We start from the raw sequence: 57671 nt of genomic DNA, 5'->3' as shown, positions 1-57671 counted from the left end.
TCCCGAACGGGCGCCGGCTCACCGACGACGTGATCGACGAGGCGCTTCAGGTGGTGGAGGGCGAACTGGTCGGCTCCAAGAACGATCTGGGCGACGCGGTGGACGCGAACGACCAGAAGTTCGGGCACTCCTTCCCGTACCTGGCCCAGCCGACCTCGGGCTCGCGCGGTCCGCTGGCGAAGGGCACCGGCAACAACGTGCGCAACCAGCTGGGTGACGGGCTGGTGCCGACCGGTTCCAGCGGCCCGGACACCACTCTGATCGCGACCTCCGCGGCGGCGGGTGTGGCGGGTGTCCTGCTGGTCGGCACGGCGCTGACGTGGTGGCGCCGGCGCTCCCGCTACCGGGCGTACTGACCCGTCCGCCGGACGGGACCGACCCCTAGGGGGTTTCGTTCGGATCCGTTCGGACCGGTTCGGATCAGGCCGCGGCGTCCGGTGCAGGGGGCACCTCCCAGCGGTGGCCGGGGGAGCATCGCAAGGCGGAGGGCCGCCCGCGTACTGGATGTACCCGGGTGCTCCGACAGCGCGGCGAGGTGCCGCACCGGGCGTCGCGGACCCGGGCTGGTCCGAACGAAACCCCCTGGTCCCGTCCCCCTCGACCGGCGCGGCCCGTACCCACCCATCCCCCACGGCGCGGGCCGCGCCACCCGCATTACCGCAACGACCGTTTCCGCCCAGGACAGTGAGGAGAGGGCATGTCCCCGCGTAGGAACCAGAGCGCGCCGGAGAGCGGGCACGGCGACCGGCCGGAGGCCGGCCCGGCGTCACCGACGCCCCGCGCGGCGGAGACCAGGCCCGAGGAGGGTGCCGCAGGAGCAGCGGCGTGCGCCGCGGGTGCCTCCACGGTCAGCGCCGCCGAACCCCTCGGCGGTGGTGAGCGGGTGGCCGCACTACGGAGGTTCTCCGCGGCCGGGCGGCGGTGGCGTGCCGTGCGACTCTCGCTCTGCGCCGCCTCGTTGGCCGTCGCGCTCAGCGCGGGCGCCGTAGTCGTCGCCGCCGTACGGGACGGCGGCCGTACCGCCCCGGTGGCGTCCACGCCGAGCGGGTTCTCCCCCGAACTCCTCGCCGGCGGTGACCTCGATGCGAGCATCCGGTCCCTCCAGGCCCATCTCCGCGCCCAGCCACGCGACTTCGGCGGGTGGGCGGCCCTCGGCCTGGCCTACGTCGAACAGGCGCGCACCAAGGGCGACCCCTCCCGCTATCCGCAGGCACAGCGCGCGCTGGACCGCTCGCTGGCGCTCCGCCGGGACGACGACGCCGCGCTCGCCGGCCGCGCCGCCCTCGCCGCGGCACGCCACGACTTCACCGGCGCCCTGAGGTACGCGGACCTCGCCCTGAAGCAGAACCCGTACAGCGAGCGCGCCTTGTCCTCGCGTATCGACGCGCTCGTCGAACTCGGCCGCTACCCCGACGCCTCGAAGGCCGCCGACCTGGCCGACGCACGGCGTCCGGGCGTCCCCGTCTTCACCCGCTACGCCTACGTCCGCGAACTGCGCGGCGACGTGCGCACCGCGCGCCGGGTCCTGGAGCAGGCCCTGAGCACGGCCACGAGCCGTGGCGACATCGCGTACGTGGCCACCGCGCTCGGTCAGCTCGCCTGGAACCAGGGGCGGTACGACACCGCCCTCGACCACTACGCGCGTGCCCTGGCCGCGGACGAGAACTATCTCCCCGCGCTGGAGGGCCGGGCCCGCGCCCAGGCGGCCCAGGGCCACACCGGCGAGGCGATCCGGGGCATGGAGCAGGTCGTCGACCGCTCTCCGCTCCCCCAGCCGCTCGTGGAACTCGGCGAGTTGTACGAGGCACGCGGCAAGGCGGGCGACCGGGCCAAGGCCCGCGACCAGTACACCCTGGTCGACGCGTGGGTCTCGCTGGCCCGCGCGAACGGTGTCGACGCCGACCTCGACACCGCTCTCGCCGCCGCCGACCACGGGGACCGCGAGGCCTCGCTCAGGGCCGCCCGCGCCGAGTGGGCACGCCGTCACACCGTGCACACCGCGGACGCCCTGGCCTGGGCTCTGCATGTCAACGGCCGTGACCGGGAGGCCCTCCCCTACGCCCGGCAGGCCACGGCCACCGGTTACCGCAACGCGGTCTTCGTCTACCACCGGGGCATGATCGAGCGGGCCGTCGGCCTGGCGGACCGGGCCCGCGCCTCGCTCACCTCTGCCCTGAGCCTCAACCCCGGTTTCTCCCCCCTGGGCGCTCGTGAGGCCCGCAAGGCCCTGGAGGCGATGAAGTGAACCTGCGTCGCGTCGCCGCCTCGGGCGCCGCCGCCCTGACGGCGGCCTGCGCGCTCCTCCTGGTGCCCGCCGGCCCCGCCAGCGCCCACCCGCTCGGCAACTTCACCGTCAACCGGTACGACGGCCTGGTCGCCGCCCCGGGACAGTTGCGGGTCGACCATGTGGAGGACCTGGCGGAGATCCCGGCCACCCAGGCCGCACCGGACCTGAAGAGGCTCGGCCTCAGCGAGTGGGCCCGGCGACGGTGCGCGCGGGCCGCACAGGGCAGCGGCGTCACCGTGGGCGGGCACACGGTCCCGCTGACCGTCGGCACGAGCCGTGCACAACTGCGGCCCGGCCAGGCGGGACTGCACACCCTGCGCGTGGAGTGCGGTCTGAGCGCGCCCCTGCCGGAGGCGGACACCGTGACGCTCGGCTTCCACAGCGCGGGCGCGGCCACCGGGCCCGGCTGGCGGGAGATCACCGCGCGCGGCGACCGTATGACGCTCACCGCGTCGGACGTGCCGAGGACGTCCGTGTCCCGGGGACTGACCGACTACCCCAAGGAACTGCTCTCCTCGCCCGCCGACACCGTCAGGGCGTCCCTGCGGGTGCGCCCGGGCGGTCCCGCCCTCGCCGACGACCGGCGTGACGCGCCGGGAGCCGCCGTGCTGCCGCGCGGTGCCGACCGGTGGACCCGGGCACTGGACAACCTCGTCGCCCGGCACCGCCTCACCCTCGGTTTCGCCGCGCTCGCCCTGGTCGTCGCGGTCGGTCTCGGGGCGATGCACGCGCTGGCCCCCGGCCACGGCAAGACCCTGATGGCCGCCACCGCGGCGGCCCGCGGCGGCCGGACGAGGCTCAGGGACGTGCTGCCGCTGGCCGCTTCCGTGACCGTGACCCACACCCTCGGGGTGGTCGCCCTGGGACTGCTGGTCACGGCGGGCTCGGCCGCGGCGCCGTCGGTGATCGCATGGCTGGGCCTGGCCAGCGGAGTCCTGGTGACCCTGGCGGGCGCGTCGCTCGTACGAAGGGCGTGGCGCAACCGGGTCCCCACACACGGCCACGACCACGCGCACGGCGACCACGCACATGACGACCACGCGCACTCGGACCATCCGCACGAGCACCCGCACGACCACGAACGCCCACACGCCCACCCACACCCCCACTTCCACTCCCACCCCCACGGCGTCCCCCACACCCACGGCGGCGTCACCCACACCCACCCCATCGCCCCCACCCTGCGCGGCACCCTCCTCCTCGGCTTCGCCGGCGGGCTTGTGCCCAGCCCCTCCGCCGTGGTCGTCCTGATCGGCGCCGCCGCGCTCGGACAGGCCTGGTTCGGGCTGCTGCTCGTCGTCGCCTACGGCGTCGGACTGGCCCTGACACTGACCGCGGCGGGGATCGCGGTGGTCAAGCTGGGCAGCGGGGTGAACCGCGTCCTGGACCGGCGGCCCCGCTGGACCCGGAGCCCGACGGCCGCGCTGGTGCGCAGGACCGCGCCCCTGGGGTCCGCGTGCGTCGTGGTGGTCCTCGGGGCCTCACTGGTGTTCAAGGGGGCGGCATCCGCACTGGGTTGAGCTACTTTTGGGGAGAAATCACGCGGAGTGCTTACGTCGCGCGGATGCGAATGGGGGACGCCCGTGTCCGAAGAACCGGGCCGTGAACGTGTGATCGCGGGGCGCTACCGTCTGCTGTCCCCCCTCGGCGAGGGCGGTATGGGGACGGTGTGGCGGGCCCGTGACGAGGTGCTGCACCGTGAGGTCGCCGTCAAGGAGGTGCGCGCCCCCGCCGGGCTTCCGTCGGCCGAGGTGGAGCGCATGTACACCAGGCTGGAGCGCGAGGCCTGGGCGGCGGCCCGGGTGGCGAACCGCAACGTGGTGACGGTTTACGACGTGGCCCACCAGGAGGGCCGCCCGTGGATCGTGATGGAGCTGATCCGCGGCATCGCCCTGTCCGACCTGCTGGACGCGGAGGGCCCCGTCTCCCCGCAGCGGGCCGCGCACATCGGTGCCGAGGTCCTCTCGGCCCTGCGCGCCGCGCACTCGGTGGGGGTGCTGCACCGCGACGTCAAACCGGGCAATGTGCTGCTGTCGAACGACGGCCGGGTGGTCCTCACCGACTTCGGCATCGCCACGGTCGAGGGCAGCTCGGCGCTGACCATGACCGGGGAGGTCATCGGCTCCCCCGAGTTCCTCGCCCCGGAGCGGGCGCTCGGCCGTACCCCGGGCCCGGCGTCCGATCTGTGGTCGCTGGGCGTACTGCTGTACGCGGCCGTCGAGGGCAACTCCCCGTTCCGTCAGAACACTCCGCTGAGCACGCTGCGGGCGGTCGTCGACGAGGAGTTGCCGCCGCCGCGCCGGGCCGGTCCGCTGGCCCCGGTGATCGAGGGTCTGCTGCGCAAGGACCCGGCCGAGCGCATCCCGGCCGAGCGGGCCGAGCAGGACCTGCGGATCATCGGCACGGGCGGCACCCCGCGCACGGGCGCCCCCGCCTCCTCCCACGCCCCGACGGTCCCGGCCTTCCCGGGTGGGTCCCCGACTCCCCCGCTGCCCACGCCCGCCCCCGGCGGGGTGACCCGGCCCGCGCGCACGGCCGAGTCCGGGCCGCCGCCGCGGGGCCGCGGGGCCGCGGTGATCCTGGTCGCGGGTCTGGCCGCGCTCGCGCTGGCTCTGGCGGGACTGACCTACGCGCTGGTGCACCGGAACGACGGCAGCGGCGGCGACAGCAGCACAAGCGGTGCCGCCACGCGCGGTGACACCGCGGGCGGCGAGGCTTCGAGCGGTACCGGCAGGACCACGGGAGCGAACCCGGCGCCCTCCGGCGGGTCCACGGCCGGCGGCACGGGCGGGGCCGGCCGTACGACGAGTGCGCCCGCCCAGTCGGTGCGGGTGACGGTGTCCGGGGCGCACACCGACTACTCCGGCGCCTGTCCGCCACCGGACGCCGAGGCACCCACGTTCACGGCGACGTTCACGGTGGGGAGGGTCCCGGTCGACGTGTCCTACCGCTGGGTCACCACCACGGGCCGGGTGTCGGACCCGGGCTGGAAGACGCTGTCCTTCCCGGGAGGCGGCGGGAGGACCAAGCAGCGGCAGGTCGTCGTCACGACGTACGACCCGGGTGGTTCGATGCGCAACGCGATCGGCGTGGAGGTGCGCTCCCCGGTGGAGGCCACGTCCGACACCGTGCCGTTCTCGGTGACGTGTGAGACGGAGACCCCGACGGGCGGGGCCTCCCCCTCGAGTTCGTGACCGTCAGGCCGCGCCGTTCAGCACCGGCAGATAACCGCCGGACTGGCCGGCCGCGGTCGGGTGGTAGGACTGGCCGATGTTCAGCCAGTCGACGCTGTGCAGCCAGGAGTCACCCGAGCAGATCTCGTGGCCGCTGAAGGTGGTGCGCACGTCGCCGAAGGTGAAGCCGTGGTCGGCGGCGCGCTTGGCGATCGCGGCGTCGATGTGGTCGGCGGCGCCGTTGATCGCGGAACGCTTGGTTTCGGACAGCCCGAGGCAGGTGGTGCCGAGCTTGTAGAAGCGGGGGTAGCCCAGCACGACCACATGGGCGGACGGGGCCTTGGCCCTGATCGTCGAGTAGACGGTGTCCAGCTGGCCGGGCAGGGTCGAGTCGACGTACGCCTCGGCGGTCGCTATTCGCGACAGACAGGCGCTGTCGGACTGGAGCACACAGGTCGTCATGACATCGGAGAAGCCCGCGTCGTTGCCGCCGATGGAGATGGACACGAGGCTCGTGGCCGAGTTGAGCGTGCCGAGCTGGTTGTTGAGGACATCGGTCGTCTTGGCGCCCGAGCAGGCGAGGAAGCTGAACGAGGCGGGCGCGTGGGCGGCCTGCCACAGGTACGGGTAGGCCTTCGTGCTGCGGTTGCAACTGCCGCTGGAGCTGATGTAGCTACCGGCGCCGACGCCGGAGGAGTAGGAGTCGCCGAGGGCCACGTAGCCGCCGGCCGCGGCGAGCTGCGACGCCTGCGCCGTGACGGCTCCGGTGATGACCAGGCCGAGGGCGAGGAGGAGTGAAGTCACGTACGCCGCAAATCGGGAACGTCTCATGGAACCTCCCTTTAGCAGGATCTCTGCCACAACTGTGGTAGCAGCCAGGCGGGTTGACTGGAAGTGTCCATGCCAAAACTGTTTCGGTATTCATCGAACTCGGCCCGGGTGTTCATCCCGCCCGCCGGAACACACCCCGAGGAGCACCCAGTAGCACTCGTCACCGTTCGATGCTCGAACGACAGTTCCCCCAAGGCCCCCGTTCCTCCGGCGAACAGACGTTTAAAGCAGGCCAAGAACCTGTGCGTACCGCTTCCGCATCTTGACGGCCCCCTCCCCGCTGCGCGACATTGAAGCCCGGCATCCGGCGCTTCGGGGGGCAAAGTCGCCAATGCAGACCTTACGCATCAAGCCACCTCCGTCAGTCGAGGACGGGGGACCGGGACAGGATCCGGGGAGGGGCCTGTTCCCGCTGCTCGGGGGCGTGGCCGTCGCCGTCGCAGGGGTCGGGGCGACCCTCGCGCTGAGCGACTCGGGCTCGCCGCTGCGCGGCCCGTTCACGCTGTTCTTCCTGCTCGCCGCGCCGGCAACGGCCATCGGCGCCGCCCTGCGAGGGCTGCAACTCTGGCCTCGCACGCTGGTGTCGGTGGCGGGAGCGATCGCGGTCGACCTTCTGGTTGCCCAAGGCATGTTGGCGGTCCACCGGTGGTCGGTCACCGGCGGGATCGTCACGGTGGCCCTGATCAGCTCCCTCGTTCTCCTGCTGGTAACGGTACGACGGCAGCGCCGCCGTACGGCGAGAAGACGGGCCTGACGACGTGGACATCAGGGTGTACCGCCCCGGCGACCTGAGTGCCGCCGACCGGGCGGCATGGACGGCTTTGCAGTCGAAAGCCCATCTGAACGGCTCACCCGAACTGGCGAACCCGTTCCTGTCACCGGAGTTCGCGCTCGCCGTGGGCCGTACGAGACGCGGCGTACGGATCGCGGTGGTGTACGAGGACGGTGAGCCCGCCGCGTTCTTCCCGTTCCAGAGAACCACCGCCGGGGTCGGCCGGGCCGTCGGCCTCGGGGTCTCGGACTGCCAGGGCCTGGTGCACCGGCCCGGCTTCTCCTGGGACGCACACGAGCTGCTGCGGGCCTGCGGCCTCGCCGTCTGGGAGTTCGACCACCTGGTGGAAGGCCAGAAGCCGTTCGAGGCGGACGCCTCCGGCACCTTCCCGTCGCCGGTCATGGATGTCGACCAGGGATACGAAGCCTATCTGGGACGACTGCGCGCCCGGTCGCCGAAGTTCACCCGCACGACACTCGCCAAGGAACGCAAGCTCGGCCGGGACGCCGGCAAGGTGCGCTACGTCCACGACGAGCGCGACCCGGCGGCCCTGCGGACGCTGATGGCCTGGAAGTCCGCGCAGTACCGAAGGACCGGACGCAGCGACCGCTTCGCGCACCCCTGGATCACCCAGCTGGTGCAGCAGCTCTTCCACACCCGGTCCGAGCCGTTCGCCGGGATTCTGTCGGTGCTCTACGCGGACGAGAGGCCGATCGCGGCGCACTTCGGACTGCACACCGAGCGGGTGCTCGCCTGCTGGTTCCCGGCGTACGACCCGGAGTTCGCCAAGTACTCGCCCGGACTGGTCCTGCATCTGAGGATGGCCGAGGCCGCCGCGGCCGAAGGCATCGCCTATCTGGATCTCGGGCGGGGCCAGAAGGAATACAAGGACTCCCTCAAGACACGCGAACTGTCCGTGTCGGAGGGGTGGGTGACGCGCCGTCACCCCGTCGCGTTCGGACACAGGGCGCGCCGCGCCCCCGTCCGGGCACTGCGCAACGCGGTGCTGTCACGGCCGGAACTCTTCGAGCCGGCCGACCGGATCCTGAAACGGATCGGGAAAATCCGTTCGAGGGATTGAATTGACAACCATATCAGCGAAAACGGGGGACAAGGCCCAGGTCTTGCCATAAAGTCGCAATCGTCAACAGCGTCATACATCAACCCGCATCGGTCCATCATCAAGCGGATCCAGGGGAGGGCTCAGGTACCGCGATGGTTCCGGCGCGGGGCGCGGTAGGGGGGTGCCGTGCTCGGCGACGAAAGTCGTACGAGCCGTGCCGCGCGACCGGCTGCCGATTTCCCGGCAGACGGCCAGCTTTGCCAGCTCACCCGGCATGCACGGAGATCCATTTCGGCATGCCGTCAGTGAGAACCCCCCTTTCGAACCGGACAAAGAACCGGACTGTCCAGGGGCGGACGGTCCACCGGACGAGAGGGACCAGACTCATGAGTTCTGTGCTGCGCCCGGCATTTTCGGGCCAAGATCCGTTAAAGCCGGGAACGTACCGGCCCATCTCCACTCACCTGGCCATTGCGCCGCCGGTGAGTGTGGTGATTCCCGCCATGAATGAGGCGGAGAATCTCCCCTACGTCTTCAAGACCCTCCCCGACTGGATTCACGAAGTGGTCCTCGTGGACGGCAATTCCACCGACAACACCGTGGAGGTCGCGCGTGAGCTGTGGCCGGAGGTGAAGGTCGTCGAGCAGCGGGGCAAGGGCAAGGGCGACGCCCTGATCACCGGCTTCGAGGCCTGCACCGGCGACATCATCGTGATGGTCGACGCGGACGGCTCGGCCGACGGCCAGGAGATCGTCAGCTATGTCTCCGCGCTGGTGTCCGGTGCCGACTTCGCGAAGGGCTCGCGATTCGCGAACGGCGGCGGCACCTCGGACATGACCCCGATCCGCAAGCTGGGCAACCGGGTGCTGTGCGCCGTCGTCAACGCCAAGTTCGGCGCCCGCTACACCGACCTGTGCTACGGGTACAACGCGTTCTGGCGGCACTGCCTCGACGAGATCGACCTCGACTGCACGGGCTTCGAGGTCGAGACCCTGATGAACATCCGGGTGGTCAAGGCCGGCCTGAAGGTGCAGGAGATACCCAGTCACGAGTACCTCCGCATCCACGGCGCCAGCAACCTGCGCGCGGTGCGCGACGGGTTCCGGGTGCTGAAGGTGATCCTCAAGGAGCGCTCCAACCGGCGGGCGCTGCGCCGCCGCCCGCGCGCGGTGGCACTCAACTCCGGTCAGGGAGAGATGCCTTGAGCGTCCCGGACATCTCCGTGGTGATCTGCGTCTACACCGAGGACCGCTGGGAGGACATCCTCGCGGCGGTCGCCTCGGTGCGGGCGCAGTCGCTGCCGGCGCGCGAGACGCTGCTGGTCGTGGACCACAACGAGACCCTGCTCGATCGCTTGACCAGGGAGTACAAAGAGGTCGAGGAGGTCCGCGTGCTCGCGAACGCGGGCCCCCGCGGCCTGTCCGCCGGCCGCAACACGGGGATCGCCGCCTCGCACGGCGAGATCATCGCCTTCCTCGACGACGACGCCGTGGCCGAACGCGACTGGCTCAGGCACTTCGCCTCAGGGTACGAGGACCCACGCGTCATGGCCGTCGGCGGCCGTACGATGCCGGTCTGGGCGTCGGGCCGCCGTCCGGCCTGGTTCCCGGAGGAGTTCGACTGGGTGGTGGGCTGCACGTACAAGGGGCTGCCGCCCGGCCGGGTCCGGGTGCGCAACGTCCTCGGCGGCAACGCCTCCTTCCGCCGCACGGCCTTCGAGGCGGCGGGCGGCTTCGCCACGGGTATCGGGCGCGACGGCGACAAGCGTCCGCTGGGCTGCGAGGAGACGGAACTGTGCATCCGCCTCACCCGGGCCCGGCCCGACGCGGTCCTGCTGATCGACGACCGGGCGGTCATCCACCACCGGGTGCCCGCCCCGCGCGAGGACTTCGCGTACTTCCGCACACGTACCTATGCCGAGGGACTCTCCAAGGCACTCGTGGCCCGCAGCGTAGGCGCCGGCAAGGGCCTGGAGTCGGAGCGCCGCTACACCACCCGGGTGCTGCCCGCCGGGGTGGTCCGCGCACTGCGCGACGCCCTGCTGGCCCGCCCCGGCGGGGCGGGCCGGGTCGGCGCGATCGTCGCCGGGGTGTTCTCGGCGGCGGGCGGATACGTGCTCGGCAGCGTCCGGGCACGCCGGGGCGGCGCCACGTTCTCCGTCGTGGAACTCCCGGACCGCTCCGGGGAGGCGGCATGAGCGATCAGAGCTTGCCCATCCTCATGTACCACTCGGTCGCGACGGCGCCCAACGAGGCCACACGCGCCCTGTCGGTCGCCCCCGAGGCGTTCGCGGAACAGATGGCGCTGCTCGCGGACCTGAAGTTCACGCCCGTGACCACGGCCGAGCTGGCAAGGAGCTGGCGGGGGGACGGCCCGCTGCCCGAGCGGCCCGTCCTCATCACCTTCGACGACGGCTACGAAGGCGTGCACCGGTACGCCCTGCCGGTGCTCGCGGGCCACGGCTTCGCCTCCACTGTGTTCGTCTCGACCGGGTGGATCAGGGGCGCCCACGACACCGGCGGCGGCCTGGACACCATGCTCGACTGGGACCAGGTCCGCGACCTCGCGGGCGCCGGGGTGGAGATCGGCGGTCACAGCCACACGCACCCACAGCTCGACCAGCTGGCCGACGACGCACTCCGGTTCGAACTGGTGCACTGCCGGGAGATCATCGACGACGAGCTGGGCACCCGCCCGGTCTCGTTCGCGTATCCGTACGGCTACTCCAGCCGGCGGGTGCGCCGCACGGTGCGCGAGACCGGCTACCGCCAGTCGCTCGCCGTCGGCAACGGTCTGGCGCGCCGCCGCCAGGGCCCGTACGCACTGCAACGGGTCACCGTGCGCCGCACCACGGGCGCCGAGGAGTTCGAACGGCTCGTCCAGGGCCGTGCGATCGCCCGCAACTTCGCCAGGGACCGCGCCCTGACCAAGGGGTACGCCGTGGTCCGAAGAGCACGACAGGCTTGCCGGAAGGCCATCCGTTCCAGTGTCTGACACGACGACCACAACCCAGGACCCCGAGGCCCGGACCGCTCCCCCGGAGCGGCCCGGCCGCCGCCTGCGCCTGCCCGGACACGGCGGGGGCGGCGGCAGCCAGCTGTTCCGCAACGCCTACGCGCTGATGCTCAACACCGGTATCTCGGCGGTGCTCGGCCTCGGCTACTGGCTGGTCGCGGCCCGCTACTACTCCGACGCGGCGGTCGGCCAGGGATCGGCCGCGATCGCCGCCATGAAGCTCCTCGCCGGGCTCACCGCGGTGACGCTGACCGGTGCCCTGGCCCGCTTCATCCCGATCTCGGGGCACACCACCGGGCGCCTCATCCTCCGTACCTACGCGGGCAGTTCGATCGTCGTGGCGCTGGCCGCGGGGATCTTCCTGCTGACGCTGAACGTGTGGGGGCGGTCGTACCACTTCCTGCACGGACCGGGCCCCGCACTCGTGTTCGTCCTGGCGGTCGTGGCCTGGAACCTGCTCACCCTCCAGGACGGCGTGCTGACCGGGCTGCGGAGCGCGCCGTGGGTGCCGGTGGGCAACACCGTCTTCTCCGCGGTGAAACTGGTGCTGCTCGTCGGCTTGGCGGCGGCCGTCCCCATGATGGGCGTCTTCGTCTCCTGGGTCGCCGCCATCGCCACCTCCGTACTGCCGCTCGGCTGGCTGGTGTTCCGGCGTCTCGTGCCCCGGCACGTCAAGGCGACCGAGAACCACGCCGGCCCGCCGTCGCTGAAGGCGATCGGCCGTTTCCTGGCGGGCGACTACACCGGTTCGCTGTTCTCGCTCGCGGTGGTCTATCTGGTCCCGGTGATCGTGGCCTCGCAGGTCAGCGCCGCGGACAACGCGTACTTCTACATCACCACCACCATCGGCGGCACGACCAACCTGCTCGCCATCAACATGGGTGCCTCGCTCACCGTCGAGGGCTCGCACGACCCGGCGCGGCTCGCCGCCAACACCCGGGCTGCCCTGAGGCGCATGGCCCGGATCATGTTGCCGGTGTGCGGGCTGCTGTTCCTCGGCGCGCCCGTCATCCTGCACGTCTTCGGCGACGGCTACGCCCACGCGGCGACCCCGCTGCTGCGCTGGTTCGCGGTCGGGGCGCTGCTGCGGGTCGTCATGGAGACGTACTTCGCGGTGCTGCGAGCCCAGAGCCGCACCCTGGGACTGGCCTGTCTCCAGGGACTGCTGTGCGTCCTGGTGCTCGGTCTGACCGTGCTGCTGCTGCCCCGCATGGGGCTCACCGGCGCGGGAGTCGCGGAGATCTCCAGCCTCATGGTGATCGTGGCGATCGCCGCACCGAGGCTCTACCGGATCCTGCGCACCGCGCCGGGCAAGGCCGTGCCCGAGGACACGGCACCGGACGGGGACCTCGCCGACCTGGGGGCGCGCGCGGTCCCCGCGCCGAGGACCGGCCCCTCCTGGGCGAAGAAGATCGACGCCGACACGCTCGCGCTCGGCATCCACGTCGACTTCGACCACCAGGAGCGCCGGCCGGACGTGCGCCCCGGTCCGGGCACGCCGCCGACCGGGACGCCCGTGGTGCCCGGGGAGCACGACCGCCCGACGCGGTCGCTGCTGCTGCCGCCGCCGGACCGTCCGGTGGGCCTGCCGGGCTCCGCCGCGCGGGCGCGACAAACGGCGGACGGCCCACAGCTCACCGACGACCCGCAGCGCACCGACGACCCGCAGCGCACCGACGGCCCACAGCTCACCGACGTCCCGCGGCGCACCGACGGCCCACAGCTCACCGACGACCCGCAGCTCACCGACGACCCTCAGCTCACCGACGGCCCACAGCTCACCGACGACCCGCAGCTCACCGACGACCCGCGCTCTTCCGGCTCTTCCGGCTCTCCGGTCGGAGCGCTCCGGCTACGGCCGAGCCGGTCCGGGCTCCTGCTCGGCTCCCTGCTGGTCGTGGCACTGTTGCTGTACTGGGTGCCCACGCTGGGCATGAACGACGGCTCCCTCGACCACATGGGCGGCCTGGGGCTGATCTCCGTCCTGCCGCTGCCGACCCTGGCGGGAGCCGTGCTGCTGGTCGTGGTGTTCGCCGGGCTGCTGTGGCGCGGCCGTGAGCACAAGGGCCTGCTGCTGGCCACCCTGCTCGCCACGGTCGTCTCCCTGCACGCGCTTCCCGCCGTGATCGAGAGCGAGCCGCGCTTCGCGACGGCCTGGCAGCACCTCGGGTTCCTCGACTACATCGACCGCACCGGGTCCGCCGTACCGGATCTGGACGCCCGCTGGAGCTGGCCGGGCTTCTTCGCGGTGGCCGCGTTCGTCGCGAAGGCCTGCGGGGTCACCGACCTCACCGAGGTCATCCGCTGGTGGCCGACGGCCATCCAACTGCTCTACCTCGCGCCGATGTTCCTGCTGGTGCGCTCACTGCGGGCGAGCTGGCGTGCCAAGTGGACAGGCGTCTGGATCTTCGTGCTCAGCGGCTGGGTCGGCCAGGACTACTTCTCCCCGCAGGGTTTCACCTATCTGCTCTACCTGGCCTTCGTGGCGATCCTGCTGGTGTGGTTCCGCGCACCGCGTGTGCTGTGGACCAAGGCCCGCCCCGGCGAGGCGGAGGTCGAGCCGACCACCCGTGGGCAGCGGGCCGTGCTGCTCATGGTGCTGATCGGCCTGTACGCGGCGAGCGTCCCGGCCCACCAGCTCACGCCGTTCGTGATGCTGGGCGTGCTCGCGGCGCTCGTCCTGGCCGGCCGCTCCGAGCTGCGCGGGCTGCCGATCCTGTTCGCGGTGCTGGTGGCGGTCTGGGTCGGCTTCATGGCCGAGCCGTACTGGTCCGGGCACTTCAACGAGCTGTTCGGCGGGGTCGGCGGCGTCGGCAGCAATGTGTCGACCTCCGTGTCCGGGCGTATCCAGGGCGGCGACTCGACGCACAAGCTCGTCCTCTACGCGCGCGTGGCGCTCGCGGGTGGCGTGCTGGCGTTCGCGTGCTGGGGCTGGTGGCGCCGGCGTGCGCACCAGTACCGCGAGCGGTCGCTGCTCGTGCTGACCTTTGTGCCGTTCCTCGGCTTCGGGATGCAGTCGTACGGCGGTGAAATGGCCCTGCGGGTGTTCATGTTCGCCGTGCCGGGCGCGGCGCTGCTCGCCGGGCTCGCGCTCTTCCCGCGCACCGGGGGGACGGCCGGCGGGCGGGGCGGCGGCCGGGTGAGCCTCGCGCCGCTCGCGGCCCTCGTGGCGGGTCTCCTCCTGATGGGCGGCTTCCTCGTGGCCCGCTGGGGCAACGAGTCGTTCGAGCGGATCCGCCCGGGCGAGGTCGCGGCCATGGAGTACGTGTACGCGCACGACGACCCGACCGTGCGGCTGCTGTGGCTGAGCAACGACACGGTCAACAACGTGACACCGGCGATGCCGTGGGGCGCGAAGGACATGGAGAAGGTGAACTACGTGCCGGCCTTGGCACCCACCGATCCGGTTCTGGTGTCGGGCCTGGTCAAGTCGCTCAAAGACGCGGGCCCCCACTCCTACCTCATGATCAACCGCAGCCAGGTGACTTATCTGCGGATGGATGTGGGCTACTCGGCTACCTGGGAGTCGCGGCTCGTCCGGAGCCTGGACGGCCGCCAGGAGCTGAGGAAGGTCCTCGGCAACGACGACGTGACCATGTACGCGCTGCGCGAGCAGCCCGCGGGCGAGGTCGCGAAGCCGCATCCGGGTCCGATCGGCCCGCGGGTGACCTGGACGCCGTGGTCGGTGGTCGGGGGGCTCGCGGCCGTGGCGCTGGTCCTGATGCTGACGGCGCGCGAGATCGTACGGGTGGCGATGCCGCCGAGCGTGCGGCAGCTGCGCCTGCTGCAGAGCAGTTTCTGGTTCTCCCTGCCCCTGCTGGCGGTGCTGCTGGCCTCGCTGGTACAGCGGTTCCTGACCATGGGGAAGGGCTGAGCGCCAGGCCGGGGGTCAACGGGCGTACGAGGGGGAGCGGCTCACCGCCGCAGCCACTTCACCTCGTACGCCTTCATGTCGAACCGCTTGCCGTCGGCCTGGGCGCTGATCGCGCGGCCGAGGGTGTTCACCACGAGGACGACCTTGTCGTCGGCGAGGACGCGGACGTTGGGGACGTCGTCTCGGGCGACCGGCACCGTCCGGTACGTCGTGCCCGGCGGGAACTCCTTGCCGAACCGGGAGACCAGGTCGTACATGGGCAGTTCCCTGCCGCCGTTGGCGCTGCCGGTCGGCGTCCACAGGCAGCCCGGGCAGCCGGTGCCCTTCTCCTCCTCCGGGTTCCAGTAGAAGCCTGAGGAGGCGCCACCCTTGACCAGGGCGATCATTCCGGTGGCCTGTACGGCGACGCGGTGGTCCTCTCTCCAACCGTTACGGTCGTCGTTGCCGTCGGCGGGCTCGACGTAGTACTCGGCCCACCACAGCGGCAGGTCGTGGGTCTGCTCGCGCACCCAGGCGCCTACGGCGGTGAGTTTGTCGGTGGCGGCGAACTCGTTCGGCAGCAGGTCGTCGTCCTTGGTGTAGCTGGAGCCGTCCACGACGACGAAGTCGGCGCCCGCCTTGTGCCGGTTCCAGTAGGCGAAGGCGTCCAGGACCCGCTGGTCCATGGCGCCCCAGGTGCCCCGCAGGGTCGTGGAGGCGTCCTGCTTCTGCCGTGGGTCGACGCTGTCCATGACGAGGTACGGACCACCCACCATGATCTTGTCGTCGACCTGTTTGAGCGCCTTGTAGACAAGGTTGTACAGCTCGGTGTAGCCCTCGTAGTCCCAGCGTGCCCCGGAGTCGTTCCAGAAGCCCTTGAACTCGTTCCAGACGATGAAGTGGCGCACGTCCGGATAGCGCTTGGCGACGGTCGCGGCGAGGGCCGCGAAGTCCTTGTAGTGGTCGGGCGTCGGCGCGGTCTCCAGAGCGGCCTGACTCCAGTCGGTGGTGCCGGCGCCCGCCTTGCCGCCCTTCATCCAGTCCGGGGCACAGCACAGGGTGACCACGGGGGTGCCGCCGGACTTGCGGACGAAGTCGATGCGGCGGTCCATCTCCTGGAAGTCGTAACGGCCCTTCACCGGCTCGGGGTTGCCCGCGCCCCAGCCCATGATGTGCTGGTTCTGCGGCAGGCCGGTCCCGGCGAGCAGCCCCTCGACGCGCGCGGTCGCGGCGCCGCTGCCCTCGTCGGCGCTGTACTGGGTGTGTGTGAAGCCCCAGCCGACGTCCGGCTTCGTGGCCGCTGTCGGGTTGGCCGGCGTACCGTGCACCGTGCCGCCGTCGCGCGTGGTGCCCCTGGTGCTCGGGCCATCGCCGGGCAGTGTGCTGATCAGGGTGACCACCAGGGCCAGAACGGCCGCCCCCACGCCGAGCAGAGCGGTCAGAGACCACCGCCGTGCCCCCGGTATCCACTCATGACGTCCCATCATGGGCCACAGTAACGGCCGGACTCGGGCCGGGCACAGATTTCGCCGTCAACAGCCCGGTGACAGGACGTACCGGATGGACCGGGAGCACGGCGCACATCCGACACACCCGGCGCACTTCGGAAACCGGGTGCACGGGAGGGTCCGGTGACGGATCATGGCCGCATGCCCGCGAACCCACACGATGCTCTGCCGATCCGGCTCAACGTCGACGACAGCGACTCGCCGTCCGACGTCGTCGACGCGCTGTTCCTCGGCCGCTTCGCGACGGGCGAGCAGCCCTACTCGCACGCGGCGAACATCGACCGCGTACGCTCCGGGGCCACACTCCTGCCGCCCGACGCCCGGGTGCTGCGCATCGCCCGCGACGACGACCGCAGCGCGACCCTCGCGGAGGGCGACGGCTGGACACTGCTGGTCTCCCGCTGGAACCGCGGCGCGGACGTCACGGTGACGGCCACCAGCGCCGAGCTGGCCGAACAGGTGCTGGAGCAGGCGACGGACGGCGCGACGGACGAGCCGGAGCCGCAGCCGGAGAACGTGACGATGGGCTTCTGGTACGTGTCCCCGAGGCGCGGTCCGCACCGTACGACGCGGCAGATCTCGGCGGGCACCTGGGAGGAGGTCCGCGCCAACTACACGGCACCGGTGGCGGACGCCATGGACCGGCTGATGAAGATGACCCCGGAGGACATCGCGGGCCGGCTGCTGCTGCTCCACGGCCCGCCGGGTACGGGCAAGACATCGGCGCTGCGGACGCTGGCCCGCTCCTGGCGGGACTGGTGCCAGGTGGACTGCGTCCTGGACCCGGAGCGGCTCTTCAGCGATGTCGGTTATCTGATGGACATCGCGATCGGCGAGGAGGACACGGCGGGCAAGGGCCGCTGGCGGCTGCTCCTGCTGGAGGACTGCGACGAGCTGATCCGCGGCGAGGCGAAGCACACCGCGGGCCAGGCGCTGTCCCGTCTGCTGAACCTGACGGACGGACTGCTGGGGCAGGGCAGGAACGTCCTGGTGGGCATCACGACCAACGAGGACCTGGAGCGTCTCCACCCGGCGGTCGTACGTCCCGGCCGCTGTCTGGCCCGTATCGAGGTCGGTCCGCTGACCCGGCAGGAGGCGGTGGGCTGGCTCGGCCGGGAAGAAGGCCTGGGCCGCGACGGCGCGACCCTCGCGGAGCTGTACGCGCTGCGGCGGGGGACGTCACCGGCGTCGGTGCCCGACCAGCGGGCGGGGGCGGACTCGGGGCTGTATCTGTAGCCGTAGCCGTGGAGGCCGTCAGCCGGTGCTTTGATGGACGTATGACCCTGTTCGTCGGCACCTCGGGGTGGCAGTACAAGGACTGGCGCGCTGTCCTGTACCCCGCCGACGTGCCCGTACGGCTGTGGCTGGAGGAGTACGCGACACGCTTCGCCACGGTCGAGATCAACAACGCGTTCTACCGGCTGCCGTCCAGGGAGACCTTCGAGAGCTGGCGGGAGCGGGTGCCGCCGGACTTCGTGGTGGCGGTCAAGGCCAGTCGCTACCTGACCCACATCAAACGGCTGAAGGATCCCGAGGAGCCGGTGCACCGCCTGATGAGCCACGCGGCGGGGCTCGGTGACCGGCTCGGCCCGGTCCTGCTCCAGCTTCCGCCCACACTGCGCGCCGACCCGGTCCTCCTGGACGACTGCCTCGCCCGCTTCCCGTCCGGCACCCGGGTCGCGGTCGAACCCCGGCACGACTCCTGGTGGACGCCCCGGGTGCGCGAGGTGCTCGAGGCCCGGGGCGCGGCGCTGTGCTGGGCCGATGTGCTCTCCCGCCCGGTCACCCCCCTGTGGCGGACCACCGACTGGGGCTACGTCCGCTTCCATGCGGGCCGCGCCCGGCCGTGGCCGCGCTACGGCCGCCGCTCCCTGACGTCCTGGGTCCACCGCATCGCCGGGACCTGGCCCGACGACCGGGACGTCCATGTCTACTTCAACAACGACCCGCACGCGGCGGCGGTCCTGGACGCGACGGCCTTCGCCCGTGTGGCGTCGGCAGCGGGCCTGACGGTGACACGCACCCCGGATCGTCTGCCGACGGCGACGGCCGAACCGGCCCGGTAGCCTCCCGCAACACCTGCGGAAAGCCGCCCCACCGTCACGGGCCGGGCGCCGGGCCCGTCCCGGTGCCGTCGCCGTCTCAGTCGCCGTAGGCGGCCCTGAGGGCGTCGCGGACGGCGGCCAGCGCTTCCTCCTCGCCGAGCCCCAGCCGACGTACCCGTTCGGCGTAGCCGGAGGCGGCGGCCGCCGCCTCCCGCTCCGCGGCCGAACCGGCGGCGGCCACGAACGTTCCGTTGCGCCCCCGTGTCTCGATCACCCCGTCCGTCTCCAGCGCGCGGTACGCCTTGGCGACCGTGTTCGCCGCGAGGCCGAGGGACTCGGCGAGCCCCCGCACGGTCGGCAGCCGGTAGCCCACCGGCAGCACCCCCGACCGGGCCTGCTCGGAGATCTGCGCCCGTACCTGCTCGAACGGCGGTGCGCTCCCGTCAATCCGGATCTTCAACGTCACGGGCCGATTCTCCCGCACCGCCGGAAAATGAGAGGCATCCCCGCGGCCCGCCCGCGTACCGTGCGCCCTTGTGACAGTGAACGCTGCCGGAGCCGCGTCCCGGATGGAGGTCGTCCTGGTCAAGGCGGGTCGTACGAAGATCCGTTACCCGGCCGGGCTGCTTCACGACGACGGCACCCGGATCGCCGTATGGGCCGCCTGGGCCGGGGGCGGCGTCCGTGACTTCGGCTTCGTGCGATTCGAGCCCGGTGACGTCCTCACCGAGTACTACTGGCGCGACCGGTGGTACGCGGTGAAGGAGGTGCGCGACGGGCGGGGCGCCCTGAAGGGCTGGTACTGCGACATCACACGCCCAGCCGTCCTCTCCGGCCGCGAACTGGTCGTGGAGGACCTCGACCTGGACCTGTGGCGCTCCGCGGACGGCGCGACCGTGCTCCGCCTCGACGAGGACGAGTTCGCGGCGAGCGGCCTCGCGAGGACGGAACCCGTCGGCCGCCGCGGCCGCCGTACAGGCCCTGGACACCCTCGAACTCCTCGCGCGCGGCGACGGCTTCGAGGCGCTGCTGGCCTGAGCCGGAGGTCGCAGGGTCCGACGGTCCAGGCCCGGGGCGGGGTGGTCAGGGCACCGCCACCACCGCGTACCGCTCGTCGTCCACCTCCTTGCCCCACAGCCGGGCGTCGTCCGTGAGCCGTTCGACGCGCACGTCGCGGGCAAGGGGCGCAAGGAGCGCGGTCAGCCGTTCGGCGGGTATCCCGACCGGGCTGGTGGTCCCCCACACCCCCTCGACCAGCACCAGCCGTCCTCCAGGGCGCAGCAGTGCCCGCCAGCGCCGCAGGGCTCGGCCGGGGTCGGGCAGGGTCCACAGCACATGGCGGACGAGGACGGCGTCGAAGAGTCGCTCTCGGACCGGCGGGGCCGCGGCGTCGCCGACGAGGAACACGGCGTCATGGGCGGCGGACTTCGCCCGTGCGAGGGCGACCATGGCCGGCGACAGGTCCACCCCCGCCTCGTCGAAACCGGCCGCCGCCCGGTCCCAGTCCACAGGGGCTCCTGGTGCCACCGAGGTTTCGGGTGCCCGGTTCCTGGCCATGTTCCTGGTCATGTCCCTGGTCATACCGCCAGGGTGACAGCCGCCACTGACAGTCGATTGGTGACAGCCGCCACAGACAGACAGCGATCGATCAGGAAACCTCGCCGGAAACGTCTACCTCCGCCCTCACGCGGAACCCGGTAGGCACAAGGAGGCAGCCATGCGCCGAATGACCGTGCACAAGCCCCTGAAGAGGACCGACTCCCGCCGGGTGCGGGAGGAGACCGACGACCGCCCCACGGAGCGCCCGGAAGTCCGCAAGGACATCGCCCGCCTCTGGTGGCCGGACGCCTGAGTCCGCGTGCCCCGTCACCCTTGGCACGGCCGAAACGCTCAGTGCGACCGGTGGCGGCGAACTGCCGGGGCAGTGTCCGAGCCTCCGGACATCAACTGCGACTCGGCCGTCCGGGAAGGCGAGCGTTCGGCCACGAGGTGCCGGTCAGCCTCGCGACCTGACCAGCCACTAGCGGGGGCGAAGGTGGTCGGCGCATCGGCGATCCATCGCGCTGCTGTCGATCGTGCAGCTGGGCACGTCATAGCCCGGTCACCGGCATGCCGAAGGGGCCCCGGCTGCCGGGGCCCCTTCGGCATGATGTTGGTCTCAGGCGTCTGTCAGCCGTCTCACGCCGCCCATCGCCGGCGAGCTCGGGCTCGTCAAAGCTTCCCGCCGATCTCGCACGCCCGGCACGGCGGCCGGCCGCAGGTGCACTGCATGAGGGCGTCGACGACGTCGCGGTCGTGGTAGAGGCACTCGTCCCTGCAGGTGTGCCGCGGGATGAACCCTGCCGGGATCTCACCGGGCCACGGCTCGTGACCGTCCCTGCAGCGGGCGAACCGCTCGGGGTCGGTGGAGTGCAGGTCGTGCATGCTCGACCGCGCCTCGTCCTCCAGCTCGCGCACTCGTGCCACCAGGCTCTTCAGCTCGGCGGCCAGGCTGGAGTACTGGGCCGTGCCGGTCCTCACGTGCGCGGCCCGCAGTGCCATCGCCGCGTTGCCCAGAAACCTGCCGGCGTCCTGAAGGTCGGTCACGTGATGCAACTGAATGCCGTTCACGCCTCGTACCCATACGGCGTCCGTATTGCTCACTGATCCGCCCTCCCGGCGTTCGCCTTGGTTTTCTGGCAAGACAGTATGCGCGGCACCACTGCCCTCACATAAGGAAAAACGACCTATTCAAGGAAGCTAAGGGTCTCGATCGAAACCGTCCAGCGAATTCAGCGTGAGTCGGCTCACAACAGGCGTGACCTCGTAATTGGCAGCACATTCCGGAAGATCCATTACTCACTCCCGTGATGGATCTTCCGCGGGATCTTCTCCTGGATCTATCCCGCATGCATTTCGCGGCACCCGCCGGCTGCCACTCGCTATCCGACGAGCAAGCAGGAGCGCGCTCCCGCCCGGCGAGCCCACCGCCCTCGACGATCAGGTACTCGGGGCGGCGGATGGGGGTTCCATCGGCCCAGCACTCCAAGATCACCCGGGTGCCGGCCGCGTACCGGTCCCGGGCCCGCGCCCTCCTTGACGGCTTGCGGGGTCGGTGCCGTCACCGACGATCTTGATGTTCGGTCGAGGAGTCGCCACTGCAAGCCCCGTGAGCGACCCCGCCACCCTCCACTTGACGCACGGATGGGCGAGTCGTCCACTGGAAAGCAGAGAAACACTGTGGCGCCCCTCTATGAGAATGCGCGCCACGCTTTCAGGTTGAGCAGTGTCTACAGGGTGCCCGGATTGGCGATGGCAGGCGATGGCAACCTACGAATATCTCTGCAGCCGTTGTGGGCCTTTCGACGTGAAGCTGCCGATCGGGACTGCGCCCCCGGCTTATGGCTGCCCTGTTTGCGCAGGCACTGCAAGACGTGTGTTCTCCTCGCCCGGCCTCGCGCTGACCTCACACGGGGTCACTGCCCTCCACGAGCGGGAGGAGCAGTCCCGCGACGTCCCGGCCGTGGTGTCCGAGGTGCCGCCGGGCCGCAGGGTGCCACGGCGCCCGCACCCCGCGCTGTCGCGGTTGCCGCGGCCCTGAGAGGGGTGGTCGACAAGGCAGAGCGTCTCAGCGGTTTCGCCGATCCGGTCTCCCACGCGGACTGAGGAGGTGCGTCCCCGTGGGCAACGTGGGGTTGCTCTTTGTCGGTGCGGTGCTGTTCATGAACGGGCTGTTGCTGCTGAGGAAGGTCGACGCCAAGTCCGCAGCGGTGTTCAACCTCTTCGTGGGTGGGTTGCAGGTACTGACACCGACCTATCTCATCTTCACCGCCGGCAATGATCACATGAAGATTCTGGCGGCGTCCGGAATCTACCTGTTCGGATTCACCTATCTTTATGTGGGAATTGTCCTGCTCGCCGAGATCGACAATATCTGCGTCGGCTACTACTCCCTCTTCGTGGCGATCGTGGCCCTGGGGTACTCGTTCGTCAATTTCCACCTCTTCAAGGACTACCCCTTCGGAGTCATCTGGCTCTACTGGGCTTTCCTATGGTTCCTGTTCTTCCTGCTGCTCGGTCTCAAGAAGACAAAGTTGTCCGACTATGTGGGCTGGGTGACGGCGATCGAGGGCTGGGTCACCGGTGTCATTCCCGCGGCGCTGCTGCTTTCCGGCTACTGGAAACACACCACGGAGATCGCCATCGCCCTCGGGGCCTTCGGGGTCGTCGTGTTCGCGGCGCTGTGGCCGCTCACCAGGAAACCGCGGCAGCCGACCAGGGCCGCAACGGCCGGAAGTACGGGCACAACGTCCTGACCGGATCAGAATGAGAGGCAGCCATGCCCGAAGTCGTATTCAGTGTGGACCAGAGCAAGTCGATGCGTGACCAGAACGTTCCCGGACACAACAGGTGGCACCCGGACGTCCCCAGCGTCACCATGGTGAAGCCGGGAGCGGAGTTCCGCATGGAGTGCCGCGACTGGACCGACTGCCAGGTCGGCAACAACGACACCGCCGACGATGTACGCGACATCGACCTGACCATCCCTCACATGCTCAGCGGCCCGATAGGCGTGGAGGGCGCCGAACCCGGCGACCTGCTCGTCGTCGACATACTCGACCTCGGCCCCGTGCCGCAGCAGACCGGGGACGCGGCGGGCCAGGGCTGGGGCTACACCGGCATCTTCGCCAAGGCCAACGGCGGCGGCTTCCTGACCGACTACTTCCCGGACGCCTACAAGGCGATATGGGACTTCCACGGACAGCAGGCCACGTCCCGTCATCTGCCCGGTATCCGCTTCACCGGGATCACTCACCCCGGGCTGTTCGGAACGGCGCCGTCGGCCGAGATGCTCGCCCGCTGGAACGCCCGTGAGAAGGCGCTGATCGACGCCGACCCGAACCGGGTCCCGCCGCTCGCCCTTCCGCCGGAGGGCACCAACGCGCTCGCCGGCACGGCCACCGGCGACCTCGCCACGCGCATCGCCGCGGAAGGCGCACGCACGGTTCCGGCGCGCGAGAACGGAGGCAACCAAGACATCAAGAACTTCACGCGTGGTTCGCGGGTCTTCTATCCCGTACACGTCAAAGACGCCAAGCTCTCGGGAGGCGACCTGCACTTCAGTCAGGGTGACGGAGAGATCACCTTCTGCGGCGCCATCGAGATGGGCGGCTTCATCGACTTCCACGTCGACCTGATCAAGGGCGGCATGGAGACGTACGGCATCTCGACCAACCCGGTGTTCATTCCGGGCAACGTCGAGCCGAGGTACACGGAGTTCCTCACCTTCATCGGAATCTCCGTCGACCACGACACGGACACGAACTTCTACATGGACGCGACACTGGCCTACCGCCGGGCCTGCCTCAACGCGGTCGAGTACTTCAAGAAGTTCGGCTACAGCGGAGAGCAGGCCTACCTGCTGCTCGGCTCCGCGCCCATCGAGGGACGCATCAGCGGGATCGTCGACATTCCCAACGCCTGCTGCTCGCTGTACGTCCCCACCGCGATGTTCGACTTCGAAGTCCGGCCTTCCGCCGCCGGCCCGGCGAAGGCCGACCGCGGCCGGTGCGCGCTGACCACCGCCTGACCGGACGACGGCCCCGCAGGCCCGCTGCGGGGCCGTACGAACCGACGCGGGCTCAGCCGGATGAACGGGGCTGTCCAGGACTGCTCCGACGCCGTGATCACAGCAGCCACACCAAGATCACCTCACCCGCGCCGTGAGCAGCAGTTACGGGAGAGCCCTTGGTGGGCGCGGCGCCTCCGGACCCCTCTTCCTCAGCCCCTCGTTAGCCCTGCCTTAACGGCGCCATAAGGATCTCCTCCTCCCGCCTCCGGGAGGGGACTCCACGGATTCCGGGGGCTAGTTTGCTGAGCGCCCCCACGGGTTCCGTCGCCCACCGGGAAAGCTCCGAGGAGTTCTCCGTGCCCGTACGCCGCAGAGCCAGCACGCGTCGCTGCGCCCCCGCGCGGCGGGCGGCGCGGGGGCGGGCGGCGCGAGTACTGAGGCTCCGGGGCCTGTCCGGCGGCTCAGGTCGGACAGGCCCCGGGGGACGGCCGCAGCGGCTGGGGACGGCTGCGGACGTCTCGCGATGGCGGTCGGGGGTCAGCTGAACGCCGAGGCGCAGGTGGTGGCGGTGGCGTGCGCCGGGTCGAGGGCGTTCGCCACCTCGTGGAAGGCGATCCGGTCGGTCAGGCCGATCAGCACGTGCTCGGAGAGGTCGGGGCCGCACAGGTCCTGCAACAGGACGTTGTGGACGTCGGGTCCGCTCAGGAACTGGGACCTGTACGGGGTGACGACCTCGTCGTACTTGGTGGCGATGACCGTGTAGCGGACACCGGGCACGGTGTCGCCGCCTGCGTTGAGCTTGGTCAGGAACGCGGAGCCGGCCACCTGGTCGGCGAGTCCGGGTGTGGACTTGGAGATCAGGTCCGCGGCGCCGGGGAAGTAGGGCAGCAGGTTGGTGAGCCCGTCCAGGGTGGTGCCGTGGTTGTCGGGCGCGATGCCGACGAGGGCGTTCACCTTGGCGTCGCCGCCGAGGAACTTGAGGTAGTAGCGGGGCATCATGCCGCCTTGCGAGTGCCCGACGATGTCGGCCTTGCCGGCGCCGGTCGAGGCGAGCACCTTGTCGACGAAGACCTGGAGCTCTTCGGCGGACGTGGCGATGGGACCGAGTCCGTGGAACAGGGGGACGCCCGGCAGCCGGCCGTAGTCCAGGGAGAAGACGCAGTAGCCGCGGTGCTCCAGGTAGGGGGCGAGCGACAGCCAGTTGTCGATGGAGTTCGCGAAGGTCCCGTGGACGAGGACGACCGGGCGGGGATGGGCGGCGGAGGGCTTGCAGGAGTAGTCGTTCCAGCCGCTGGTCGGTGCGGCGGCGGTGTCAGCGGCGGTGGCGGTGGCGGGAACGACGGCGACCGCGGTGGCCAGCAGCAGTGCGGCCAGGGGTCTGAGCGCTCGTTTCCAGGGCAGCATCGGGTGATCTCCTTGCGGCTCAAGGGAGGTACGACGGCCTTACGCCCTGTGATCCGGATCACGGGATGCTGTTCATTCGTCAAGTTACGGACGAGTAGTGGACGTGTGAAGTTACGCGTCAGTAAAAAATTTCAGCGGTGGCCAACTGTGGCTGCGATTCCTGGTAATGGGCCGAACATATGTGAAGACTCATCACCATGCGGGTTGGAGCGGCTCATAGGGCGCGATCTGCCGCAACTGGCGCTCCAGAGAACGGATTCCGGGCTCCCCGAGCAGCTCCGCCCACGACCGGACGGCCTCCTCCGCGGCCTCCTCCGCCGCCCGCATCACTTCGTCCTGGTCCGACTGACGCCGGACACCGCGTAGTACCGCCGTGTCCGACTGACGCCGGACACGGCGGTACTACGCGACGAGAGATCCCGGGATCACCGCGCGCGGGCCGAACTTGGCTCGCGCGCGGTCCGCGACCTCCTCCAGGCGGCGCACCTTCTCGTCCACGGGGTCGAAGGTGAGCTGGTGGGTCGCCTGGTCGGCGGGGCTCAGCCCCTCGGCGCGCAGGGCGATCGCGCGGACCCGGGCACGCTGGAGCCCGAGCGCCTCGTACATGCGGTACGCCTCCGCGGTGAGCGCCGCCGTGTGCGCGGTCGGCTCGGTGAGGGTGCGGCTGCGGGTCGTGGAGGAGCGGTCGGCGTAGCGCACGGTGAGGGTGAGCGTGCGGGACACCCGCTCCAGATTGCGCAGCCGGGTGCCGAGTTCCCCGGCGGCCGACAGCAAGGCGCGCCGGTGCCGGTCCGGGTCCAGTTCGTCGCGGGTGAAGGGACGCTCGGCGGCCAGGGAGCGGGAGACGCCGTTGGGCACGACCCTGCCGCGGTCGATGCCGTTCGCCTTCTCGTGCAGTTCGCGGCCGGCCCGGACACCGACCAGCCGCTGCACCGTCGACAGGGGCGCGGCGGCGACCTTGCCGACGGTGTCGAGCCCGTACTCGCACAGGTTTCGGGCGGTGACGCCGCCGACGCCGGGCAGTGCCCTGACCGGCAGTCCGTCGAGGAACTCCCGTACGGCGCCAGGTGCTTCGGGCACCACGCGAACCGCGCCGGGCGCCGCCTCCCGCAGAGCCATACGGGCCAGCATGGGTCCGGGTCCGGCCCCGATCGCGCAGTCCACTCCGTGATGGGCGAGAGCCCGTACGCGGATCAGCGCGGCCAGTTCGACGGCGTCCCGCCCGAAGTACCGCTCGGCCCCCCGCAGATCGGCGAGCGCCCCGTCGGGCGGCAGCGCCTCGACGACGGGAGTGAACTCCTCGAGGAGTCCGAGCAGCCCCGGCAGGGCCGCCTCGTACATCACCGGCAACTGGAAACGTACGCAGAGGATGGTCATCCCGCACTCCCCGGACTCTGGTGCCACAACTTCCTTCCGCCCGCCGGGCCTTCGCCCGCGGGACGCAGATCGGCCCAGGGGTTCATCTCGTACCCCGTGGGCATCCGGATGCGCCGGCCCTTCGCCGCGTCGCCGCCGTCGCCGTCCGGCTGCCGCTGCGCGGGCTCCGCCAGCCGGGCCGCCACCACGTCGAGGCCGCCCTCGACGCGCAGCTCGGCCAGTTCGGCGAGGTTCCAGGCGGCGGAGCCGACCACGCTGAGACTGCGCGGTCCCCGTCGCTGCACCACCCCGCGCACCAGCAGCAGCCAGGAGTGGAAGACGGTGTGGGCGCAGGCGTCGTGGGAGTCATCGAAGAAGGCGAGGTCCACCAGGCCCGTGCCGTCGTCGAGCGTGGTGAAGATGACCCGCTTGCCGGAGCGGATCGGCGGGGTCTGGGTGGCCGCCTTGGCGCCCGCGACCAGCACGGTCTCGCCGTGCCGTGCCGCGCGCAGCCTACGGGCCGACACCACGCCCAGCTCGTCCAGGAAGGCGCGGTGGTCGTCCATCAGGTTGCGCGAGGCGTCCATGGAGAGCACGCCCAGCTCGGCGCTGAGCCGTTCCGCCGGGGAGAGGTCGGGCAGCCCGGCGGAGGCCGTCCTCCGCCCGCCCGCCAGGGGGAGTTGGCCGCCTCCTCCGACCCGGGCGCCCCGGTGCAGTTCGGTCAGGTGCAGTTGGAGATCGCGGCGGTTGGCGCCGAACGTATCCAGCGCGCCGACCTGCGCGAGCCGCTGGGCGACGGGACGGCTCGGCCGGGCACGCTCCCAGAAGTCGAGCAGGGAGGAGTACGGCTGCCCGGCCTCGATCCGCTTCGCCTCGGCCTCGCTGATGCCGTGCACATCGCGGAGGGCGAGCCGGAGCCCCCACCGCTCGGCGGAACCCTCCGCTTCAGACACCAGTTCGATACGGTGGGTGGCTCCCGACTTGTTCACGTCCAGCGGCAGGATCGGCACCCCACGCCGCCGCGCGTCCGCCAGCAGCAGCCGTTTCGGGTACATCCCGGGGTCGTGCGTGAGCAGGCCCGCGTAGAAGGCGGCCGGGTGATGGGCCTTCAGCCACGCCGACTGGTACGTCGGTACGGCGAAGGCGACCGCGTGCGCCTTGCAGAAGCCGTACGAGCCGAACGCCTCGACGATCTCCCAGGTGCGCTGAATCGTTTCCGCGCCGTATCCGTTCGCCGCAGCCTGCTGAGCGAACCAGACCCGGATCCGCCCCTGCGACTCCGCGTCGGACAGCCCGCGCCGCACCCGGTCCGCCTCGTCGCGCCCGCAGCCGGTCATGATGTCCAGGATGTGGATGACCTGCTCGTGGAAGACGACGACGCCGCACGTCTCCTTCAGCGGCTCCTCCAGGTCGGGGTGCGGATAGCGGACGGGCGCCCGTCCGTGGCGCGCCTCGATGAACGGCCGCACCATGTCGGCCGCGACCGGACCGGGCCGGAACAGCGAGATGTCGACGACCAGGTCGTGGAACGTGGCCGGCTGGAGCCGCCCGACCAGGTCCCGCTGGCCCGGCGACTCGATCTGGAAGCAGCCCAGGGTCTCGGTGGAGCGGATGAGGTGGTACGTCGCCGGGTCGCCCGGCGCCAGGGCGTCCAGGTCGATCCGCTCCCCCGAGGTCCGTTCCACCTCCGCGACCGCGTGCGCCATGGCGGACTGCATCCGCACCCCGAGCACATCGAGCTTGAGCAGACCCAGCTCCTCGACGTCGTCCTTGTCGAACTGGGACATGGGAAAGCCCTCGCCGCTGGTCGGCATGACCGGCGTACGGGCGAGGAGGGAGGCGTCGGAGAGCAGGACCCCGCACGGGTGCATGGCGACTCCGCGGGGCAGGGCGTCCAGGGCCTCGACCAGGTCCCACAGCCGGCCGTACTTCTGCCCCTCCTGGCGGAGCTCCCCCGCCAGCCGCCTGAGCTCGGGCAGTTCCTCCAGCGCCGCGCGGGCGTCGCGGGCGCGGATGTGCGGGAAGGACTTGGCGATGCGGTCGATGTCGGCCGGGTCCATCGACAGGGCCGCCCCCACGTCGCGGATCGCATGGCGGACGCGGTACGTCTCCGGCATCGCGACCGTCGCGACCCGCTCGGTGCCGAACCGGTCGATGATCGCCCGGTAGACCTCGAGGCGGCGGGCGGATTCCACGTCGATGTCGATGTCGGGCAGGGCCAGACGGCGCTTGGACAGGAAGCGCTCCATCAGCAGCCCGTGCTCGACCGGGTCGGCGTGCGCGATGCCGAGCAGGTGGTTGACGAGGGAGCCCGCGCCGGAGCCGCGGGCGGCCACCCGGATGCCCATCTTCCGGACGTCGTCCACGACCTGGGCGACCGTGAGGAAGTAGGACGCGAAGCCGTGGTGGGCGATGATGTCCAGTTCGTCGTGCATCCGCTCCCAGTAGGCGCGCCGGGTGTCGTAGCCGCGCAGCACCATGCCCGCCGCCGCCCGGGAGGCGAGCGCGCGCTGGGCGGTGCGATGGCCGGCGCCGACGAGGTGCGGCTCGGGGAAGTGGACCGTGCCGATGCCGAGGTCGTCCTCGGGGTCCACCAGGCACTCGGCGGCCGTCGCCCGGGTCTGCTCCAGCAGACGGTGAGCGGTGTCACGGCGGTACCCGGCGGCCTCGACGACCCGCTCGGCGACCGTCAGCATGGTCCGCGCGTCCTTGAGCCAGGCTTCCCCGGAATCCAGCTCCTTGGTGGGGTCGATGGGGACGAGACGGCGGGCGGCGTCCAGGACGTCGGCGACCGGGCCGAGCCCGGGGTCGGCGTACCGGACGGCGTTGCTGAGCACGGGACGGACGCCCTGCTCGGCGGCGAAGCCGACGGTGCGGGCGGCCAGGCGCAGGGAGCCGGGGCCGGTGCCGGTGCCGGTGCGGCCGTGCCAGACGGCCTCCAGGCGCAGGGCGTCGCCGTAGACCTCCCGCCAGGGTGCGAGGAGCCTGGCCGCGCGGTCCGGGCGCCCCGCGGCGAGGGCACGGCCCACGTCGGAATCGGGGCCGAGCAGGACGGTCAGACCGTCGGCGTAGTTGTCGGTCCAGGACAGCAGCGGGGTGCCCTCGGCGGTGTGGGTGTGGGCGGCGGTGACCAGCCGGCACAGGTCGGCCCAGCCGCGGGCGCCGTCCCGGGCGAGGAAGACCGCGCGGGGTGTCGACTCGTCGATGAAGGCACCTCCGCGCACGGGGACGCGGCGCCTCCCCCGAGCTCTCGACTCCTCTCCCGCTGCCGCCACCGCCAGCTCCGCCCCGAACAGCGGCCGTACGCCCGCCGCCGCACAGGCCTTGGCGAACCGGACCGTGCCCGCGAGGGTGTCCCGGTCGGTGAGCGCGAGGGCGTCCATGCCCTGCTCACCGGCGCGCTCGGCCAGCCGCTCCGGGTGCGAGGCGCCGTAGCGCAGGGAGAACCCGGAGGCGGTGTGCAGATGCGTGAAGCCCGGCATCCGCACCTCCCGTAGCCGTGAGCCCCGCATGCGGCTCTCGAACGTCCGTTCCCATCTACCCCACCCCCACCATAGACCAATTTTCGAACTAGCGTGCGACATCCGCACGCCCCCGCCCCACCTGCGCAAACGCCGGATGATCAGCCCGGGACACACGACAGTCCCGCCCCCTCACGCACGGGGCGGGACTGTCGCGGAAACCGGGCCGTCGGCCGGTCAGCCGATCTGGGTACCCGTCGCCGAGAGCGCCTCGGTGACCGGCTGGAAGAAGGTCTGGCCGCCCGAGGTGCAGTCGCCGCTGCCCCCGGAGGTCAGGCCGATCGCGGCGTCGCCGTCGAAGAGCGCGCCGCCGCTGTCACCGGGCTCGGCGCAGACGTCGGTCTGGATGAGACCGCTGACCGTGCCCTCCGAGTAGTTCACGGTGGCGTCCAGGCCGGTGACCGTGCCGGAGTGGACCTGGGTGGTCGAGCCGCTGCGGGTCACCTTCTCGCCGACGGTCGCGTCGGCCGCCTTGGTGATCGCCTGCGTGGAGCCGTTGTAGAGGTCGACCGAGCTCGGGTGGTCGACGTCCGCGGTGTACTTGACCAGACCGAAGTCGTTGCCCGGGAAGCTCGACTGCGCGTTCTGGCCGATCGCCTTTCCGCTGGAGTCCGACCAGCTGGAGATCGAGTGGGTGCAGTGTCCGGCGGTCAGGAAGAACGGCTGGCCGCCCTTGACCACGTTGAAGCCGAGCGAGCAGCGCCCGCCGGAGCCGGTGATGGCGTCGCCGCCCGCGATGAAGGGCTCGAACGTGCCCTGGGAGCGCCTGAGCTCCGCCTTCCCGCCGAGCCCGTCGACCACGCGGCCGAGCCGTGCCCACTCCGCCTTGGACACGGTCCGGTCGGCCGTGACGACGACCTTGTTGGTCCTGGGGTCGGTCGCCCAGGAAGTGCCCGGGACCGTCGCGTCCTTCTGGAGCATGGTGCGGGCGCCGGCGAGCTCGGCCAGGGAGTTCTGGACGACTCTCGCCCTGGCGCCGGCCGCCTGGACGGTCTGCGCGGCCGTCTCGTCGAGCACGTTGACGACAAGCTGCTTCGTCTTCGCGTCGTAGTACGTTCCGGCCGCGTCGGCACCCAGGTCCTCGCCGAGCGTCGAGGCGAGCTTTCCGGCCGCGACGACCGAGAGGGTGTGGGGCGCTGCGGCCTGTGAGGTCTCGCTCGCGTTCGCATTCTGGAAGGTCACGCCAGCGGCGATCAGCGCGGCGACGGCCGTGCCGGCCAGGGCGGCCCGCCGCCCGGGTATGCGTCGGTGCTTCAACTCACGTCCTCCTGTGGGGGGTCGGCCGCGAGGTTGTGGGGACCACCGCGACCGGAAGGCGTACGGGCACGGAGGCGGCGTACCACAGAAGCCACGTCCGCACCCACCGTGCGGCGCCCACTATTCCGAGGCCCCCCGGGAGCACACAAGGTCGACTTCAGGACGCGCGCACGCCAACGACCGTGCGCCCCCAGCCTGATGACCCCGCCTCTGTATCCCCACTTCCGATTCCCACTGCAAATGCCGCGCGAGGGTTATCCCTGTGCCACTCCCGAGGTCTAGTCCTGTCTGGATTCCGCCCCTTCGGTTAGGTGCCAGGAGGGCAAGCGGGAACGGGAGCCGCTCCCGCGCCGATGGTCGTCCGGCCGACGGTCGCCCGGCCGCCGGTCGCCGCGCCCGCGCTTCACCGGATACGACCGCCGCAGCCGGTGCGCACACGAAGAAGGAGCCCCCGCACACGAGTCTCGTGTGCGGGGGCTCCCCTGCTGCCCGGCTGCGGACCGGGACGTGCTCGGACACCGGTGGGGCAGGATCAGTAGACGTGGACCCCGTAGGCGCTGAGGGCCTCGGTCACCGGCTGGAAGAAGGTCGTACCGCCGGAGGTGCAGTCGCCGCTGCCACCGGAGGTCAGGCCGTAGGCGATACCGCTGTTGGAGTACAGCGAGCCGCCGGAGTCACCGGGCTCGGCGCAGACCGTGGTCTGGATGAGGCCGTAGACGATGTCGCCCGAGCCGTAGTTGACCGTCGCGTTGAGAGCGGTGACGCGGCCGCTGTGGATGCCGGTCGTGGAGCCGCGACGGTAGACGGTGGTGCCGACGGAGGGCGTGGCCGCGCTGGTGATGTCCACGCTGCCCACCGTGCCCGACTTGGCCACCGAGCTGTTGGTGTAGCGCACGATGCCGTAGTCGTTGCCGGGGAAGCTGGACCCGGCCGTGGTGCCGAGCGTCGTCGAGTGGGACGAGTTCGACCACCAGGTGCCCGCGCCGTTGGTGCAGTGTCCGGCGGTCAGGAAGTAGTAGTTTCCGCTGGAGTCCTGGACGTTGAAGCCGAGCGAGCAGCGCCAGCTACTCGCATAGATGGCGTCGCCGCCGGAGATCAGCTTGTTGAACTTGCCCGGGGTGTGCTTGATGGTGAGGGCACCGGCGTTGGCACCGGCCTCCTTCTTGATCTTCGCGATCTCGGCCTTGGAGACCGTGCTGTCGACGGTGACGACGACGCGGTTCGTCGTGGGGTCGACGGCCCAGGCCGTGCCCGGTACATCGGACTTGAGCACCGAGTCGCTCGTCTTGCTGAGCTGCGTCGCACTGAAGGTGTGTGCGTCGCTCGCGTTCGCGCTGGGGACGGCGAACGCGGCAGCGGCCAGGAGTCCGGTGGCCACGGCGATCAGCCGGGTCCGTCTCGCTATACCGCTCGTGGGGTTGGTGCGCTTGATCCTCACTTGTCGTTCCCTCCATGGGAAGTCGGGGGGCCCACGTGGGGATGGGGCCCGTGAGGCGCAGCCGGAGGCGGGCCTGCCCGGATTTCAGACATGCCGTGCCCCTGACAAGCGCTGAGGGGGAGTATTCGGCCGCCTGGCCGATCGACGCAAGGGCGCCTTTCGGCCGTGCAGCGTTCAACTTACCCGCGACCTCGGAGGATGACGGAGCTTGTGCGGAATTGCGCCAGCTTGATCTTTGACCTCGTTCGAAGCCCGAGGTTGAAGATCAAGCTAGACCAGGGTGCGCTCCCCCGCCTCGATCGCGACGCCCAGCGTGTTGCCGGGCGGAGGGAAGGGACAGAGGAAGTGGCCCGCGAAGGCGCACGGCGGAAGCAAAGAGCGGTTGAAGTCCACCGTCGTACGCCCCTCGGCATCGGGTGCCGGCGGCCGCAGGAACCGGAAGCGGTAGCTGCTGTCCCCACTCGTGGCGTCGGCGAAGACGGCCCACAGCGATCCGTCGTGCTCGACGGAGACCTGGAGGGTGAGGTCCCGCCCGTCGAGCGTGAAGGCCAGGACGCCGCCGAGCCCGAGGCCACGGTGTTGCCCGTCGGCGTTCTCCACGCGCACGGTGCGGCGCTCTCCGTACGGGGTGAAGTGCCCCTCGACGGACCAGCGCGGATCGTGGGGCGTGGCGACGACGCCCTGGAAGGCACGGCGTGCGGGGGCGTCGGGGTCGTAGTCCCGCAGGCCCCAGACGCCTTCGCGGACGAGGACGACCAGGCGGCGTTCGCCGGCCGCGACGCGGGCCCCGGTGACGGGGCCGGGATCGGCGCCGAGACGGATCTCGCCGGTGAAGGGCCGGCCGTCGACGGTCAGGCCGTCGTTCTCGGTGGCCCTCAGCACCACCCCTTCGTCATCCGCCGTCCAGCTCCCGGGGATGGCCGGAATTCGACCATCCGGATAGTCCTCCAGCCAGTAGGTGCCGGTCAGCGCGAGCGGCCCGTAGGGAGCCGACACCTGCTCGGTACGGTGCTCGTGCCACCGTTTCCACTCGTCGGATGCGTCCGTCGTCATGTGATCAACCCTTCCATAGCGAATCCGCCGGCCCGAGATGCGAGCGCAGCGTGGTTCCCGTGTATTCCGTGCGGAAGACGCCGCGCCCCGTGCAGCAACGGCACGACCCGGCCCACGAACTCGACGAGTCCGCCCGGGGCGAGAGGGGGCCGAGGATGAACCCATCGGCCGCGTCCGTCCGGAGGAACCCGTCCATCTCCGCAGCGACGGCCACCAGGAGTGTCGCCGAAGGCCCGGGCGACGGAGTCACCGCGCCGGGCCCCTGCCCCCGGTGGTCCGCCGCATCCCCGCGGCCGTCTCCCCCTCCTCGGCCGGGATGCCGCCGAGCACCACGGCGCCCCCGGCAGGGGAGCCGCGCGGGTCCGGACGGCGAGCGCGTCGGGGACCGGCCCCGCGAAGCCGTCGCCGAGCGTCCCGCAGTCGAGTGCGCCGCGCTCGGCGAGCCGCGCCGGACCCGGAGCGGCGCCGGAGTCGCCGGGCGACCGCTGGTCGACGGCGGCGGCCGGGTGCGGCAGCCCCGGGCCGTGCGATGAGGTCATCGGAGAAACCTTTCTGGGGGCGCCCGACGCGCGGACCCGCCCCCAAATCCTGGAGTGTGCGACCGCGTTCAGGCCGTGGCGCGAGGGGACAGCTCACGCAGGAAGGTCAGCGCGGCCCGCGCCGCGGCGTCGTTCTGCCGGAACGCCGGACCGCCCGTGCGGGGCCTGGTGAACGCGCCCGCGCCCCGGGCGTCGGTGTGCGGACCCAGCGCGAAGCGGCGCGGATGCGGGAGTCCGGAGCGGTCCAGTACGCGCCCGTCCGCCGGGTCCACGGCGAGCAGTCCCTCGCCGGTGGCGGCGGCGCCGTCCGCGTACAGCTCCCTCAGCAGCCGGTCGCGGGTGCGCTCGACCGTGGGGTGCGGCAGCCGCGCCTCGACGAGCGCGCGGGCCTCGACCGTCGCGCCGGGCACGGTGGCACTCGTCGCCCGGAAGATCCCGTCCTCGGCGGTGACGGTCATGCCGGCGCCGAGGAACTTCAGGACGCCCGCGCGCGACAGCGCGAGCATCTGCCGCAGTCGCGGTCCGGGCGGCCCGGACGCCAGATAGCTGAAGAAGCCGTGCCACCAGGACCCGATGTCCCCGAGCCGCACCAGCTGCCCGTACACGGACAGCAGTGCGAGGAAGACGGCCAGGTCGGGGCTGTGTGCGGGGTCGTGGCGCCGGGCGAGGTCCGCCTCGACGTAAGCGCGCAGCCCGTCCTGGAGCGCGGCGTGCGACGGGTACCGCACCCCGTCCAGCGGGCGGTCGAGCGCGGCGAGATCGAGCCGGTCGGCGGGATCGGGGACGGCGGCGGCCACCAGCGCGGGCAGCGACACCGGGTCGGCCAGGGCGTACTTCTCCTCGAAGTCCGCCCAGGCGACCGCGGTGCGCTCGGGGTGGGCGGTGAACAGCCGGTGGTAGTGGGCGAAACCCAGCTCCTTCTCGATCAGCGGCCACACGTCCCGCCGGAAGTCGGGGCCGTCCGCGCGCGCGAGAAGCGCGTCGACCTCGGCCGGCGCGAAGAACCGCGGCAGCGGCGGCCGCTCGCCCGTCCAGTCGTAGCCGATCTTGGAGTGGTACGGGACTCCGCGCCGGGAGCCGACGTACAGCAGCGGCTCCCGCCCGGAGGGGACGTACACCTCTCCCTCGTAGCGGCCGCCGCGTCCCTCGGTCAGCAGCACCATGAGGTCGACGAAGGCGAGTCCGAAGCCGCGGACGAGGACGGGTTCGCCTGCCTTCAGCGGGGACAGGTCGCTGTCGGCCGTGAAGTCTGGCGGCAGATGGACGAGTCCGTGCGTGCGGGCGTACGAGGCCAGCATGCGCTGCTCGGGGTCGAGTTCGGCGTCGAGGTGGCCGAGTGTGAGGACGACGAGGTCGGCGAGGAGCGGCTCGGGCCGTCCCTGGAGCCAGACGCGCTGCCGCCCGTCGCGTGGACCGTCGACCCGGACGGCGAGGTGAGGGTGGTGGTGGACGCGGACGCCCGGCGGCAGGGCCGCGACCGCCTGCTCGTACACCCAGCGCAGATACGCGCCCTGTCGCCGGCGACCGGCGAAGACGCGTCCGTGGATGCCCGCCCACTCGTGCAGGGTCGGACCCGCGCGCACCGGGCCCTCCATGGCCACCGTCTCGTCGGTGAACATGGTCACGTCCTCGGCGTGCGAGTTCATCCACAGCAGGGGTGACTGCGCCGCGCGCCAGATCCGTCCCGCGCCGGGCGGATGCGGGTCCACCAGGTGCACGTCCAGCTCCACATCGGCGTACAGACGGGGTGCGCTGGCGGCGATCCGCTCCAGGAGGCCGGTCCCCCGCGGCCCGGCACCCACGATCACCAGGGAATGGCGTGCGGGGCTCATCGTGTGCGCTCCGCACCGCGGGCGTAGTGCTTTTCCACGTAGTGCTGGCCGACGCTGAGCACCGAGGTGACGATGACGTACCAGAGGGTGGCCACCATCAGGAGCGGGATCACCTGGTAGGTGCGGTGGTAGACGAGCTGCGCCGAGTAGAGCAGGTCCTGGACGGCGATGACGCTGACGATGGAGGTGCCCTTGAGGGTGCCGATCAGCATGTTCGCGGCCGGCGGCACGATGGACCGCATCGCCTGCGGCAGCACGATCCGCCACCAGCGGTGCCATCGGCTCAGTCCGAGCGCCTGTGCGGCCTCGGTCTGGCCGCGGTCGACGGAGAGGATGCCCCCGCGTACCACCTCGGCGGCGTACGCGGCCTCGTGCAGGGTGAGGCCGACGACGGCGACCGTGACCGGCGCGAACAGGTTCACGGTCCGCACGCCGAGGATGTGCGGGTAGAGGGCGCCGATGTTGAACCAGAACAGCAGTTGCACCAGGATCGGCACCGAGCGGAACAGCCAGACGTACCCCCAACCGACCGATCTCAGCACCGGGTTGGCGGACAGCCGGGCGGCGGCCAGCAGGGTGCCGAGAGCGAAGCCGAGCGTCATGACGACGGCGGTCAGCCAGAGGGTGAGCCAGAGGCCGCGCAGCACGGCGGCCGAGGTGAAGTAGTCGCGGACGACGTCCCATTGGAACGCCTGGTTGCGAACGACGGAGGCGACGGCGAACCCGAGCAGCGCAAGGACGACGAGGGCCGCGGCCCACTGGCCCGGATGCCGACGCGGGACGATGCGCGGGGGTGCGGCTTCTTGGGCGGCCGCGGCCGGTTCGGTGAGGGTGTCGGAAGACATGTGAAGGCTCCGTGATCCGTCGGATCGAACGCGGATGGGTGCCTTCACACGGGGGCGCTGTACGGCCGAGCCCCTCAGCAGGGCCGTCTCCCGAGAGTACGGGGGCGTTTCCCTTCGCTGTCAAGGCTGTCCATACTGTGAGCCGTGCGTCTCAAGTCGGTTGACGTGGAAACGGGTGCCTGTTCCACTTGGCACATGCGTCCACAGCAGCGGCTGGTCACCCGCTCCCACATCGACTTCGGTCGCGTGTGGTCCTCCTCCTGTTGAGCCGACCCCCCTGCTCGCCCTGATCCAGGGCGCACCGCGCGTTCTTCCCACGCCTTCACACGCGTTTCCCCTCCCCTCTTCGCGCTCCCCTTTCCTTGTCCCTCCCCCGCGTTCCCGTGCGCTTGCGCGCTTTTCCTCGCGCTTGCGTGCTTGCGCGCGCCATGCCGTGCGCTTCCGTGCACTTCCCTGCGATTCCTCGTGCCCTCTCGCGCCCCTTCGCCCCTTCGCCCCTGCCCTCAGGAGACCGCAGACCATGCGTACGTCCCGTACCCGTAACCGGCTTCTCGTGCCTTCCGTCCTGGTCGTCTCGGCGGCCCTGTCGCTCACCGCCTGCGGCCCCGGCGACTCGGCCGGCTCCGGCGGAGGCCGGGCCCGGGCGGCGCGGAGCACCGGGATTCCGACCACGGACGTCGTCTCGGACATCAGGCCGGACGCCGCCGCGGCCAAGCTGCTGCCCCCGGGTGTGCACCACCTCACCGTCGGGGTCGCCGTCTCCGGCCAGTTGCCCGGGACGAGTTACCTGGACGACGGCACCACGCTGGTCGGGCAGGACATCGACTTCTCCAACGCCGTCGCCAAGGCGCTGGGCATCACGCTGAAGGTGGAGCCGGCGAGTTTCGAGGCGATCCTGCCGGCGCTCGGCAGCGGCAAGTACGACGTCGGCGCGAGCAACTTCGGCGTCACCGACGAACGGCGCAAGACGCTCGACTTCGTCACCTACATCAACGACGGCCAGGGCTTCGCCGCACGCGAGGACAGCAAGCTGACGAAGATCACCGATCTGAGGCAGCTGTGCGGGCTGAACATCGCGACCGGAGCGGGCACGACCTTCCAGGCCACGCTGGAGAAGAACAAGCACATCTGCGCGGACGCGGGCGAGCAGGCGTACGAAGTGCAGACGTACGGCGAGTCGGGCGCCCTGTGGTCCTCGTTGCAGCAGGGCCGCAGCGACGTGGTGATGTCCACGATCAACGGCCTGCGGTACGCGGTCGCCCAGCAGCCGGGCCTGAAGTTCCTGAACGAGTACCACCGTCTCGACGTCGGCTTCGCCTTCGAGAAGGGCACGAAGCTCGCACCCGCCTTCCAGGCCGCGGTGAACCACCTGATCGCCGACGGAACGTACGAGAAGATCCTCCGGAAGTGGGGCACCAAGGACTCGGCGATCCCCACGTCGCGCATCTCGCCGCCGGAACTGAGGAGTTGAGGCACGGGCCGTGAGGGGCACGGAGCCGTGATGTCACGCGGCTCCGCCGAACCCCGAGTCGCGCGGGCCGATGCCCACCGGCGACTCGGCGGCGTCTCGGCGCAGCACCGCCTGCTCGACGGCGAGGTCATAGGCGACGCGCTGCACCCTGTCGAACGCCTCGGCGACCTCGAGCACCTCCGGTGCGGCCCGGTCGGGCACGGCGAGCGGCGCGGGCGGCGGCGTCCGGCCCGGGGTGCCGTGCTGCACCGCGGCGAGCGTCCGCGGCAACCGTGTACCGGCCACCTCCCGCATCTGCTCGGTGAGGACGTCGAGCGGCGTGGAGACGGAGCGTACGCAGTCGAGGGCGAGGTGGCCGAGCGCGGTGACCGTCCCGAAGGCGAACAGCGCGAACAGCAGCAGGTCGCGCCGGGCCGCCCCCTCCAGGCCGGCGGCACGGTCCTGGACGTCCCGGCCGAGGGAGATCTGCACCGCGCGCAGGCCGTTGACGGTGGAGGTCATGGACGTCCACCAGGACACGGCCGGCACGGCGCGCGGGCCGAGCCGGCCGCCGCCCCGCACCGCGGCGCTCTCATAGCCGAGCGCGCGGGCGGCGTCCGGCGTGCCGAGCGCCTCGTCGAGCCGCCGCCGCTGGGCCGCGGTGGCCGAGCGCGGAAAGCTCTCCAGGGCGGCCAGCCTGCCGGCGCGGAGCTGGAGGAAGCGGATGTAGTCGTCGGCGGGGAACCGTCCGGCGGCCACCGAGCCGAGCACGATGGCGTGCTCCTCGGCGGTGAACTCCTTGGCGCTGCCGAGGGCCCGGAACGCCTGGTAGGCGGCGCGCAGCCGGGCGTCGTGGGCGTCGTCGAGGCCGAGCTCGAGCCGGTCGAGGGCGGTGATGGCGGCGGTGAAACGGCCGAAGGTCACCTTGACCGACCCGGTGCCGTCGTCGGCGCGCCGGCGGATCGCCGCCAGAGCGTCGAGCCTCCCGAGGGACGCGCGCACGGCGGCGGCGAGGGCGTCGTCGCGGCCCCTGAGCGCTTCCTCGAGCCGGGCCCGGGCGAGGTCGGTGGCCCTGCGCCGCGCGGGGAGCACGGCGCGCAACTGCCGTACACCGCCGAGGTATCCGATGGTCGGTCCGCGCTCCTTCTGAAGTGCGTGGACGAGTGCCTGGAGCGTGAGGCAGAGCCTGGCGTTCGCGGAGGTGCCGGCCACGTCGCGGTACGCCGAGAACTGCTGCGCGGCGGCCGCACCGAACAGGGCGAACAGCACGGCCAGGGGGAGGACGAGGATCCTCAGCAGCCTGGCACGGATGGTGACGTGCACAAACAGACCAACGACCCGGCGGCGCACCGGTCACCACATCATGTGCTTGTTTTACGTGTCGGAAACAATATTTCCTCAGTTGCGGCCGGCAGGGCCGGACGATGCCGAAAACGACACTCCCCCGCGTCCAGTCGAACGTTGAGTCGCGGCGGCTTGTCTGCCACTTCGTTCACCCGTACGCACGACTCGTCACCCATCCACCGCCGCAAATAATATTTCACTCACAGTCAGCAGTGGTTTGCCGGACGGCCCTTGGGACACGCGGGCTCTCGACGTACTGGCTGTGCACCAGTACCGTCACGAAACCCCCGCGCGGCGTCTATCCCCTTGGCGCCACATCCGCATCATGGACGACCATGGAGTTGCGGAAGGCATGAAAGACCGCTGTGAGAGGAGGCGTCCATGGGATCGGTACGCAAGGCGAGTGCCTGGCTCGGCCTCGTCGACGACCACGATGACGAGCGTTACTACGACGACGACTACGCCGAGGGCCAGGACCACGGCGATGCCTGGGTGACCGATCCGCGTGTGAAGGTCGCGTCCGACACCGCGGAGGAGAAGGGCCGCCGGATCGGCACGGTCACCCCGGACAGCTTCCGGGACGCCCGGGTCATCGGTGAACTCTTCCGGGACGGGGTCCCGGTCATCATGAACCTCACCAACATGGAGCCCGCCGACGCCAAGCGCGTGGTGGACTTCGCCGCCGGTCTGATCTTCGGCCTGCGCGGCTCCATCGACCGTGTCTCGAGCCGTGTCTTCCTGCTGACTCCCGCGGACACGGAGATCGTCAGCGGCGACGCCGCCAGCCGTCACGGCGACGGCTTCTTCAACCAGAGCTGAGGCAGGGCCGCACACCGGCCCTGCCCGCTTCGGGCCCGGTCACCGGAAGGCGTCGAGCCCGGTGAGCGCCTTGCCCAGCACGAGCTGGTGCATCTCGACGGTGCCCTCGTAGGTGAGCACCGACTCCAGATTGGTGGCGTGCCGCATCACGGGGTACTCCAGGGAGATCCCGTTGGCGCCGAGGATCGTACGCGCGGTACGGCAGATGTCGATGGCCTCGCGTACGTTGTTGAGCTTGCCGAAGCTGATCTGTTCGGGACGCAGCCGTCCCGCGTCCATGCGACGCCCCAGATGGTGGGCGAGCAGGATGCCCTTGTGCAGTTCGACCGCCATGTCGGCGAGCTTGGCCTGGGTGAGCTGGAATCCGCCGATGGGCCGGCCGAACTGTTCCCTGCTCCTCGCGTAGTTCACGGCGGTCTCGAAGCACGATCGGGCCGCGCCCATCGCCCCCCAGACGATGCCGTACCGGGCGTGGGAGAGACAGCCGAGCGGCCCCTTGAGGCCGACCACATCGGGCAGTACGGCGTCGGCGGGCAGACGCACGTCGTCCAGGACGAGTTCACTGGTGACGGAGGCCCGCAGGGACCACTTGTGCCTGATCTCCGGAGCGGAGTAGCCGGGGGTGCCGCTGGGGACGAGGAACCCGCGGATCCCTTCGTCCGTCCGCGCCCATACGACGGCGACACCCGCGACCGAGCCATTGGTGATCCACATCTTGCGGCCGTTCAGGATCCAGTCGGAGCCGTCGCGCTTGGCGTGGGTGCGCATCGAGGCGGGGTCGGAACCGTGATCGGGCTCGGTGAGCCCGAAGCAGCCGATGACCTCACCTGTGGCCATGCGCGGCAGCCACTGCTGCTTCTGCTCCTCGCTGCCGAAGCGGTGCACGGCGTACATGGCGAGGGAGCCCTGGACGGAGACGAGGGACCGGATCCCGGAGTCGGCGGCCTCCAGCTCCAGGCAGGCCAGGCCGTACTGCACGGCGCTGGCGCCGGCGCAGCCGTAGCCGCTGAGCGACATGCCGAGGGCGCCCAGGGAGCCGAGCTCCCTGGCGAGCTCGCGGATCCCCGGCAGCTCGCCCTTCTCGTACCACTCGGCGACGTACGGCAGCACGCGCTCCGCCGCCCAGGTTCGCACCGTCTCGCGGATGGCCAGATCCTCGGCGTCCAGCAGGTCGTCGATCCCGAGCGGATCGGCGGGGTCGAAGGGCGGCAACGTCGGGGACGCGGTCATGGGGGCAGCCTCCGTGACACTGAAAACTAGCAGCGCTAGTCAGGACTGGTCGGGCCGACGCTACGACGCCCCGGGCCGCGCGTCCAGTACCGGGCTCCGCGCCCCGTGTCCGCGAAGGGCCGCTTCGTGCGCCGAGCCGCACGCCGTCACCGGCCCGTCGGCGGGCGGGCGCCCGGTCAGGCCGAGACGCGGGAGTGCTCGGTCTTCCGCGGGGCCGGGACGGCGGCCTCGCCCGCCGGGGACGGCGACTCGCCGTGCACGGCCCGCGGCAGCCGCAGCGCCATCACCGCGCCCAGCACCAGCAGACCGGCGCTGACCAGAAGCGTGACATGCAGGCCGTGGACGAAGGAGTCACGCGCCGCATGGCGCAGGGCCGCGCCGCGTGCTCCGCCCAGCCGGTCCGCCACCTCGTACGCCTCGCCGAGCGAATGCCCGGCGGCCCTGGACGCCGACGCCGGAACGCCCGGCACCGACGCCAGGCCGGGGGCGTACGCCGCGTTCATCACGCTGCCCAGCAGGGCGACCCCGATCCCCGCGCCCAGCTGGTACGACGTCTCGCCGATCGCCGCGGCCCCGCCGGACTGCGCCTGCGGCGCCTCGCTCAGCATCGACTCGTACGCGCCGAACAGGGTCGTCTCCAGCCCGAAGCCGAGCAGGACGAAACCGAACAGGAGGAGCCCCGGGTTGTCGTGCCCGCCCATCAGCGTGAGGGTGAGCACGGCGACGGCCGTCAGGCAGAAGCCGGACGCCACCATCCTGCGGGGTCCCAGGCGTTGCAGCAGCTGTGAGCCGACCAGCCCGGCCGCCATCGCCGCGAACGTCAGCGGCAGCAGCCGCAGCCCCGTCCGCAGCGGCGACAGGTGCAGCACCAGCTGTAGGTACTGGGCCGCGATCAGTTCGAGGCCGACCAGGGCCAGCATTGCGAGCACGATGCACCCGACGGACGTGCCGAACGCCGGGCGGGCGAACATCCTCAGATCCACCAACGGGTACGTACGGCGCCGCTGCCGCCGTACGAACGCGACCAGCAGTGCCGCGCCCACCAGCAGCGGCAGCAGGGTGAACGGGCCGAGCGGCGACTGTCCGCCGCCGAGCCGCTTCACGCCGAGCACCAGTGCGACCAGGCCGCCGGTCGCCATGAGCGCGCCGAGCACGTCCCAGGGGCCCTCGCGGTCGCCCTTCGACTCCGGCAGCAGCAGCCGCCCCACCGGCAGGCTGACCAGCATCAGGGGGATGTTGATCAGGAAGACCGAGCCCCACCAGTAGTGCTCGAGGAGGAATCCGCCCAGCAGCGGGCCGATCGCCGCACCCACCGCGGCCACCGCGCTCCAGATGCCGATCGCCAGCGCCCGCTCGCGCCGGTCGGGGAAGACCTGGCGCAGGATGGACAGGGTGGCGGGCATGATCATCGCGCCGCCCACGCCGAGCAGCACCCGCGCCGCGATCAGCACCTGTGCGTCCTGGGCGAGGGCCGCCACACCGGAGGCGATGCCGAACAGGCCGTATCCGAGCAGCAGGACGCGTCTGCGGCCGACGCGGTCGCCCAGTGTGCCGAAGAGGATCATCAGCGAGGCGCACACGAGCGGGTAGGTGTCGACGATCCAGAGCAGTTCCATGCCACCGGGCTTGAGGTCCTCGGTGACGGCGGGCATCGCGACGTGCAGCACGGTGGCGTCGACGGCGACGAGCAGCAGGCTCACACAGAGGACGACGAGGACGACCCAGCGGCTCGCACCCGCCCCGGCCTCCCGACGGCGCGACGCGGCGGCCGTGGTCGTCCCGGACATGTAGGTACCTCCCAGATGGTCCCTCGCTCCGGCGGATCCACGGGGTGGGGACGCCCCCGCGACCGGTGCCGGGAGGAGCGGTGCTCCCGGAGGCGCGACGAAGCGAGTGAGCCGCCAGCGTACGCGAGTTCCCGGAGCCATCGCGTGGCGGACCTCTCACGTTCCCCCGGGAAGAGGTGTGGCGTACGCCACCTCTCCCGCGGTGCACCACGTGACATGAGCGCCTGCGGTTCCCCGCGCCGTCGATAATCGGGCGCGTGAAAGACCTTGCCCGGCGCACGGCGCCGTCCCCCGTCGGCGCCGTACGCCGGGCCGTCCCCGCCCTCGTCGGCGCCGCCCCCGCCCTCGTGGGGTATGTGGCCGTCCGCGCCCTGGGCCTCGTCACGCTCGCCGTCTGGAGCGCGGCGCGCGGCACGAGCCCACACACCCTGCTGGCCGCCCGCTGGGACTCGCTCTGGTACACCCGGGTCGCCGCCCTCGGCTACGGCTACGAGGTCCACCTCCCGAACGGCGACGTGCACTCGAACCTGGCGTTCTTCCCGCTGCTGCCCTGGCTGGAGCGGCTCGGCGCGGCGGTGACCCCGTTGTCGTACGCCGACGTGGGGCTGGTCGTGTCCGCGCTCGCCTCGCTCGCCGCGGCCTGGGGGATCTTCGCCGTCGGGGATCATGTGTACGGCCTCCGGACGGGCGTCTGCCTGGTCCTGCTGTGGGCGGTGCTGCCGGTCGGGATCGTGCAGTCGATGGCGTACAGCGAGTCCCTTTTCACGGCGCTCGCCGCCTGGTCCCTTTACGCGGTCCTCACCGGCCGCTGGGTGACGGCGGGTGCGCTCGCCTCCCTGGCGGGCCTGACCCGGCCGGTGGGCGCGGCCGTCGTCGCGGCCGTATGGGCGGCGGCGTTCACCTCGTTCCCGCACGAGGGGCGCACGCCTGCGGCGGACGGCGCCCACCGGGTGCGCCGCGCGCTCGGTGTGCTGATCGCCCCGCTCGGGGCCGCCGGCTACGTCCTGTGGGTCGGCCATCGCACGGGCAGGGGTCCCTTCGGCTATCTCCACGTCCAGGCGGGCTGGCACAACGGATTCGACGGCGGCTACGCCTTCGCCCGCTTCGTCGCGGGCAAGTTCACTTCTTTCCCCGCGGCCCTGGTCGGCGTGGGACTGATCATCGGCGTGGCGTTGCTCGTCTGGCTGTACGTGGTGTGCGTCCGGCAGGGTCAGCCGTTGCCGTTGCTGGTGTACACGGGTGTGGTCGTGTTGCTCGCCCTGTGCGCGTCGAGCTACTTCGGCTCGAAACCGCGCCTGCTGCTGCCCGCCTTCCCCTTGGTGCTGCCCCTCGCCCGGGCACTGGCCCGGGCGCGTCCGTCCAGGTCCGCGGCGACGTTCGGGAGTGTCGCCGCGGCATCGGCGGTGTACGGAGCGTTCTGGCTGAACGGCTCCGGTCCGCCGTGATCCACTCCTCCGCGCGCGGTGAGCGGCCGGATAATTCCGGCCCAGCATTCGGTGAACGTATAGATAAGCGCCAGATAACGAAGGCCCTTGGCGGTCAATGGAATTGAAGGACGAGCGGGCCGCCGATAACAGAATCCTTAGAAATAAACCCCCTGTTGAGAGGAATCCCACATCACATCGTCATCACAAACCCGGTGATTCGGCCGGGGGCGCAGCTCACTCGCTGTAACGTCGATTGAGTGCGTACCGAACGAATGCTGAGGCGTCTGGACCGGGTCTTCACCCGGTTGGACCGTGAACCGGAACGACCGGCCCACATTGATGTGCCCAGGATGAGCCGGCACCGAGTGGTTCTCCTCTCGGCAACCCTGGCCTTCTACGCGGCGATCGTGTGGGCCGTCGTCGTCTCCTCCTGGCTGGTCCGGCTCGACTGGCAGGTCATGTTCTTCCGGCCGTACCAGCAGTGGCCGCAGATCCACGCGTTTCTCGACTACTACGTGGTACTGGGCCAGCGCGGCCCCACCGCCGTGATGGTCGCGGCCTGGCTGGGCTGGCGCTCATGGCGGCAGCACACCCTGCGCCCGCTGCTCGCTCTGGGTGCCGCGCTGCTCCTGCTGAACATCACGGTGGGCGCCGCCAAGTACGGGATGGGCCGCCTCGGGCCGCACTACGCGACCGTCATCGGGTCGAACGAGATGTGGCGCGGCGGCGATATATTCCCCTCCGGCCACACCGCGAACGCGGTGGTGACCTGGGGCATCCTGGCCTATCTGGCCTCGACGCCGCGGGCCAGGCGCTGGCTGTCCGCGCTCTCCGCGGTGACCTCCCTCGGCGTCGGTCTGACCACGGTCTACCTGGGCACGCACTGGCTGAGCGATGTGCTCCTCGGCTGGGCCGCGGGACTGCTGATCCTGCTGGCCCTGCCCTGGTTCGAGCCGCTGATCGCCCGCACCGAGACGGCCATCCTCGACCTGCGGGACCGCCGGCGCAGCAGCCGTGCCGTCCCGGCGCCCGCGCCGGTCCCCCTGGCCGCGCCCCCGCGGGCCGTCACCCCGCGCACGACCGCGGACGGGGAGGCGCCCGTCCTGCAGCCGGTGGCCGCGACCCGCGCGGCCCGGCCGCCGGTCCATCTGGCTCCCGGACCGCACACCACGCGTGCGGAGCGCACCCCGGTCACCCCGGTCGGCAGCCGCCGCCCGCCGCACCCCGACCGGTTGCCGCGCGGCACCACCCCGGCCCGGCCGCTGGCAGGCGGCTGAGCACACCCCCGCGGGGACAGGTACGCACAGCCTCCTCGCAACACGAAGGCCCCGGCTCGCATCGCGAGCCGGGGCCTTCGGTCGTCAGCCCTTCCAGCAGCGCCTGACCATGCCGTCGACGACCTCGAAGTTCAGCCGTCCGGCGCGGTATTCCATGGTGATGATCGTGCCCGGGGGCAGAGAACGGACCGGGTGCCAGCCGCGCTCGCTGGCGAGCCGCTCGGCCCGCTGCGCCTCCAGGCCGACGTAGGTCTCCGGGGAGTCCTCGGGTTCGGCGTCCGGGGTGGGAATGGGTGCCATGCCGCCACGTTAGGCCGCGGCCCCCGGGTCACGGAAGTCCGGCCGCCCGCCCCACGAACCACCTGTCCCACTCCGGTCACGCTTGTGTCACAGAATCACGACACCCGTTTCGCCCCCACAACGTCACACGTTCGAGGGGTTGCGCATGCGCCACGCCCCTCTTCGAACGCAATTCGGATCCGGTTGGAGCACGCTCGGAAGGGGTTCGCGATAAACCCCGCGGAAAGCGTGGTCCGCAGTTCGCTCCCAGCACTTTCCCATTTCGATTCGGGGAGGGCGCGCACCACCTGACTCCACATAAGTAATGCACGGCTTCGGCACAGAATCCCCGCACGCCCCCTGTCGGAGCGTGCGCGGGGACGCGCATCATGGCGTGAGCCCGCGCGCATACCGAGCCGCGGGTCGTGGCAGGCCCGGTATGCGACGAGCGAGGGGGCAAGCGATGGGGACGGACACCGCGCAGGCGGCCACGGCGGTCCCGCGGAGGAGGCGGCCGGGACAGCGGGTCATCGACTGGCTGACGACCACCGACCACAAGAAGATCGGCCACCTCTATCTGGTGACGTCCTTCGCGTTCTTCCTGGTCGGCGGCGTCATGGCGCTGCTGATGCGGGCGGAACTGGCCCGGCCGGGGCTCCAGATCATGAGTGCGACCCAGTACAACCAGCTGTTCACCCTGCACGGCACGATCATGCTGCTGCTGTTCGCCACCCCCACCTTCGCAGGCTTCGCGAATGAGATCATGCCGCTCCAAATCGGCTCCCCCGATGTGGCGTTCCCGCGGCTGAACATGTTGTCCTACTGGCTGTTCCTGTTCGGCGGGCTCATCGTGCTGGGCTCGCTGCTGACGCCGGACGGCGCCGCCGACTTCGGCTGGTTCGCCTACGCGCCGCTCAACAGCCTGCAACACACTCCGGGCATCGGCGCCGATATGTGGATCATGGGCCTCGCGCTCGCAGGCTTCGGGACGATTCTCGGCGCGGTGAACTTCCTGACGACCATCGTCGGGATGCGCGCGCCGGGCATGACGATGTTCCGGATGCCGATCTTCACCTGGAACACGCTGTTCACGTCGATTCTCATCCTGATGGCGTTCCCCGTGCTGGCCGCGGCGCTGCTGGTCCTGGAGGCGGACCGGCGGTTCGGCTCACAGGTGTTCGAGGCGGCGAACGGGGGGGCGCTGCTGTGGCAGCACCTGTTCTGGTTCTTCGGCCATCCCGAGGTGTACATCATCGCGCTGCCGTTCTTCGGGATCATCACGGAGATCATCCCGGTGTTCAGCCGCAAGCCGATCTTCGGGTATCTCACGCTGGTCGGCGCGACGATGGCGATCACAGGTCTGTCGGTGGTCGTCTGGGCGCACCACATGTTCGCGACGGGTGCGGTGCTGCTGCCGTACTTCTCCTTCCTCTCGTTCATGATCGCGGTGCCCACGGGCGTGAAGTTCTTCAACTGGAGCGGCACGATGCTCAGGGGCGCCCTGTCCTTCGAGACGCCGATGCTGTGGGCGACCGGGTTTCTGGTGTCTTTCCTGTTCGGCGGCCTGACCGGGGTGATCCTGGCCTCGCCGCCGCTGGACTTCCACGTCACCGACTCCTATTTCGTGGTCGCCCACTTCCACTACGTCGTCTTCGGCACCGTCGTCTTCGCGACCTTCGGCGGCTTCTATTTCTGGTGGCCCAAGTTCACCGGGAAGATGCTCGACGAACGGCTGGGGAAGATCCACTTCTGGACGCTGTTCGTCGGTTTCCACATCACGTTCCTGGTGCAGCACTGGCTGGGCGCCGAGGGCATGCCGCGCCGGTACGCGGACTATCTGGCCGCCGACGGCTTCACCGCGCTCAACACGGTCTCCACCATCGGCGCGTTCCTGCTCGGGATGTCGACGCTGCCGTTCCTCTACAACGTCTGGCGGACCGCGCAGTACGGCACCAAGGTGGAGGTCGACGACCCCTGGGGCTTCGGCCGTTCCCTGGAATGGGCGACCTCCTGCCCGCCGCCGCGGCACAACTTCGTCACGTTGCCCCGGATCCGCTCCGAGTCCCCGGCGTTCGACCTGCATCATCCCCGGTACGCCGCCCAGGTCCCGCAGCCCGAGCCAAAGCGGCATCAAGCCGGTCACGAGCCCTCCTGAGGGCGTCGGTGAGCTCCACGGGCTCCAGCACCTCGAAGTCCAGGCCCATCATCAGGACGTGAACCACCATCACGTCCAGACTGGCGGCGCCCGTGCGCAGCAGACAACTGGTGTCGGTCTCCGCCTCCAGGGTTCCGGCGGACGGCGAGACCCGCTCGGCCGCCTCGTGCAGCGGCACCAGCAGCCGCACGACGGCCTGGGTGGCGTACGCGCGCGTGGAGACCCCACGCGAGACATAGGCGGCCAGGTCGTCCGCCGGCGGGGTGCGCGGGGTGAAGCGGGGACCGTGCGGCGGCTTCGGGGTGAGGCGGTCGACGCGGAAGGTGCGCCAGTCCTCCCGGTCGACGTCCCAGGCGACCAGATACCAGCGTCGCTCGCTGCACACGAGGCGGTGCGGTTCGACCGTGCGGCGGGTGGGGGCACTCCCGTGGGGGCGGTACTCGAAGCGCAGCCGCTCCGCGTCCCGGCACAGGTGGGCGAGTTCCGTGAGGACGGCCGGGTCGACGGCGGAGGGCCCGGGGGCGCGCAGCATCGGCACGGTGAAGGCGTTGAGCGCGGCGACCCGGCGGCGCAGCCGGTCCGGCAGCACCTGTTCGAGCTTGGCGAGCGCGCGTACGGAGGTCTCGCCGATGCCCTCGATGCCCTGCCCGGCGGCCGTGCGCAGCCCCACCGCGACGGCCACCGCCTCGTCGTCTTCCAGGAGCAGTGGGGGCAGCTCGGCTCCCGCGCCGAGCCGGTACCCGCCGCCGGTGCCCGGCCCGGCGTGGACCGGGTAGCCCAGCTCGCGCAGCCGGTCCACGTCCCGGCGCACGGTGCGGGAGCTGACGCCGAGGCGTTGGGCGAGGTCCGCGCCGGACCACTCGCGGTGGGTCTGGAGCAGGGACAGCAGGCGCAGCAGTCGTGCCGAGGTCTCCAGCATGGTCCGAGTCTGCCAGGCCTTTCGCACGGCGATCCGGGCCGTCGGGCCGCTGACGGGCGCGCCCGGCCGTCGGGTCCCCCTTGCCGAGGCCGTCGGCGGGGGCGACGGACGCCTCGGGAACGGCCCGGGCCCCGACGCCGCCTCGGGAACGGCCCGGGCCCCGACGCCGCCTCGTGGACGTCGGGGCCCGGGAGCCGAGCCGGTCAGAGGGCGAGCCGCTGCCCGGGCACGATCAGGTCGGGGTCACCGCCGATGACCGCCTTGTTGCGCGCGTAGAGCTGCTGCCAGCTGGTTCCGTGCCGCTCGGCGATGCTGCTGAGCGTGTCGCCGCTGCGGACCGTGTAGTCGCCGCGGGACGCCCCTCGGCCGGTGTGTCCCGTCGAGCGCTGCGGCGCCTTCGCCGACTGCTTCGACGGTGCGGATTCGGTGGTGGCGGATCCGGAGGAGGCGTGCGACGAGCGCGCGGTTCCCGAGGACGAGTGCCTGGCCGCCGGGGCTCCCGCGGCGGCGGGCGCGGAGCCGCTCGCTCCGGCACGCGCGGAGCAGACGGGCCATGCGCCCCAGCCCTGCGCCCGCTGGACGTTGGCGGCGACGGCGATCTGTGCGCCCTTGGAGGCCTGGTCGGCGGTCGGGGCGTAGGCCGTGCCGCCGTACGCCCGCCAGGTGCCGGCCGAGAACTGGAGTCCTCCGTAGTAGCCGTTGCCGGTGTTGATGTGCCAGTTCCCGCCGCTCTCGCACTGGGCGATGCGGTCCCACACCCCGCCGTCCGCCGCGGCGGCGTTGCCGGTCGCGGCGAGCAGTCCGAGCGGGGCGAGCAGGGCCGCTCCGGCGAGGACCGCCGTCGTACGGGCGTGACGGGTCTTACGGGTGTTATCGGCACATTCAGACATGTAATTCCCTCTCCACGTACCCGGGATCCCCCAAGGCGGAGCGCGTCGGTCCGCGCAGGGAGCGCGGTCGTCGCGCGCCGCCCCGTCCACCGGAAGTGGTGCTGCGCGCCGGCTGTGCGGCGCGGCCGGTGGACGTACCCGGGCGGTGCTCGTTGCACACGGCGGAGGAATGTATGGAGGGTGGCCGCCCGATATCAACCAACTCCTCGTCATTCCAGGCCAGTTCGCCGTTACCGTCGGTATCGGCGATTTCCGGCCAACCCTTTCATTCGCTGATGTCAGGATTTTTCGACCACCCCACCTCGACGCCTGTGACCCACTTCACGCATCCAACTCTCTTGGCAGACCGGGGAGTTAACACGGAGTAACGCATTCCGCCCGGCCTTTCACCCTGCGCGTCGGATGGTTCGATTCCGTTCGCGCCCGAGCGTGACTCCGGCCACAGATCGCCCGTTGTCATCTTCATGAGCCGGGGACCGCCGGGCTCATGGGCCGGGAGCCACCCGGCACCGTCACGCACCGCATCCCGAGGGAGCCACCCGTGCCGCGCATGCTCGACGTCAGCGACGCCGTACGCGCCGAGATCGGCGACGAAGAAGCCGACCGGCTGCTCGCCGGAGAGAACACCCCGGGCAGTTACGACTGCACCTCCTGCCGTACCCCGGGCGACTCCGAGCAGGAGCGCACCAGCACCGTCCTGTTCATCGGCGAGGAGACCGCCGTCCTCGCCTTCGCCCATGCCACCTGCCTGCCCTCCCAGGTCGTCCAGGTCACGGAGGAGCAGCTACAGGGCGCCGTCCGCTCCTTCACCGCCGAGACGGGAGGCGTCCAGAGCGCCCCCGAGCAGGCCGTGCTGGGCATCACCAGCGGGCTCGTCCTGATCGCCGGGGAACTGCACCCCGCGCTCGTCGTTGAGCCGACCGCACCCATCGTGCGCCCCGGCGGCACGGGCGCCGGGGACGACTTCCTGCCCCTGCTCATCGAGCAGGGCTTCAGGCCGCTCACCGAGATCGCCACGGTGCCACCCGTGCTGCACGGCTGGTCGGTGCTGCTCGCCATGGGCCAGCTGCACGCGGTGCTCCAGCCCGGCGGCAACGGCGGGCAGCCCGTCGCCTGGTGGCAGGCCCACCAGCCGCTCCAGGTCACCGAGGGCTGGCGGGCGGCCGCCAACAAGCACCAGCAGGTGCTGATGTTCGCGGCGCCGGTCGGCTCGATCGGCCGCCAGCCGCGCGAGGACCTGCTCCGTGACGCGCTGGACAAGGCGGCCGTGAACGGGAAGCTCGTCGCCGCCGCCCTGCCGCTGGCGGGCACCTGACACGCGGGTCCCTCCACCGGGCGCGGGGGCCATGACGGTCGCGCAGCCCCCCGCGCCCCGTCACCGACCCGCGCCCCGAAGCGGCGCACCACGCCACCGGGAGACAGACCCTGACGAACCGGACCAACCGACCGCATCCCTTGGGCGACGGGGTCGTTGGCACCTACGTGCACGCATACGACGTCCCCCGCCGCCAGTCCTATCAGCCGATCCCCTCCGGGCGAGCGGCCCAGGACCCTTCGGCCGGCTCATCGACCACGCCGATCTACGACGAGCTGTACGCCGAGTACAACCGGGCCTTCCGCGCCTGCCCGGGCGACCGCAGCGGCGAGGAGGAGCTGGGCTTCGTCGCCTTCTCCCACTCCGGGCACGACACGGGCTCGTACGGCACGGGGTCCTACGGCAGCCGCCACGGCACCCCCCAGCACGCCACCGGTCATCTGGCCGCCCCACACGGCCAGTCGGCCACGGCCACTACCATCTGGCAGCAGGTGGCGCGGCAGGCCAGGGGGATGCATCCCGTCCCCGCGCTGCCTCCGGCACCACGCAGAGGGCTCTGACGACGTGCGAGAGGGGCGGCCCGAAGGAGGCCGCCCCTCTCGCATGTCGCCGCGCCCGTTACGTCACTTCTTCTTGCCGCGCTTCTCCCGGACGCGCACCGAGATGTGGATCGGCGCTCCCTCGAAGCCGAACTCCTCGCGCAGCCGCCGCTCGATGAACCGGCGGTAGCCCGCCTCGATGAAGCCGGAGGCGAAGAGCACGAACCGGGGAGGCCTGGTACCCGCCTGCGTGCCGAAGAGGATGCGCGGCTGCTTGCCGCCGCGGACCGGGTGCGGATGCGCGGAGACCAGCTCACCGAGGAAGGCGTTCAGACGGCCCGTCGGAACACGGGTCTCCCAGCCCGCCAGGGCCGTCTCGATCGCCGGGACCAGCTTCTCCATATGGCGTCCGGTGCGCGCCGAGACGTTCACCCGCGGCGCCCACGCGACCTGGCCCAGCTCGGTCTCGATCTCCCGCTCCAGGTAGTAGCGGCGCTCCTCGTCGAGGGTGTCCCACTTGTTGTAGGCGAGAACGAGCGCACGGCCCGCCTCCACGGCCATGGTGACGATGCGCTGGTCCTGGACCGAGATGCTCTCGGTGGCATCGATCAGCACGACCGCGACCTCGGCCTTCTCGACCGCGGCCGCGGTGCGCAGCGAGGCGTAGTAGTCCGCGCCCTGCTGGAGGTGGACCCGCTTGCGGATACCGGCCGTGTCGACGAACTTCCAGGTCTTGCCGCCGAGTTCGATCAGCTCGTCGACCGGGTCACGGGTGGTGCCGGCCAGCTCGTTGACGACGACGCGCTCCTCGCCCGCCACCTTGTTCAGCAGCGAGGACTTGCCGACGTTCGGGCGGCCGATCAGGGCGATACGGCGCGGTCCGCCGACCCCGCCGTTGCCGAAGGTCTGGGCGGGTGCCTCGGGCAGGGCCTCGAGGACGGCGTCCAGCATGTCTCCGGTGCCGCGGCCGTGGAGGGCGGAGACGGGGTGGGGCTCGCCGAGGCCGAGGTTCCACAGGTACGCCGCGTCGGCCTCGCCGCTCGGGCCGTCGACCTTGTTGGCGCAGAGCACCACGGGCTTGCCGGCCTTGCGCAGCAGACGTACGACCGCCTCGTCGGTGTCGGTGGCGCCGACCTTGGCGTCGACGACGAAGACGACCGCGTCGGCCGCCTCGATGGCGTACTCCGCCTGGGCGGCCACGGAGGCGTCGATGCCGAGGACGTCCTGTTCCCAGCCGCCGGTGTCGACGACCTTGAAGCGGCGGCCCGCCCACTCGGCGTCGTAGGTCACGCGGTCGCGGGTGACGCCGGGCTTGTCCTCGACGACCGCCTCACGACGGCCGATGATCCGGTTGACCAGGGTCGACTTGCCGACATTGGGGCGGCCGACGACGGCGAGCACGGGCAGCGGGCCGTGTCCGGCCTCCTCGATGGCGCCCTCGACGTCCTCGAGGTCGAAGCCCTCTTCCGCGGCGAGCTCCATGAACTCCGCGTACTCGGCGTCGCCGAGCGCCCCGTGCTCGTACTCGTGTCCGTCCGAGCCCTCGGGCCGAATGTCGTCGTTCATGAAGTCCGTACCTCGTTCATCGTGGTGATCGGTGGAGCACCGTGCCTACGGTGATCCACTACTCAAGTGTCGCTCTCGCGCCCGGTGAGGCGCCTGGCGTTTTCCAGGTGCGCGGTGAGCCGCCCCTGTATGCGCACGGTCGCCTCGTCCAGCGCCTTGCGCGTGCGCCGCCCGCTGCCGTCGCCCGCCTCGAACGGGTCGCCGAAGACGACGTCGATGCGGCTGCGCAGCGGGGGCAGTCCCTTTACCAACCGTCCGCGCCGCTCCGAGCTTCCCAGCACGGCGACCGGCACGATCGGCGCCCCGCTGCGCACCGCGAAGTAGGCGAGTCCGGCGCGCAGCGAGGCGAAGTCGCCGTCGCCGCGGGTGCCCTCCGGGAAGATCCCGAGGACGCCCCCGTTCTCCAGCACGCCGAGCGCCTGGGTGACCGCCGTGCGGTCGGTGGTCGTGCGGTCCACCTTCAGCTGGCCGATCCCGGTGAGGAAAGGGTCCAGCGGGCCGACGAACGCCTCCTTCTTGATCAGGAAGTGCGTCGGCCGGGGCGCCACGCCCATGACCATCGGACCGTCGATGTTGTGGGAGTGGTTGACCGCGAAGATCGCCGGGCCGGTCGCGGGGACCTTCCAGGCACCGAGGACGCGCGGCTTCCACAGTCCGTACATCAGGGGGACGCCGATGCGCCGCCCCACTTCGGCGCCCCGCTCGGACGGACCCTTGGTCACTTCGCCGCCCGCTTCTCCTCGACGAGGGTGACGACGCACTCGATGACCTGCTGGAGGGTGAGCTCGGTGGTGTCCACCTCGACGGCGTCGTCCGCCTTCGCGAGCGGGGAGGTCGTGCGGCTGGAGTCGGCGGCGTCCCGCTTGATCAGCGCCTCACGGGTGGCGTGCAGGTCCGCGCCCTTCAGCTCGCCGCTGCGGCGGGCGGCACGCGCCTCGGGGGAGGCGGTGAGGAAGATCTTCAGGTCGGCGTCCGGCAGCACGGTCGTGCCGATGTCACGGCCCTCGACGACGATGCCGGTCTGCGCGGCCTCGGCGAGCGACCTCTGCAACTCGGTGATCCGGGCCCGCACCTCCGGCACCGCGCTGACCGCGCTGACACGGGAGGTGACCTCCTGGGTGCGGATCGGACCGGAGACGTCCGTGCCGTCCACGGTGATGGTGGGCGCCGACGGGTCGGTGCCGGAGACGATCTCCGGCTTGCCCACCACGGCCGCGACGGCGCTGGGGTCCGTTATGTCGATGCCGTTGTTGACCATCCACCACGTGATCGCCCGGTACTGGGCGCCGGTGTCCAGGTAGCTCAGCCCGAGCTGCGCGGCCACGGCCTTCGAGGTGCTGGACTTGCCCGTGCCGGAGGGGCCGTCGATGGCGACAATCACTGCCGGGGCGGTCCGGGCGGCGCCGTTTTCCACGGTGGGGACACCTTCCTGGTGCGGGGTGGTGGTGTGGGCGGGACGCGAGTGCGCCCCGCACAAGGTTACTGGCTCGCCGGACCCGGTATGACTGGCGAACGGCGGGGGTGGCCCGTCGCCCTACTGGCGGATCGTCCAGCCGCGCTCCCGCAGTGCCGCGGTCAGCGCCGGGGCCGCCTTGTGCTCCACCATCAGCTGGACCAGGCCGGCCTGCTGGCCCGTCGCGTGCTCGATGCGGACGTCCTCGATGTTGATTCCCGCGAGGCCCGCGTCCGCGAAGATACGGGCCAGCTGGCCGGGCTGGTCCGAGATGAGGACGGCGACGGTCTCGTACACCCGCGGGGCGCTGCCGTGCTTGCCGGGCACCCGGGCCTGGCCCGCGTTGCCCCGGCGCAGCACGTCCTCGACGCCCTGGGCGCCCGCGCGCCGTTTGGCCTCGTCGGACGCCTGGAGGGAGCGCAGGGCCCGTACGGTCTCGTCGAGGTCCGCGGCGACCTCCGCGAGCAGGTCGGCGACCGGGCCCGGGTTCGCGGACAGGATGTCGATCCACATCCTCGGGTCGGAGGCCGCGATCCGGGTCACGTCCCGGATGCCCTGCCCGCTCAGCCGTACTGCCGCCTCCTCCGCGTGCTCCAGGCGGGCGGCCACCATGCTGGAGACGAGGTGCGGCATGTGCGATACCAGCGCGACGGCCCGGTCGTGGGCGTCGGCGTCCATGACGACCGGCACCGCACGGCAGTGCGAGACCAGCTCCAGGGCGAGGTTCAGCACCTCGGTGTCGGTGTCGCGGGTCGGCGTGAGCACCCAGGGGCGGCCCTCGAAGAGGTCTCCGCTGGCCGCCAGCGGGCCGGACTTCTCACGGCCAGACATCGGGTGGGTGCCGATGTAGCGCGCCAGGACGGCCGGGTCGACGTCCAGCGTCGCCAGCTCGCGGCGCGGACCGCCCTTGACGCTGGCCACGTCGATATAGCCCTGCCCCAGCCCGCGCCGCATGGCGTCGGCGAGCGCGCCGGCCACATGCGCGGGCGGAGCCGCCACGATCACCAGGTCGACGGGACCCTCGGGCGCCTCGTCGGTGCCGGCGCCGAGCGCGGCGGCCGTACGGGCCTGCTCGGGGTCGTGGTCGGCGAGGTACACGGTGACCCCGCGCGCGGCGAGCGCCAGGGCCGCCGAGGTGCCGATCAGGCCCGTACCGATGATCAGTGCGGTTCTCACTGGGCGATGTCCTTGCGAAGGGCGGCCGCGGCACCGAGGTAGACATGCGCGATGTCGGCGCGGGGCCGGTCGGACTCGATGTGGGCGAGGATGCGGACGACCCGGGGCATGGCGCCCTCGACGTCCAGTTCCTGGGCGCAGATCAGCGGTACGTCGACGATGCCGAGCTTGCGCGCGGCGGCCGCCGGGAAGTCGCTGTGCAGGTCGGGCGTGGCGGTGAACCAGATGCTGATCAGGTCCTCGGTGGTGAGGCCGTTGCGTTCCAGGACGGCGGTGAGCAGGGCACCCACCCGTTCCCCCATGTGCCCGGCCTCGTCCCGTTCGAGTTGGACGGCGCCCCGGACCGCTCGTACCGGCACGGTGATGCTCCTCGCTGATGTTCGGAAACGTCTGGTCACCAGCGTAGCCAGACGGCGAGGCGCTGATGTGCGCATCCCGCCGGGCGAGACGCCGGTGCACAACGACCAGGCCGGTCCGGCCGGGCGCCCGGTCGAACCAGGCAGGTCCGGCCGGGCGCCCGGTCGCAAGCGCGGGGGAAGGCGGCCGGTTCCCGTCGCAACGGGAACCGGCCGCCTCTCCGTGGATCCGCCTGATCCTGCTCTAGAGGCAACGCCGTTCAGTTAGGCGTGAGGACTGTTCGTCAAGAGTGGTGAACGAGGCAGCGGAGCTGCTGTAGAAGAGGTTTGTCCTCCAAGACATCCT

The 57671-nt window shown here is 71.3% G+C and carries 48 protein-coding genes and 2 pseudogenes (1 of these 50 running past the window's edge); 24 read left to right on the top strand and 26 right to left on the bottom strand.

Going from position 1 to position 57671, the window contains the following annotated elements; translation table 11 throughout:
• The 4 genes from ABZ823_RS07270 to ABZ823_RS07255 all read left to right on the top strand — a co-directional run.
• On the top strand, positions 1 to 356 hold the end of the coding sequence (locus ABZ823_RS07270; protein ID WP_361654925.1) for a DUF4331 domain-containing protein. The gene continues 1171 nt to the left of window position 1, outside the view; only the last 356 of its 1527 coding nucleotides appear in the window; its start codon lies off the left edge, out of view; its stop codon occupies positions 354 to 356.
• 341 nt (positions 357 to 697) lie between these two features.
• Positions 698 to 2245 (top strand): tetratricopeptide repeat protein, encoded by a 1548-nt coding sequence (locus tag ABZ823_RS07265; RefSeq protein ID WP_361654923.1) that lies wholly within the window; start codon positions 698 to 700, stop codon positions 2243 to 2245.
• The gene (locus tag ABZ823_RS07260) at positions 2242 to 3807 is read left to right on the top strand and encodes a sulfite exporter TauE/SafE family protein (protein WP_361654920.1); all 1566 of its coding nucleotides are present in this window, start codon (positions 2242 to 2244) and stop codon (positions 3805 to 3807) included. Before ABZ823_RS07265 ends, ABZ823_RS07260 begins: the two co-directional genes overlap by 4 nt.
• 63 nt (positions 3808 to 3870) lie before the next feature.
• On the top strand, positions 3871 to 5481 hold the full coding sequence (locus ABZ823_RS07255; protein WP_361654918.1) for a serine/threonine-protein kinase: 1611 nt from the start codon (positions 3871 to 3873) through the stop codon (positions 5479 to 5481).
• Positions 5482 to 5484: 3 nt separating this feature from the next.
• Here ABZ823_RS07255 and ABZ823_RS07250 read toward each other — a convergent pair whose 3' ends face one another.
• The gene (locus ABZ823_RS07250) at positions 5485 to 6291 is read right to left on the bottom strand and encodes an SGNH/GDSL hydrolase family protein (RefSeq protein ID WP_361654915.1); all 807 of its coding nucleotides are present in this window, start codon (positions 6289 to 6291) and stop codon (positions 5485 to 5487) included.
• 424 nt (positions 6292 to 6715) lie between these two features.
• Here ABZ823_RS07250 and ABZ823_RS07245 point away from each other — a divergent pair, with 424 nt between their 5' ends.
• The 6 genes from ABZ823_RS07245 to ABZ823_RS07220 all read left to right on the top strand — a co-directional run bounded on the left by ABZ823_RS07245 (position 6716) and on the right by ABZ823_RS07220 (position 15015).
• Complete coding sequence (locus ABZ823_RS07245; protein ID WP_361654912.1) at positions 6716 to 7045, top strand: hypothetical protein; 330 nt, start codon at positions 6716 to 6718, stop codon at positions 7043 to 7045.
• 4 nt (positions 7046 to 7049) lie between these two features.
• The gene (locus ABZ823_RS07240) at positions 7050 to 8144 is read left to right on the top strand and encodes a GNAT family N-acetyltransferase (RefSeq protein ID WP_361654909.1); all 1095 of its coding nucleotides are present in this window, start codon (positions 7050 to 7052) and stop codon (positions 8142 to 8144) included.
• Positions 8145 to 8512: 368 nt separating this feature from the next.
• Positions 8513 to 9331: a glycosyltransferase family 2 protein gene (locus ABZ823_RS07235; protein ID WP_361654907.1), complete on the top strand. Its 819-nt coding sequence runs from the start codon at positions 8513 to 8515 to the stop codon at positions 9329 to 9331.
• Complete coding sequence (locus tag ABZ823_RS07230) at positions 9328 to 10323, top strand: glycosyltransferase family 2 protein (protein ID WP_361654904.1); 996 nt, start codon at positions 9328 to 9330, stop codon at positions 10321 to 10323. The genes ABZ823_RS07235 and ABZ823_RS07230 overlap by 4 nt, the downstream gene beginning before the upstream one ends.
• Positions 10320 to 11120, top strand: coding sequence for a polysaccharide deacetylase family protein (locus ABZ823_RS07225; protein WP_361654902.1), 801 nt, complete (start codon positions 10320 to 10322; stop codon positions 11118 to 11120). Before ABZ823_RS07230 ends, ABZ823_RS07225 begins: the two co-directional genes overlap by 4 nt.
• A complete protein-coding gene (locus ABZ823_RS07220; RefSeq protein ID WP_361654899.1) occupies positions 11113 to 15015 on the top strand; it encodes a lipopolysaccharide biosynthesis protein in 3903 nt (1300 codons plus the stop codon). The genes ABZ823_RS07225 and ABZ823_RS07220 overlap by 8 nt, the downstream gene beginning before the upstream one ends.
• Before the next feature lie 41 nt (positions 15016 to 15056).
• Here ABZ823_RS07220 and ABZ823_RS07215 read toward each other — a convergent pair whose 3' ends face one another.
• Positions 15057 to 16478, bottom strand: coding sequence for a xylan 1,4-beta-xylosidase (locus ABZ823_RS07215; protein WP_361655864.1), 1422 nt, complete (start codon positions 16476 to 16478; stop codon positions 15057 to 15059).
• 147 nt (positions 16479 to 16625) lie between these two features.
• Here ABZ823_RS07215 and ABZ823_RS07210 point away from each other — a divergent pair, with 147 nt between their 5' ends.
• Together ABZ823_RS07210 and ABZ823_RS07205 are read left to right on the top strand one after the other, a co-directional pair.
• A complete protein-coding gene (locus ABZ823_RS07210; protein ID WP_361654896.1) occupies positions 16626 to 17738 on the top strand; it encodes a DUF5925 domain-containing protein in 1113 nt (370 codons plus the stop codon).
• Positions 17739 to 17779: 41 nt separating this feature from the next.
• Complete coding sequence (locus ABZ823_RS07205; protein ID WP_361654893.1) at positions 17780 to 18568, top strand: DUF72 domain-containing protein; 789 nt, start codon at positions 17780 to 17782, stop codon at positions 18566 to 18568.
• 76 nt (positions 18569 to 18644) lie between these two features.
• On the opposite strand, the gene ABZ823_RS07200 is transcribed toward ABZ823_RS07205, so the two are convergent.
• Entirely contained in the window at positions 18645 to 19013 is a 369-nt protein-coding gene (locus tag ABZ823_RS07200) for a GntR family transcriptional regulator (RefSeq protein ID WP_361654890.1), read from the bottom strand.
• Between the two features lie 70 nt (positions 19014 to 19083).
• On the opposite strand from ABZ823_RS07200, the pseudogene ABZ823_RS07195 reads away from it, so the two are divergent.
• Positions 19084 to 19585: pseudogene (locus ABZ823_RS07195) on the top strand (DUF402 domain-containing protein).
• Positions 19586 to 19630: 45 nt separating this feature from the next.
• Here the strand turns inward: ABZ823_RS07195 and ABZ823_RS07190 are convergent.
• Complete coding sequence (locus ABZ823_RS07190; RefSeq protein ID WP_361655862.1) at positions 19631 to 20104, bottom strand: class I SAM-dependent methyltransferase; 474 nt, start codon at positions 20102 to 20104, stop codon at positions 19631 to 19633.
• 160 nt (positions 20105 to 20264) lie between these two features.
• On the opposite strand from ABZ823_RS07190, the gene ABZ823_RS07185 reads away from it, so the two are divergent.
• Positions 20265 to 20399, top strand: coding sequence for a hypothetical protein (locus tag ABZ823_RS07185; protein ID WP_361654887.1), 135 nt, complete (start codon positions 20265 to 20267; stop codon positions 20397 to 20399).
• A 359-nt stretch (positions 20400 to 20758) separates the two neighbouring features.
• Here the strand turns inward: ABZ823_RS07185 and ABZ823_RS07180 are convergent, their stop codons facing one another.
• Positions 20759 to 21190, bottom strand: coding sequence for a hypothetical protein (locus tag ABZ823_RS07180; protein WP_361654884.1), 432 nt, complete (start codon positions 21188 to 21190; stop codon positions 20759 to 20761).
• A 658-nt stretch (positions 21191 to 21848) separates the two neighbouring features.
• On the opposite strand from ABZ823_RS07180, the gene ABZ823_RS07175 reads away from it, so the two are divergent.
• The 3 genes from ABZ823_RS07175 to fmdA all read left to right on the top strand — a co-directional run bounded on the left by ABZ823_RS07175 (position 21849) and on the right by fmdA (position 24116).
• Positions 21849 to 22127, top strand: coding sequence for a zinc ribbon domain-containing protein (locus ABZ823_RS07175; protein WP_361654881.1), 279 nt, complete (start codon positions 21849 to 21851; stop codon positions 22125 to 22127).
• Between the two features lie 79 nt (positions 22128 to 22206).
• Positions 22207 to 22842, top strand: a complete 636-nt coding sequence (locus tag ABZ823_RS07170) for an AmiS/UreI family transporter (protein WP_361654878.1) — start codon at positions 22207 to 22209, stop codon at positions 22840 to 22842.
• Between the two features lie 23 nt (positions 22843 to 22865).
• Positions 22866 to 24116: a formamidase gene (fmdA, locus tag ABZ823_RS07165; RefSeq protein WP_361654875.1), complete on the top strand. Its 1251-nt coding sequence runs from the start codon at positions 22866 to 22868 to the stop codon at positions 24114 to 24116.
• A 519-nt stretch (positions 24117 to 24635) separates the two neighbouring features.
• Here fmdA and ABZ823_RS07160 read toward each other — a convergent pair.
• The 10 genes and pseudogenes from ABZ823_RS07160 to ABZ823_RS07115 form a co-directional block, all read right to left on the bottom strand.
• Positions 24636 to 25502 carry an alpha/beta fold hydrolase gene (locus tag ABZ823_RS07160; protein ID WP_361654873.1) on the bottom strand — a complete coding sequence of 289 codons (867 nt, stop codon included), beginning with the start codon at positions 25500 to 25502 and terminating at the stop codon, positions 24636 to 24638.
• Positions 25503 to 25694: 192 nt separating this feature from the next.
• The gene (locus tag ABZ823_RS07155) at positions 25695 to 25829 is read right to left on the bottom strand and encodes a hypothetical protein (protein WP_361654870.1); all 135 of its coding nucleotides are present in this window, start codon (positions 25827 to 25829) and stop codon (positions 25695 to 25697) included.
• Between the two features lie 75 nt (positions 25830 to 25904).
• Complete coding sequence (locus ABZ823_RS07150) at positions 25905 to 26879, bottom strand: hypothetical protein (protein WP_361654867.1); 975 nt, start codon at positions 26877 to 26879, stop codon at positions 25905 to 25907.
• The gene (locus tag ABZ823_RS07145) at positions 26876 to 30340 is read right to left on the bottom strand and encodes a DNA polymerase III subunit alpha (RefSeq protein ID WP_361654865.1); all 3465 of its coding nucleotides are present in this window, start codon (positions 30338 to 30340) and stop codon (positions 26876 to 26878) included. Before ABZ823_RS07145 ends, ABZ823_RS07150 begins: the two co-directional genes overlap by 4 nt.
• 216 nt (positions 30341 to 30556) lie before the next feature.
• A complete protein-coding gene (locus tag ABZ823_RS07140) occupies positions 30557 to 31636 on the bottom strand; it encodes a S1 family peptidase (RefSeq protein ID WP_361654863.1) in 1080 nt (359 codons plus the stop codon).
• Between the two features lie 532 nt (positions 31637 to 32168).
• Entirely contained in the window at positions 32169 to 33074 is a 906-nt protein-coding gene (locus tag ABZ823_RS07135; RefSeq protein WP_361654860.1) for a S1 family peptidase, read from the bottom strand.
• Between the two features lie 270 nt (positions 33075 to 33344).
• Positions 33345 to 34127 (bottom strand): DUF1684 domain-containing protein, encoded by a 783-nt coding sequence (locus ABZ823_RS07130; protein WP_361654858.1) that lies wholly within the window; start codon positions 34125 to 34127, stop codon positions 33345 to 33347.
• Between the two features lie 4 nt (positions 34128 to 34131).
• Positions 34132 to 34335 (bottom strand): annotated as a pseudogene (locus ABZ823_RS07125) (F420-dependent methylene-tetrahydromethanopterin reductase); the annotation flags it as partial.
• A 399-nt stretch (positions 34336 to 34734) separates the two neighbouring features.
• Positions 34735 to 36498: an FAD/NAD(P)-binding protein gene (locus ABZ823_RS07120; RefSeq protein WP_361654855.1), complete on the bottom strand. Its 1764-nt coding sequence runs from the start codon at positions 36496 to 36498 to the stop codon at positions 34735 to 34737.
• On the bottom strand, positions 36495 to 37343 hold the full coding sequence (locus ABZ823_RS07115; RefSeq protein ID WP_361654852.1) for an amino acid ABC transporter permease: 849 nt from the start codon (positions 37341 to 37343) through the stop codon (positions 36495 to 36497). The genes ABZ823_RS07120 and ABZ823_RS07115 overlap by 4 nt, the downstream gene beginning before the upstream one ends.
• 520 nt (positions 37344 to 37863) lie before the next feature.
• Between ABZ823_RS07115 and ABZ823_RS07110 the strand changes: the two genes are divergently transcribed.
• Positions 37864 to 38814 carry an ABC transporter substrate-binding protein gene (locus ABZ823_RS07110; RefSeq protein ID WP_361654850.1) on the top strand — a complete coding sequence of 317 codons (951 nt, stop codon included), beginning with the start codon at positions 37864 to 37866 and terminating at the stop codon, positions 38812 to 38814.
• 33 nt (positions 38815 to 38847) lie between these two features.
• Here the strand turns inward: ABZ823_RS07110 and ABZ823_RS07105 are convergent, their stop codons facing one another.
• Positions 38848 to 40116, bottom strand: coding sequence for a nitrate- and nitrite sensing domain-containing protein (locus ABZ823_RS07105; RefSeq protein ID WP_361654847.1), 1269 nt, complete (start codon positions 40114 to 40116; stop codon positions 38848 to 38850).
• Positions 40117 to 40518: 402 nt separating this feature from the next.
• Between ABZ823_RS07105 and sepF the strand changes: the two genes are divergently transcribed.
• Positions 40519 to 40956, top strand: a complete 438-nt coding sequence (gene sepF, locus ABZ823_RS07100; RefSeq protein ID WP_361654844.1) for a cell division protein SepF — start codon at positions 40519 to 40521, stop codon at positions 40954 to 40956.
• Positions 40957 to 40995: 39 nt separating this feature from the next.
• On the opposite strand, the gene ABZ823_RS07095 is transcribed toward sepF, so the two are convergent.
• Both ABZ823_RS07095 and ABZ823_RS07090 read right to left on the bottom strand, forming a co-directional pair.
• Positions 40996 to 42186, bottom strand: coding sequence for an acyl-CoA dehydrogenase family protein (locus tag ABZ823_RS07095; protein WP_361654842.1), 1191 nt, complete (start codon positions 42184 to 42186; stop codon positions 40996 to 40998).
• A 176-nt stretch (positions 42187 to 42362) separates the two neighbouring features.
• Positions 42363 to 43973, bottom strand: coding sequence for an MFS transporter (locus ABZ823_RS07090; RefSeq protein ID WP_361654840.1), 1611 nt, complete (start codon positions 43971 to 43973; stop codon positions 42363 to 42365).
• 257 nt (positions 43974 to 44230) lie between these two features.
• Here ABZ823_RS07090 and ABZ823_RS07085 point away from each other — a divergent pair, with 257 nt between their 5' ends.
• Both ABZ823_RS07085 and ABZ823_RS07080 read left to right on the top strand, forming a co-directional pair.
• A complete protein-coding gene (locus tag ABZ823_RS07085; RefSeq protein ID WP_361654838.1) occupies positions 44231 to 45418 on the top strand; it encodes a hypothetical protein in 1188 nt (395 codons plus the stop codon).
• 239 nt (positions 45419 to 45657) lie between these two features.
• On the top strand, positions 45658 to 46677 hold the full coding sequence (locus ABZ823_RS07080) for a phosphatase PAP2 family protein (RefSeq protein ID WP_361654835.1): 1020 nt from the start codon (positions 45658 to 45660) through the stop codon (positions 46675 to 46677).
• Between the two features lie 84 nt (positions 46678 to 46761).
• Here the strand turns inward: ABZ823_RS07080 and ABZ823_RS07075 are convergent, their stop codons facing one another.
• Positions 46762 to 46977: an I78 family peptidase inhibitor gene (locus ABZ823_RS07075; protein WP_361654832.1), complete on the bottom strand. Its 216-nt coding sequence runs from the start codon at positions 46975 to 46977 to the stop codon at positions 46762 to 46764.
• A gap of 442 nt (positions 46978 to 47419) precedes the next feature.
• Here ABZ823_RS07075 and ctaD point away from each other — a divergent pair, with 442 nt between their 5' ends.
• The gene (gene ctaD / locus ABZ823_RS07070) at positions 47420 to 49111 is read left to right on the top strand and encodes a cytochrome c oxidase subunit I (RefSeq protein ID WP_361654829.1); all 1692 of its coding nucleotides are present in this window, start codon (positions 47420 to 47422) and stop codon (positions 49109 to 49111) included.
• Here ctaD and ABZ823_RS07065 read toward each other — a convergent pair.
• Positions 48993 to 50030: a YafY family protein gene (locus ABZ823_RS07065; protein ID WP_361654826.1), complete on the bottom strand. Its 1038-nt coding sequence runs from the start codon at positions 50028 to 50030 to the stop codon at positions 48993 to 48995. The two genes, ctaD and ABZ823_RS07065, sit on opposite strands and share 119 nt — an antisense overlap.
• Positions 50031 to 50233: 203 nt before the next feature.
• Complete coding sequence (locus ABZ823_RS07060; RefSeq protein WP_361654823.1) at positions 50234 to 50920, bottom strand: transglycosylase family protein; 687 nt, start codon at positions 50918 to 50920, stop codon at positions 50234 to 50236.
• 541 nt (positions 50921 to 51461) lie between these two features.
• On the opposite strand from ABZ823_RS07060, the gene ABZ823_RS07055 reads away from it, so the two are divergent.
• Positions 51462 to 52235, top strand: a complete 774-nt coding sequence (locus ABZ823_RS07055; protein WP_361654820.1) for a hypothetical protein — start codon at positions 51462 to 51464, stop codon at positions 52233 to 52235.
• Between the two features lie 167 nt (positions 52236 to 52402).
• Complete coding sequence (locus ABZ823_RS07050; protein ID WP_361654818.1) at positions 52403 to 52795, top strand: hypothetical protein; 393 nt, start codon at positions 52403 to 52405, stop codon at positions 52793 to 52795.
• A 63-nt stretch (positions 52796 to 52858) separates the two neighbouring features.
• Here the strand turns inward: ABZ823_RS07050 and der are convergent, their stop codons facing one another.
• The 5 genes from der to aroH all read right to left on the bottom strand — a co-directional run bounded on the left by der (position 52859) and on the right by aroH (position 57328).
• Complete coding sequence (der, locus tag ABZ823_RS07045) at positions 52859 to 54340, bottom strand: ribosome biogenesis GTPase Der (RefSeq protein WP_361654815.1); 1482 nt, start codon at positions 54338 to 54340, stop codon at positions 52859 to 52861.
• A 62-nt stretch (positions 54341 to 54402) separates the two neighbouring features.
• On the bottom strand, positions 54403 to 55101 hold the full coding sequence (locus ABZ823_RS07040) for a lysophospholipid acyltransferase family protein (protein WP_361654812.1): 699 nt from the start codon (positions 55099 to 55101) through the stop codon (positions 54403 to 54405).
• The gene (gene cmk, locus ABZ823_RS07035) at positions 55059 to 55754 is read right to left on the bottom strand and encodes a (d)CMP kinase (protein ID WP_361654809.1); all 696 of its coding nucleotides are present in this window, start codon (positions 55752 to 55754) and stop codon (positions 55059 to 55061) included. The genes ABZ823_RS07040 and cmk overlap by 43 nt, the downstream gene beginning before the upstream one ends.
• A 120-nt stretch (positions 55755 to 55874) precedes the next feature.
• Positions 55875 to 56969 (bottom strand): prephenate dehydrogenase, encoded by a 1095-nt coding sequence (locus tag ABZ823_RS07030; RefSeq protein ID WP_361654806.1) that lies wholly within the window; start codon positions 56967 to 56969, stop codon positions 55875 to 55877.
• Positions 56966 to 57328, bottom strand: coding sequence for a chorismate mutase (gene aroH, locus ABZ823_RS07025; protein WP_361654803.1), 363 nt, complete (start codon positions 57326 to 57328; stop codon positions 56966 to 56968). The genes ABZ823_RS07030 and aroH overlap by 4 nt, the downstream gene beginning before the upstream one ends.
• Positions 57329 to 57671: the final 343 nt, after the last annotated feature.

The sequence above is a fragment of the Streptomyces sp. NPDC047079 genome, assembly GCF_040643755.1.
GTDB lineage: Bacteria > Actinomycetota > Actinomycetes > Streptomycetales > Streptomycetaceae > Streptomyces.
The sequence above is the reverse complement of the archived record's forward strand: the minus strand, read 5'-3'. Positions and strand labels throughout refer to the sequence as shown.

Excerpts from the sequence above, each read along its gene's own strand:
- ABZ823_RS07265 (WP_361654923.1), top strand. The coding sequence starts at position 698 with ATGTCCCCGCGTAGGAACCAGAGCGCGCCGGAGAGCGGGCACGGCGAC.
- ABZ823_RS07250 (WP_361654915.1), bottom strand. The coding sequence starts at position 6,291 with ATGAGACGTTCCCGATTTGCGGCGTACGTGACTTCACTCCTCCTCGCC.
- ABZ823_RS07235 (WP_361654907.1), top strand. The coding sequence starts at position 8,513 with ATGAGTTCTGTGCTGCGCCCGGCATTTTCGGGCCAAGATCCGTTAAAG.
- ABZ823_RS07225 (WP_361654902.1), top strand. The coding sequence starts at position 10,320 with ATGAGCGATCAGAGCTTGCCCATCCTCATGTACCACTCGGTCGCGACG.
- ABZ823_RS07215 (WP_361655864.1), bottom strand. The coding sequence starts at position 16,478 with ATGGGACGTCATGAGTGGATACCGGGGGCACGGCGGTGGTCTCTGACC.
- ABZ823_RS07205 (WP_361654893.1), top strand. The coding sequence starts at position 17,780 with ATGACCCTGTTCGTCGGCACCTCGGGGTGGCAGTACAAGGACTGGCGC.
- ABZ823_RS07190 (WP_361655862.1), bottom strand. The coding sequence starts at position 20,104 with ATGGCCAGGAACCGGGCACCCGAAACCTCGGTGGCACCAGGAGCCCCT.
- ABZ823_RS07185 (WP_361654887.1), top strand. The coding sequence starts at position 20,265 with ATGCGCCGAATGACCGTGCACAAGCCCCTGAAGAGGACCGACTCCCGC.
- ABZ823_RS07175 (WP_361654881.1), top strand. The coding sequence starts at position 21,849 with ATGGCAACCTACGAATATCTCTGCAGCCGTTGTGGGCCTTTCGACGTG.
- fmdA (WP_361654875.1), top strand. The coding sequence starts at position 22,866 with ATGCCCGAAGTCGTATTCAGTGTGGACCAGAGCAAGTCGATGCGTGAC.
- ABZ823_RS07160 (WP_361654873.1), bottom strand. The coding sequence starts at position 25,502 with ATGCTGCCCTGGAAACGAGCGCTCAGACCCCTGGCCGCACTGCTGCTG.
- ABZ823_RS07155 (WP_361654870.1), bottom strand. The coding sequence starts at position 25,829 with ATGCGGGCGGCGGAGGAGGCCGCGGAGGAGGCCGTCCGGTCGTGGGCG.
- ABZ823_RS07150 (WP_361654867.1), bottom strand. The coding sequence starts at position 26,879 with ATGACCATCCTCTGCGTACGTTTCCAGTTGCCGGTGATGTACGAGGCG.
- ABZ823_RS07145 (WP_361654865.1), bottom strand. The coding sequence starts at position 30,340 with ATGCCGGGCTTCACGCATCTGCACACCGCCTCCGGGTTCTCCCTGCGC.
- ABZ823_RS07130 (WP_361654858.1), bottom strand. The coding sequence starts at position 34,127 with ATGACGACGGACGCATCCGACGAGTGGAAACGGTGGCACGAGCACCGT.
- ABZ823_RS07120 (WP_361654855.1), bottom strand. The coding sequence starts at position 36,498 with ATGAGCCCCGCACGCCATTCCCTGGTGATCGTGGGTGCCGGGCCGCGG.
- ABZ823_RS07115 (WP_361654852.1), bottom strand. The coding sequence starts at position 37,343 with ATGTCTTCCGACACCCTCACCGAACCGGCCGCGGCCGCCCAAGAAGCC.
- ABZ823_RS07110 (WP_361654850.1), top strand. The coding sequence starts at position 37,864 with ATGCGTACGTCCCGTACCCGTAACCGGCTTCTCGTGCCTTCCGTCCTG.
- sepF (WP_361654844.1), top strand. The coding sequence starts at position 40,519 with ATGGGATCGGTACGCAAGGCGAGTGCCTGGCTCGGCCTCGTCGACGAC.
- ABZ823_RS07095 (WP_361654842.1), bottom strand. The coding sequence starts at position 42,186 with ATGACCGCGTCCCCGACGTTGCCGCCCTTCGACCCCGCCGATCCGCTC.
- ABZ823_RS07090 (WP_361654840.1), bottom strand. The coding sequence starts at position 43,973 with ATGTCCGGGACGACCACGGCCGCCGCGTCGCGCCGTCGGGAGGCCGGG.
- ABZ823_RS07075 (WP_361654832.1), bottom strand. The coding sequence starts at position 46,977 with ATGGCACCCATTCCCACCCCGGACGCCGAACCCGAGGACTCCCCGGAG.
- ctaD (WP_361654829.1), top strand. The coding sequence starts at position 47,420 with ATGGGGACGGACACCGCGCAGGCGGCCACGGCGGTCCCGCGGAGGAGG.
- ABZ823_RS07065 (WP_361654826.1), bottom strand. The coding sequence starts at position 50,030 with ATGCTGGAGACCTCGGCACGACTGCTGCGCCTGCTGTCCCTGCTCCAG.
- ABZ823_RS07060 (WP_361654823.1), bottom strand. The coding sequence starts at position 50,920 with ATGTCTGAATGTGCCGATAACACCCGTAAGACCCGTCACGCCCGTACG.
- der (WP_361654815.1), bottom strand. The coding sequence starts at position 54,340 with ATGAACGACGACATTCGGCCCGAGGGCTCGGACGGACACGAGTACGAG.